The organism is Devosia sp. RR2S18 (assembly GCF_030177755.1).
In the GTDB taxonomy this organism is placed as follows: domain Bacteria; phylum Pseudomonadota; class Alphaproteobacteria; order Rhizobiales; family Devosiaceae; genus Devosia; species Devosia rhizosphaerae.
In genome coordinates, this window is sequence record NZ_CP126539.1 from 1,144,585 (window position 1) to 1,200,104 (window position 55,520).

58 protein-coding genes (2 of these 58 only partly in view) are annotated in these 55,520 nt (G+C 61.8%); 29 read left to right on the forward strand and 29 right to left on the reverse strand.

Going from position 1 to position 55,520, the window contains the following annotated elements; genetic code table 11:
• From QOV41_RS05505 to puuE, 6 genes are all read right to left on the reverse strand, one after another.
• On the reverse strand, nt 1-873 hold the 5' portion of the coding sequence (locus QOV41_RS05505) for an alpha,alpha-trehalose-phosphate synthase (UDP-forming) (RefSeq protein WP_284580065.1). It extends 540 nt beyond the left edge of the window; only the first 873 of its 1,413 coding nucleotides appear in the window; its start codon is at nt 871-873; its stop codon lies off the left edge, out of view.
• A gap of 26 nt (nt 874-899) precedes the next feature.
• Nucleotides 900-1,676: a trehalose-phosphatase gene (otsB, locus tag QOV41_RS05510; protein WP_284580066.1), complete on the reverse strand. Its 777-nt coding sequence runs from the start codon at nt 1,674-1,676 to the stop codon at nt 900-902.
• An 84-nt stretch (nt 1,677-1,760) separates the two neighbouring features.
• A complete protein-coding gene (locus QOV41_RS05515) occupies nt 1,761-2,381 on the reverse strand; it encodes a nucleoside deaminase (protein ID WP_284580067.1) in 621 nt (206 codons plus the stop codon).
• Entirely contained in the window at nt 2,382-2,879 is a 498-nt protein-coding gene (locus QOV41_RS05520) for an ureidoglycolate lyase (RefSeq protein WP_284580069.1), read from the reverse strand. It lies immediately after the preceding gene.
• Nucleotides 2,880-2,881: 2 nt separating this feature from the next.
• Nucleotides 2,882-3,700: a bifunctional allantoicase/(S)-ureidoglycine aminohydrolase gene (locus tag QOV41_RS05525; protein WP_284580070.1), complete on the reverse strand. Its 819-nt coding sequence runs from the start codon at nt 3,698-3,700 to the stop codon at nt 2,882-2,884.
• A gap of 181 nt (nt 3,701-3,881) precedes the next feature.
• Entirely contained in the window at nt 3,882-5,300 is a 1,419-nt protein-coding gene (gene puuE, locus QOV41_RS05530; RefSeq protein WP_284580071.1) for an allantoinase PuuE, read from the reverse strand.
• A gap of 154 nt (nt 5,301-5,454) precedes the next feature.
• Between puuE and uraH the strand changes: the two genes are divergently transcribed.
• From uraH to QOV41_RS05585, 11 genes are all read left to right on the forward strand, one after another.
• On the forward strand, nt 5,455-5,805 hold the full coding sequence (gene uraH, locus QOV41_RS05535) for a hydroxyisourate hydrolase (protein ID WP_284580072.1): 351 nt from the start codon (nt 5,455-5,457) through the stop codon (nt 5,803-5,805).
• Nucleotides 5,806-5,808: 3 nt separating this feature from the next.
• The gene (gene xdhA, locus QOV41_RS05540) at nt 5,809-7,275 is read left to right on the forward strand and encodes a xanthine dehydrogenase small subunit (protein ID WP_415926747.1); all 1,467 of its coding nucleotides are present in this window, start codon (nt 5,809-5,811) and stop codon (nt 7,273-7,275) included.
• Nucleotides 7,275-9,605: a xanthine dehydrogenase molybdopterin binding subunit gene (xdhB, locus tag QOV41_RS05545; RefSeq protein ID WP_284580073.1), complete on the forward strand. Its 2,331-nt coding sequence runs from the start codon at nt 7,275-7,277 to the stop codon at nt 9,603-9,605. Before xdhA ends, xdhB begins: the two co-directional genes overlap by 1 nt.
• A 142-nt stretch (nt 9,606-9,747) precedes the next feature.
• The gene (gene xdhC, locus QOV41_RS05550; RefSeq protein WP_284580075.1) at nt 9,748-10,605 is read left to right on the forward strand and encodes a xanthine dehydrogenase accessory protein XdhC; all 858 of its coding nucleotides are present in this window, start codon (nt 9,748-9,750) and stop codon (nt 10,603-10,605) included.
• A gap of 1 nt (nt 10,606) precedes the next feature.
• Nucleotides 10,607-12,139: an ABC transporter ATP-binding protein gene (locus QOV41_RS05555; protein WP_284580076.1), complete on the forward strand. Its 1,533-nt coding sequence runs from the start codon at nt 10,607-10,609 to the stop codon at nt 12,137-12,139.
• Entirely contained in the window at nt 12,123-13,205 is a 1,083-nt protein-coding gene (locus QOV41_RS05560) for an ABC transporter permease (protein ID WP_284580078.1), read from the forward strand. The genes QOV41_RS05555 and QOV41_RS05560 overlap by 17 nt, the downstream gene beginning before the upstream one ends.
• Before the next feature lie 2 nt (nt 13,206-13,207).
• Nucleotides 13,208-14,131 (forward strand): ABC transporter permease, encoded by a 924-nt coding sequence (locus tag QOV41_RS05565; protein ID WP_284581192.1) that lies wholly within the window; start codon nt 13,208-13,210, stop codon nt 14,129-14,131.
• Between the two features lie 55 nt (nt 14,132-14,186).
• The gene (locus QOV41_RS05570) at nt 14,187-15,272 is read left to right on the forward strand and encodes a BMP family ABC transporter substrate-binding protein (RefSeq protein WP_284580079.1); all 1,086 of its coding nucleotides are present in this window, start codon (nt 14,187-14,189) and stop codon (nt 15,270-15,272) included.
• A 73-nt stretch (nt 15,273-15,345) separates the two neighbouring features.
• A complete protein-coding gene (locus QOV41_RS05575; protein ID WP_284581194.1) occupies nt 15,346-16,572 on the forward strand; it encodes a urate hydroxylase PuuD in 1,227 nt (408 codons plus the stop codon).
• Nucleotides 16,569-17,870 (forward strand): guanine deaminase, encoded by a 1,302-nt coding sequence (gene guaD / locus QOV41_RS05580; protein WP_284580081.1) that lies wholly within the window; start codon nt 16,569-16,571, stop codon nt 17,868-17,870. Before QOV41_RS05575 ends, guaD begins: the two co-directional genes overlap by 4 nt.
• Before the next feature lie 51 nt (nt 17,871-17,921).
• A complete protein-coding gene (locus tag QOV41_RS05585; RefSeq protein ID WP_284580082.1) occupies nt 17,922-20,084 on the forward strand; it encodes a malate synthase G in 2,163 nt (720 codons plus the stop codon).
• Nucleotides 20,085-20,090: 6 nt separating this feature from the next.
• On the opposite strand, the gene QOV41_RS05590 is transcribed toward QOV41_RS05585, so the two are convergent.
• On the reverse strand, nt 20,091-21,716 hold the full coding sequence (locus QOV41_RS05590) for a CocE/NonD family hydrolase (RefSeq protein ID WP_284580083.1): 1,626 nt from the start codon (nt 21,714-21,716) through the stop codon (nt 20,091-20,093).
• Between the two features lies 1 nt (nt 21,717).
• Nucleotides 21,718-23,427 (reverse strand): adenine deaminase, encoded by a 1,710-nt coding sequence (ade, locus tag QOV41_RS05595; RefSeq protein WP_284580084.1) that lies wholly within the window; start codon nt 23,425-23,427, stop codon nt 21,718-21,720.
• A gap of 118 nt (nt 23,428-23,545) precedes the next feature.
• Here ade and QOV41_RS05600 point away from each other — a divergent pair, with 118 nt between their 5' ends.
• The 4 genes from QOV41_RS05600 to QOV41_RS05615 all read left to right on the forward strand — a co-directional run bounded on the left by QOV41_RS05600 (nt 23,546) and on the right by QOV41_RS05615 (nt 27,734).
• Nucleotides 23,546-23,704, forward strand: coding sequence for a hypothetical protein (locus QOV41_RS05600; RefSeq protein WP_284580085.1), 159 nt, complete (start codon nt 23,546-23,548; stop codon nt 23,702-23,704).
• A gap of 111 nt (nt 23,705-23,815) precedes the next feature.
• Nucleotides 23,816-24,862: an NAD(P)-dependent alcohol dehydrogenase gene (locus QOV41_RS05605; RefSeq protein WP_284580087.1), complete on the forward strand. Its 1,047-nt coding sequence runs from the start codon at nt 23,816-23,818 to the stop codon at nt 24,860-24,862.
• Between the two features lie 68 nt (nt 24,863-24,930).
• On the forward strand, nt 24,931-25,470 hold the full coding sequence (locus QOV41_RS05610) for an MgtC/SapB family protein (RefSeq protein WP_284580088.1): 540 nt from the start codon (nt 24,931-24,933) through the stop codon (nt 25,468-25,470).
• Nucleotides 25,471-25,994: 524 nt separating this feature from the next.
• Nucleotides 25,995-27,734 carry a tetratricopeptide repeat protein gene (locus QOV41_RS05615; protein WP_284580089.1) on the forward strand — a complete coding sequence of 580 codons (1,740 nt, stop codon included), beginning with the start codon at nt 25,995-25,997 and terminating at the stop codon, nt 27,732-27,734.
• 2 nt (nt 27,735-27,736) lie between these two features.
• Here QOV41_RS05615 and murD read toward each other — a convergent pair whose 3' ends face one another.
• The 3 genes from murD to QOV41_RS05630 all read right to left on the reverse strand — a co-directional run bounded on the left by murD (nt 27,737) and on the right by QOV41_RS05630 (nt 31,328).
• Entirely contained in the window at nt 27,737-29,038 is a 1,302-nt protein-coding gene (murD, locus tag QOV41_RS05620; protein ID WP_284580090.1) for a UDP-N-acetylmuramoyl-L-alanine--D-glutamate ligase, read from the reverse strand.
• Nucleotides 29,028-30,356, reverse strand: a complete 1,329-nt coding sequence (locus tag QOV41_RS05625) for a hypothetical protein (protein WP_284580092.1) — start codon at nt 30,354-30,356, stop codon at nt 29,028-29,030. Before QOV41_RS05625 ends, murD begins: the two co-directional genes overlap by 11 nt.
• 81 nt (nt 30,357-30,437) lie before the next feature.
• Complete coding sequence (locus QOV41_RS05630) at nt 30,438-31,328, reverse strand: metallophosphoesterase family protein (RefSeq protein ID WP_284580093.1); 891 nt, start codon at nt 31,326-31,328, stop codon at nt 30,438-30,440.
• 110 nt (nt 31,329-31,438) lie between these two features.
• Here QOV41_RS05630 and QOV41_RS05635 point away from each other — a divergent pair, with 110 nt between their 5' ends.
• Nucleotides 31,439-31,915 carry an NUDIX domain-containing protein gene (locus QOV41_RS05635; protein WP_284580095.1) on the forward strand — a complete coding sequence of 159 codons (477 nt, stop codon included), beginning with the start codon at nt 31,439-31,441 and terminating at the stop codon, nt 31,913-31,915.
• A 22-nt stretch (nt 31,916-31,937) separates the two neighbouring features.
• Here the strand turns inward: QOV41_RS05635 and QOV41_RS05640 are convergent, their stop codons facing one another.
• Complete coding sequence (locus QOV41_RS05640; protein WP_284580097.1) at nt 31,938-32,897, reverse strand: glutathione S-transferase family protein; 960 nt, start codon at nt 32,895-32,897, stop codon at nt 31,938-31,940.
• A gap of 361 nt (nt 32,898-33,258) precedes the next feature.
• On the opposite strand from QOV41_RS05640, the gene QOV41_RS05645 reads away from it, so the two are divergent.
• The 3 genes from QOV41_RS05645 (at nt 33,259) to QOV41_RS05655 (ending at nt 35,673) form a co-directional block, all read left to right on the forward strand.
• Nucleotides 33,259-33,813 carry a GNAT family N-acetyltransferase gene (locus tag QOV41_RS05645; RefSeq protein WP_284580098.1) on the forward strand — a complete coding sequence of 185 codons (555 nt, stop codon included), beginning with the start codon at nt 33,259-33,261 and terminating at the stop codon, nt 33,811-33,813.
• Nucleotides 33,814-33,874: 61 nt separating this feature from the next.
• On the forward strand, nt 33,875-34,501 hold the full coding sequence (locus QOV41_RS05650; protein ID WP_284580100.1) for a CoA pyrophosphatase: 627 nt from the start codon (nt 33,875-33,877) through the stop codon (nt 34,499-34,501).
• The gene (locus tag QOV41_RS05655; protein ID WP_284580101.1) at nt 34,498-35,673 is read left to right on the forward strand and encodes a CCA tRNA nucleotidyltransferase; all 1,176 of its coding nucleotides are present in this window, start codon (nt 34,498-34,500) and stop codon (nt 35,671-35,673) included. The genes QOV41_RS05650 and QOV41_RS05655 overlap by 4 nt, the downstream gene beginning before the upstream one ends.
• Here QOV41_RS05655 and QOV41_RS05660 read toward each other — a convergent pair.
• The gene (locus QOV41_RS05660) at nt 35,670-35,861 is read right to left on the reverse strand and encodes a DUF1059 domain-containing protein (protein WP_284580103.1); all 192 of its coding nucleotides are present in this window, start codon (nt 35,859-35,861) and stop codon (nt 35,670-35,672) included. The genes QOV41_RS05655 and QOV41_RS05660 overlap by 4 nt on opposite strands.
• Nucleotides 35,862-36,026: 165 nt before the next feature.
• Here QOV41_RS05660 and QOV41_RS05665 point away from each other — a divergent pair, with 165 nt between their 5' ends.
• Nucleotides 36,027-36,581, forward strand: coding sequence for a DUF2062 domain-containing protein (locus QOV41_RS05665; protein ID WP_284580105.1), 555 nt, complete (start codon nt 36,027-36,029; stop codon nt 36,579-36,581).
• Here the strand turns inward: QOV41_RS05665 and hemF are convergent.
• Nucleotides 36,578-37,462 carry an oxygen-dependent coproporphyrinogen oxidase gene (gene hemF / locus QOV41_RS05670; RefSeq protein ID WP_415926748.1) on the reverse strand — a complete coding sequence of 295 codons (885 nt, stop codon included), beginning with the start codon at nt 37,460-37,462 and terminating at the stop codon, nt 36,578-36,580. The two genes, QOV41_RS05665 and hemF, sit on opposite strands and share 4 nt — an antisense overlap.
• A gap of 18 nt (nt 37,463-37,480) precedes the next feature.
• Nucleotides 37,481-37,948 carry a tRNA (cytidine(34)-2'-O)-methyltransferase gene (locus tag QOV41_RS05675; RefSeq protein ID WP_284580107.1) on the reverse strand — a complete coding sequence of 156 codons (468 nt, stop codon included), beginning with the start codon at nt 37,946-37,948 and terminating at the stop codon, nt 37,481-37,483.
• 247 nt (nt 37,949-38,195) lie between these two features.
• Here QOV41_RS05675 and petA point away from each other — a divergent pair, with 247 nt between their 5' ends.
• From petA to QOV41_RS05700, 5 genes are all read left to right on the forward strand, one after another.
• Complete coding sequence (petA, locus tag QOV41_RS05680; protein WP_284580109.1) at nt 38,196-38,720, forward strand: ubiquinol-cytochrome c reductase iron-sulfur subunit; 525 nt, start codon at nt 38,196-38,198, stop codon at nt 38,718-38,720.
• Nucleotides 38,721-38,734: 14 nt separating this feature from the next.
• Nucleotides 38,735-39,985, forward strand: a complete 1,251-nt coding sequence (locus QOV41_RS05685) for a cytochrome b (RefSeq protein WP_284580110.1) — start codon at nt 38,735-38,737, stop codon at nt 39,983-39,985.
• 16 nt (nt 39,986-40,001) lie between these two features.
• Nucleotides 40,002-40,844, forward strand: coding sequence for a cytochrome c1 (locus QOV41_RS05690; RefSeq protein WP_284580112.1), 843 nt, complete (start codon nt 40,002-40,004; stop codon nt 40,842-40,844).
• Nucleotides 40,845-40,982: 138 nt separating this feature from the next.
• Complete coding sequence (locus QOV41_RS05695) at nt 40,983-41,177, forward strand: hypothetical protein (protein WP_284580114.1); 195 nt, start codon at nt 40,983-40,985, stop codon at nt 41,175-41,177.
• A 34-nt stretch (nt 41,178-41,211) separates the two neighbouring features.
• Nucleotides 41,212-41,745, forward strand: coding sequence for an adenine phosphoribosyltransferase (locus tag QOV41_RS05700; protein ID WP_284580115.1), 534 nt, complete (start codon nt 41,212-41,214; stop codon nt 41,743-41,745).
• Nucleotide 41,746: 1 nt separating this feature from the next.
• Here QOV41_RS05700 and QOV41_RS05705 read toward each other — a convergent pair whose 3' ends face one another.
• The 12 genes from QOV41_RS05705 to lgt all read right to left on the reverse strand — a co-directional run bounded on the left by QOV41_RS05705 (nt 41,747) and on the right by lgt (nt 51,479).
• Nucleotides 41,747-42,148 (reverse strand): GFA family protein, encoded by a 402-nt coding sequence (locus QOV41_RS05705; protein ID WP_284580116.1) that lies wholly within the window; start codon nt 42,146-42,148, stop codon nt 41,747-41,749.
• A gap of 157 nt (nt 42,149-42,305) precedes the next feature.
• On the reverse strand, nt 42,306-43,325 hold the full coding sequence (locus tag QOV41_RS05710; RefSeq protein ID WP_284580117.1) for a TerC family protein: 1,020 nt from the start codon (nt 43,323-43,325) through the stop codon (nt 42,306-42,308).
• Between the two features lie 137 nt (nt 43,326-43,462).
• Entirely contained in the window at nt 43,463-43,843 is a 381-nt protein-coding gene (locus tag QOV41_RS05715) for a hypothetical protein (RefSeq protein ID WP_284580118.1), read from the reverse strand.
• A complete protein-coding gene (locus tag QOV41_RS05720; RefSeq protein WP_284580120.1) occupies nt 43,840-44,397 on the reverse strand; it encodes a MaoC/PaaZ C-terminal domain-containing protein in 558 nt (185 codons plus the stop codon). The genes QOV41_RS05715 and QOV41_RS05720 overlap by 4 nt, the downstream gene beginning before the upstream one ends.
• Entirely contained in the window at nt 44,394-44,873 is a 480-nt protein-coding gene (locus tag QOV41_RS05725; RefSeq protein ID WP_284580121.1) for a MaoC family dehydratase, read from the reverse strand. The genes QOV41_RS05720 and QOV41_RS05725 overlap by 4 nt, the downstream gene beginning before the upstream one ends.
• A 112-nt stretch (nt 44,874-44,985) precedes the next feature.
• On the reverse strand, nt 44,986-46,083 hold the full coding sequence (gene ychF, locus QOV41_RS05730; RefSeq protein ID WP_284580122.1) for a redox-regulated ATPase YchF: 1,098 nt from the start codon (nt 46,081-46,083) through the stop codon (nt 44,986-44,988).
• Nucleotides 46,084-46,152: 69 nt separating this feature from the next.
• Nucleotides 46,153-46,854, reverse strand: a complete 702-nt coding sequence (pth, locus tag QOV41_RS05735; protein WP_284580124.1) for an aminoacyl-tRNA hydrolase — start codon at nt 46,852-46,854, stop codon at nt 46,153-46,155.
• Between the two features lie 71 nt (nt 46,855-46,925).
• On the reverse strand, nt 46,926-47,558 hold the full coding sequence (locus tag QOV41_RS05740) for a 50S ribosomal protein L25/general stress protein Ctc (RefSeq protein ID WP_284580125.1): 633 nt from the start codon (nt 47,556-47,558) through the stop codon (nt 46,926-46,928).
• Nucleotides 47,559-47,710: 152 nt separating this feature from the next.
• Nucleotides 47,711-48,643 carry a ribose-phosphate pyrophosphokinase gene (locus tag QOV41_RS05745; RefSeq protein WP_284580126.1) on the reverse strand — a complete coding sequence of 311 codons (933 nt, stop codon included), beginning with the start codon at nt 48,641-48,643 and terminating at the stop codon, nt 47,711-47,713.
• A gap of 114 nt (nt 48,644-48,757) precedes the next feature.
• A complete protein-coding gene (pgeF, locus tag QOV41_RS05750; protein ID WP_284580128.1) occupies nt 48,758-49,525 on the reverse strand; it encodes a peptidoglycan editing factor PgeF in 768 nt (255 codons plus the stop codon).
• Nucleotides 49,522-50,601 (reverse strand): class I SAM-dependent methyltransferase, encoded by a 1,080-nt coding sequence (locus QOV41_RS05755; protein ID WP_284580129.1) that lies wholly within the window; start codon nt 50,599-50,601, stop codon nt 49,522-49,524. Before QOV41_RS05755 ends, pgeF begins: the two co-directional genes overlap by 4 nt.
• Nucleotides 50,598-51,479, reverse strand: a complete 882-nt coding sequence (gene lgt / locus QOV41_RS05760) for a prolipoprotein diacylglyceryl transferase (protein WP_284580130.1) — start codon at nt 51,477-51,479, stop codon at nt 50,598-50,600. The genes QOV41_RS05755 and lgt overlap by 4 nt, the downstream gene beginning before the upstream one ends.
• Before the next feature lie 83 nt (nt 51,480-51,562).
• Here lgt and QOV41_RS05765 point away from each other — a divergent pair, with 83 nt between their 5' ends.
• The 3 genes from QOV41_RS05765 (at nt 51,563) to proC (ending at nt 53,538) form a co-directional block, all read left to right on the forward strand.
• Nucleotides 51,563-51,826, forward strand: a complete 264-nt coding sequence (locus QOV41_RS05765; protein WP_284580132.1) for an accessory factor UbiK family protein — start codon at nt 51,563-51,565, stop codon at nt 51,824-51,826.
• Between the two features lie 390 nt (nt 51,827-52,216).
• Nucleotides 52,217-52,717 carry a type III secretion system chaperone family protein gene (locus QOV41_RS05770; RefSeq protein ID WP_284580134.1) on the forward strand — a complete coding sequence of 167 codons (501 nt, stop codon included), beginning with the start codon at nt 52,217-52,219 and terminating at the stop codon, nt 52,715-52,717.
• Entirely contained in the window at nt 52,714-53,538 is an 825-nt protein-coding gene (gene proC, locus QOV41_RS05775) for a pyrroline-5-carboxylate reductase (RefSeq protein WP_284580135.1), read from the forward strand. Before QOV41_RS05770 ends, proC begins: the two co-directional genes overlap by 4 nt.
• Here proC and QOV41_RS05780 read toward each other — a convergent pair.
• Nucleotides 53,535-54,074 carry a hypothetical protein gene (locus QOV41_RS05780; protein ID WP_284580137.1) on the reverse strand — a complete coding sequence of 180 codons (540 nt, stop codon included), beginning with the start codon at nt 54,072-54,074 and terminating at the stop codon, nt 53,535-53,537. The genes proC and QOV41_RS05780 overlap by 4 nt on opposite strands.
• A 34-nt stretch (nt 54,075-54,108) precedes the next feature.
• A complete protein-coding gene (locus QOV41_RS05785; RefSeq protein ID WP_284580139.1) occupies nt 54,109-54,627 on the reverse strand; it encodes a MarR family winged helix-turn-helix transcriptional regulator in 519 nt (172 codons plus the stop codon).
• 132 nt (nt 54,628-54,759) lie between these two features.
• Here QOV41_RS05785 and QOV41_RS05790 point away from each other — a divergent pair, with 132 nt between their 5' ends.
• On the forward strand, nt 54,760-55,520 hold the 5' portion of the coding sequence (locus QOV41_RS05790; RefSeq protein ID WP_284580140.1) for a branched-chain amino acid aminotransferase. It continues 130 nt past the right edge of the window; the window shows 761 of its 891 coding nt (coding positions 1-761); it begins with the start codon at nt 54,760-54,762; its stop codon lies off the right edge, out of view.

Consider the following 55,520-nt stretch of genomic DNA (forward strand, 5'->3'; position numbering starts at 1 on the left):
ATGCACCTGGCGCCGGAAGCGGGCGTCATTAGCCAGGAGTTTTTCATAGGCTTCGACGCGTTGTGGCAAGCCCTTGGAGTAGTCGAGCCGGTCGACGCCCAAGATCAGTTTTTGGCCGTTGAGCACGCGCTCCATGCGCTTGATCATCTTGTTGGCGGCGCTGCTGACCGCCATGCGGGCAAAAGCGTCCGGATCCGAGCCAATGGGGAAGGCTGCCACTTCAGTGCGGCTGAAATCGACCGAGCGCAATGGATCGCCGGAAAGGCTCGAAGGCGACTGGTGCTCGGCGAATTCGGTGAAGGCGGCGACATCACGCTTGGCCTGCATGCCGACCAGATCATACCGAGAGAGATCACGCATCAGATCGAGGTGATGCGGAATGGCGTAGAGCGCGTCGGCCGTGGGGAAGGGGATGTGAAGATAGAAGCCGATCCGGTTGCGCGCACCCATGAGGCGCAGTTCGCTGGCCAGGGGAATGAGGTGATAGTCATGGACCCAGATAACATCGTCGGGTTCGAGCAGCGGCAGCAGGGCGCGCGCAAACTGCTGGTTCACGCGCCGATATCCTTCGTACCAAGTGGAATCGATGGTGGCGAGGTCGAGCCGCAGGTGAAAACTGGGCCAGAGAATAGAGTTGGAGAAGCCAGCGTAATAGGCGTGATGATCGTCACGGGTCAGATCGATCGTGGCGAGGGAAAGCCCGTCGATATCCTCGAAGCGCGCCTCGGCGTTTGGATTTTCGGTCAGTTTGCCCGACCAGCCGAACCAGAAGCCCTCCTGCCGGGACAATGCTTTGCGCAGGGCGACGGCAAGACCGCCCGCCGCTACCGTCTTGCCCGGCGTGCGATTGGAAACAACGATCAATCTGCTCATGTCGAAATGCCCCTAAAATCTTTACGTCAGTGTTCGGCCGCGCCGTCGCGATCGCGTGCCACAATATCACCGAGCCCCTGCAGCAACGCATGAACCGATGCGACATTGGCGATGCGCATACGCGCCGCAGTTTCACCTTCTCCCAGCTTGATACCGACGCCGCCCAGCTCCTGAGCGGCGATGAAGCCATCTTCATCGGTGACGTCGTCGCCAATAAAGATCGGCGTGCGGCCCAAGAACGGTTCCTCCTGCATGAAGGCACGCAGGGCGGTGCCCTTGCTGGCGGCAGTGGGGCGTGCCTCGAGCACCATCTTGCCCGGCACGAGGGTGAAATCGGGGTGGTCCTGCGCCGCTTCCTGCATGGCGATGCGGACGGCATTTTCCAGTTCCGGCGCCTGGCGGAAGTGGACGGCGACAGCCCCTTCCTTGGTCTCCATCAGGAGCTCTGGATGCGCCATGACCAGTGGCGCCATTGCCTCGGCGATGGCGTGTGCCCCTGCGAGTGCGGCGGGGTCGATGGTTTCCAGATGGCCATCAGCACGCCGGCGCTGCGTGCCATGTGCGCCCGCAATCGGCAACTGGAGCGGCGCCAGGTACTTGTCGATATCAGCGATCTCACGCCCCGTGATCACCGCGAGTGCGCTATCCAGTTCCCGTGCGGCCCGCTCCAGTTGCTGGGGCAGGCTTTCGGGCACCTCAATGCCGTCGGGTGTCGAGGCCAGCTCAACCAGAGTGCCGTCGAAGTCGGTGAAGACGGCTAGCTGCGGGATTGATGAAGATGCGACGGCATCGGTTTGCGACATGGGGTGGGCCTGGCTTGGGATTGAGTCAGAGGAGCTAACGCGTCATGCCGCTGAGAGTTGCAGGTGCTGGTGGTCACAAAGCGCTCAAGCCAGTGGTATTCCCTTGTGGCCCTTATCTTTTTGGTAGGCGGCCGATAGATCGGCATAAAGGGCGTTGAGGTCATCGAAGCGGGCCAGCAGCATCTCGCGATTGCCGCGATCAAGGGTGGCAATCATCTGCACGATGTTGTGGCTCTGCCAGTACTGGTTGGTGCGGTTGTAGTGCGGCCGTTCTGGCGACACCGCCGAGCCTGGATCGGGCGCGGCATAGACCGCTTTGAGGATCTGGATGTCGTAGGGAATGGCAAAGCTGTCGCGGCTGTCTTCGTAGCTGAAGAGATAGTAGAAATTGTCAAAGCCCGACCAGGTGATCCCCGATAGGCAAAGCGAACAGGGCTCGTGCGTGGCGAGGAACAGGCAATCCTTCACCTCTGGTCGCTGGTCAGCAGGCAGTTCGAAGAAGCGCTTGATGGCGTGCATTTCGCCATGCCAGAGCGGGTTTTCGACCTCGTTGTTGGTTTCCGCGACCACCACCGAAAGGTCCGACTTGCGCAGAATGGCAGCGCCGAACAGTTTGTTGCCTCGGGCCACGCCCCCGCGGGTCACCGGGGCGATATCGTGCTCGATGACGTCGAGCAGGCGGGCGATAAAGTCGACGGTTTCCATTCAGGTGCTCCCGATGGTGTATGGCTCATCAAAGAAGTGTTCTTCGAGATTAGTCCCGGCGCCGCCACGGTCCACGACGAGGTATTCGCTTTCCCGCTCCAGCGGCGTCAAAACGCTGTGCCAGGTATTGATGGCGATGTTGGCGCCTTGCCCGGTGGCGGGGCGGAAAACCCGCGGTCGGCCCGGGGCGCCCGAGCTGTCTGCGGCGACGATGACCAGCCAGGGCGCGTCTGAAAGTGGGTAGAAGGCCTGGCTCCCAAAGGGGTGCCGCTCGACCATTTTGAGGCTCAGAGGCAGGGCGTAGGGTTGCCCGCGGAAGATCGAGATCAGCGGTCGCGCTTCAGTGCCGGCCAGTTCAACCCGTGCCAAATCGTGATAGCGCTCGGTCATGCCGTTGTTGATCGGGTAGTGGTGCGCGCCGGTGAGTTCGATCACCTGGCCGAATGGCGCGAAGGCCTCGGCCGTCAGCGGTTCAATGGTGAGGGTCCGATCGGCCATGCTCACAGGTCCAGCTTGGCGTGGCGGTTAACGTCCTTATAGAGCAGATAGCGGAAACGATCCGGACCGGCATAGCAAGCCTGTGGGCAGAAGGCGCGCAGCCACATGAAATCACCCGCCTCCACCTCCACCCAGTCGCGGTTGAGTCGGTAGACTGCCTTGCCCTCGAGCACGTAGAGGCCGTGTTCCATGACATGGGTTTCCTCGAAGGGAATGACGGCCCCGGGTTCCAGAGTCACGATGTTGACGTGCATGTCATGGCGAAGATCGGTGGGTTCGACAAAGCGCGTGGTGCCCCATCGATCCTTGGTGCCTGGCATCCAGCGGATGGGCTCGTCATTTTCATTGGTAACAAAAGCGGTGGGTGTTTCGACGCCATCCACGGCTTCATAGCGCTTGCGCACCCAATGGAAGCGCACCGGGTCGGCGCCCCTGTTGACCAGGGACCAGGCGCAGCCCGGAGGTAGGAAGGCGTAGCCGCCCGGCGTGAGCTGATAGCTCTGTCCCGCGATCGTCAGCGCCGCTTCGCCGGCCACAATGAACAGCACGCCCTCGGCGCTCGCATTGGGCTCGGGGCGCTCACTGCCGCCGCCCGGCAGGACCTCTACCACGTATTGCGAAAAAGTCTCGGAAAAGCCGGTCATGGGCCGGGCGATCACCCACAAACGGGTGTCACGCCAATGGGGCAGGTAGGAGGTGACGATGTCGCGCATGACCCCGTGCGGGATTAGCGCATATGCCTCGGTGAAGACGGCGCGGCCGGTGTGGAGCGCCGATTGTGGTGGCAGGCCGGCGATAGGGGAGGCGTAGGTGGAGGCCATGAAGATGGGTCGCTCAGGTGAATCTGCATGCAAGCCTAGAGCGTTATGGCAGCAGAGGCCAAGCGAAAGCTCAATCGCTCGGCGCTTCCACTCGTTGCTTTAGGCGGCTCAGCATTGATGCTGCATAAGCGGCATAGGGCCCGATCCAGCGCTCGTGAATGGCATGGAGCCTTCGCGCTGCCTACTTGGGCAGTATTTGCGCAAGCCGTAGGTAGGCAATGCGTTCGACCTGTGCGCAAGCGGTGGCGAACTCTACCTTGGCAGAGTTGTCGATGCGCTTCTCGAAGGCCGCGAGGATGGACGCCTTGGTGTTGTCGCGGACGGCGATGATAAAGGGGAAGCCGAACTTCTCCACATAGGCAGTGTTGAGCTCGGTAAAGCGGGCGCGCTCGTCGTCCGTGAGGGCGTCGAGGCCGGCCGACGCCTGTTCGGCCGTCGAGGCGTCGGTCAGCCGCTTGGCGGCGGCAAGCTTGCCGGCTAGATCGGGATGGGCGCGTAGGACCGCGAGGCGCTCCGCATCGCTGGCCATGCGGAACTGGGTACGCAGGGCAAAGTGAAGACCGACGGCCGTGTCGTTGGCGGGCGCGAGTTCGCCGTCCCAGGCACGCTCTGCTATCCAGGGGCTGTGCTCGAAGATGGAGCCGAACGTCTCCACGAAATTGGTCTTGTCCATTGCGGAGGGGATCAGGTCCGGTGCCTGGTAGGGGTGTTCTCGAGCCCAATGCTCTGCAATCTGAAGACGCGTCGGCACCCAGACCCTGTAGAAGCCTTTGATGTAGTCGACGAACTTCTTGAGCCCCTGGAAACGCCCGGGTTGGCCGACCAGGCGGCAATGGAGCCCAATCGACATCATCTTGGGCGAGCCCGCCTCGCCTTCGGCATAGAGACAGTCAAAGCTGTCTTTCAAGAACTGGAAATACGCCTCGCCATTGTCGAAGCCCGATGCGGTGACGAAACGCATGTCGTTGGCGCTGAGCGTATAGGGAATGATGAGCTGCGGACGGCCCCCATGCACCCGCCAATAGGGCAGGTCATCGTCATAAGTGTCCGAGATATAGGCGAAACCGCCTTCCTCGGAAACGAGATCGACGGTGTTGAGTGAGCAACGCCCGGTGTACCAGCCGCGCGGTCGTTCCCCGGTGGCGATGGTGTGGAGGCGGATCGCCTCGGCAATCTGTTCACGCTCCAGTTCGGGCGGCATGTCCCTGTGTTCGACCCATTTGAGGCCATGGCTGGCAATCTCCCAGCCGGCATCCTGCATGGCGGCGAGCTGCGCGGGGGCGCGCATGAGCGCGGTGGCGACGCCGTAGATGGTGACCGGCAGATTGGCCTCGGTGAAGAGGCGATGCAGCCGCCAGAAGCCGGCGCGGGCGCCATATTCATACATGGACTCAACGTTCCAATGCCGCATTCCGGGCCAAGGTGCGGCGCCGACCACATCGGCCAGAAAGGCCTCCGAAGCCGCGTCGCCATGGAGGATGTTGTTCTCGCCACCCTCCTCGTAATTGAGCACGAACTGTACCGCGACATTGGCGCCGCCGGGCCAGTTGGCGTGGGGCGGATTGGGGCCGTAGCCATGCATGTTGCGGGGATAGCGCATCGTCTCTGCTCTGGGGCTCTGCTAGGTCGGCCGGAGTATCGGACAGCCCACTCCAATCACGATGCACAAAAATGGACCAGTTGGTAAAAAATGGGCATTGCGCATCGAGGCTGATGCGATAGTCTCGCTGACTGGGGAAACTACGGAGCAGCAAATGGCCGGTCGGCTGACCACGCATGTACTCGATACCATGCACGGCAAGCCCGCGCGTGGCCTGCGCCTGGAGCTGCTCTATGTACATGGGGACCACACCCATCACATCCTCGACAGCTACACCAATGCCGATGGCCGGGTCGACCAGCCGCTGCTAGAGGACGATCAGTTCCAGCTTGGCGAGTTCGAGATCCACTTTCATGTGGGCCAGTATTTCGAGCGCCTCGGGGTGGAACTGCAAACGCCATTTCTCAACGTCGTGCCGGTGCGCTTTACCATCTCAGAAGACAGTCACTACCATGTGCCGCTCCTGGTCAGCCCCTTCGGCTATTCGACCTATCGGGGGAGCTAAATCGTGGTCGAGGTCGTCAATGCCGTTCGCTTCATCCTCAACGACCGGGAAATCACGCTCACCGACATCAAGCCGGACCTGACGCTGCTTGATTGGCTGCGGCTCGACCGGCGGCTGCGCGGCAGCAAGGAGGGCTGTGCGGAGGGCGATTGCGGCGCCTGCACGGTGCTAGTGGGGCGCCTGATGGGCGACGAGATCATCTATGACTCGGTGACCAGTTGCATCCGCTTTGTGGGGAGCCTCCATGGCACCCATGTGGTCACCATCGAGCATCTGCGCGGCGAGAACGGCGATCTCCATCCAGTGCAGCAAGCCATGGTCGACCACCATGGCAGCCAGTGCGGCTTCTGCACCCCCGGCTTTGTCATGAGCCTTTACGGGCTCTGGATGCGCGATCCCAATCCCAGCCAGCGCGCCGTCGAAAAGGCGCTGCAGGGCAATCTGTGCCGCTGCACCGGCTACGCGCCCATTATTCGGGCCGCCAAGGCGATGTCGAGCTACGGCCTACCGGAAGCCGATCCGCTCTGGGCCGAGCGCATCCGCCTCAAGGGTCAGATAAAGGCTATCAATGACGGCCGCCGAGTAGAGATCGGTACGGGCGCCGAACGCATCATCGTGCCGGCAAACCTGGATGATTTCGCGCGCATCTATGAAGAACATCCCGAGGCGACCATCGTCGCGGGCTCCACCGATGTGGGGCTTTGGGTCACCAAATTCATGCGGTCCATCGGGCCGGTGATCTTTATAGGGCATTTGCAGGAGCTCAAGCGCATCGCCGAGAACGACAGCGAGCTGCGCTTTTATGCCGGCGTGTCCTATTCCGAAGCGCTGCCGCTGTTGGCGCAGTACTTCCCCGGCATGAGCGAGCTCTGGAATCGCGTTGCCGGCGAGCAGATCCGCAACATGGGGACGATTGGCGGCAACATCGCCAATGGCTCGCCCATAGGCGACACGCCACCGCCCTTGATTGCGCTGGGCGCCAAACTGCACTTGCGGCGTGGCGAGCACCGTCGCGAGATCAAGCTCGAGGATTACTTCCTCGCCTATGGCAAGCAGGACCGCCAGCCCGGTGAGTTCGTGGAAAGCGTTACCGTTCCGCACCTGCCGGCCGGTGAGCAGTTCGCGGTCTACAAGATTTCCAAGCGCCGGGAGGAGGATATCTCAACCCTGTGCGGTGCCTTCCGGGTCTTCGTCAATGATGCCGGCACGGTCGGCATGGCCCGCATCGCCTTTGGGGGCATGGCAGCCACTCCTAAGCGGGCCAAGGCGGTAGAAGCCGAGCTCGTGGGCAAGCCCTGGTCGGAGGAGACAATCGAAGCGGCGATTGCCGCCTTCGCTGTGGACTATCAGCCGATCACCGACATGCGCGCCTCGGCGGACTATCGGTCGTTGGCGGCGCAGAACCTGTTGCGGCGCTTTTTCCTCGAGACCACCGGCCAGGGGCAGCGCCTCAGCCGTGAGGTGGCGTGATGAACCGGCACGAGCCCAAGATCAAGCTGGCTAGCCTCCATACCGCCACTCGGCACGATAGCGGCCCCAAGCATGTGGCCGGCACTGCCGAATATATCGACGACATGGTCGAGCCGGCGAGCACGGTCCATGCCTATCTCGCGCTCGCCAAGCGCCCCCATGCCAGGATCGCAGGAATAAACTTCGACGCCGTCAATGCCGCTTCGGGCGTGATCGGCGTGCTGACAGCGGCCGATGTGCCGGGCGAAAATGACATCAGCCCCAGTCACCGCCATGATGAGCCGGTGTTCGCCACTGACGAAATCCACTTCTATGGCCAGCCACTCTTTGCCGTCGTTGCCGAAACGCGCGAGCAGGCGCGTCGCGCTGCGCACTTGGCGCAGGTCGAGTATGTTGACCTGCCCTTCTTCACCACCGTGCGCGAGGCGCAAGATGCCGGCGGGAAACTCGTCATCGATCCGCTGACGCTGCGGCGCGGCGATGTGGAGGCCGGTCTCGCCGCCGCCCCACGGCGGCTCAAGGGCAGCATCGAGATCGGCGGGCAGGACCATTTCTATCTCGAAGGCCATATTGCCATGGCCATTCCGGGTGAAGACGAAGACGTCACTGTCTTTTCCTCCACCCAGCATCCGAGCGAAGTGCAGGTGATGGTGGCGCAGGTGCTGGGCATTCGCCAGCACGCCGTCACCATCAATGTGCGCCGCATGGGGGGCGGTTTCGGCGGCAAGGAAACGCAGGGGAATCTCTTCGCCTGCGTCGCGGCACTGACGGCCAAAAAGTGGAATCGCGCCTGCAAGATCCGGCCGGACCGCGACGATGACATGGTGGCCACGGGCAAGCGCCACGATTTCGTGGTGGATTACCATGTCGGCTATGACGACACCGGCAAGATTGCCGCTGTGGACGCCGTCTACGCCGCGCGAGCCGGCTTTTCTTCCGATCTCTCCGGCCCGGTTACGGACAGGGCGTTGTTTCACTGCGACAATGCCTATTGGTATCCGGCGGTGCGTGCCCGCTCCGAGCCGCTCTATACCAACACGGTCTCCAACACGGCCTTCCGCGGATTCGGTGGCCCGCAGGGCATGCTCGCTGCCGAGCGCTGGATCGAAGAGATCGCCTATAGCCTGGGCAAGGATCCGCTGGAGATCCGCAAGGCCAATTTCTACGGCACCGACACCAATAACGTGACGCCCTATCATCAGACGGTGGAGGACAATGTCATCCATCGGGTGGTCGAGGAACTCGAAGCATCCTCAGACTACCAGGCGCGACGCCGGTCCATCATCGAGTTCAACCGCACAAGCCCGATCCTCAAAAAGGGGATTGCGCTAACGCCCGTCAAGTTCGGCATCTCCTTCACGGCGACCTGGTACAACCAGGGTGGCGCGCTGGTTCATGTCTACAAGGATGGCACTATCCAGCTCAATCACGGCGGCACCGAGATGGGGCAGGGGCTCTACATCAAGGTGGCGCAGGTGGTGGCCGATGCCTTTGGCGTTGGGCTCGACAACGTCAAGGTCATGACCACCTCGACCGGCAAGGTTGCCAACACTTCTGCCACCGCGGCCTCCTCGGGAACCGATCTCAATGGCGCGGCCGCACTCGACGCCGCCCGGCAGATCAAGGAGCGCCTTGTTGCCCATGCAGCGCGGCTCTACGGTTGCGAGCAGAACGAAGTGGACTGGGTGCAGGGGGGCGTCCAGGCGGGCGAGACCTTCGTCACCTTTGCCGAATTGTGTGCCTCCGCCTATATGAACCGCATCCAGCTTTCGGCCGCCGGCTTCTATACAACGCCCAAGATCCACTGGGACCGTGCCACCGGTCGGGGCCACCCCTTCTACTACTACGCCTATGGCGCCTCGGTCAGCGAAGTGACCATCGACACGCTGACGGGCGAGTACACCGTCGACCGAGTCGATATCCTCCATGATGTCGGCAAGTCGCTGAACCCGGCAATCGATCTGGGCCAGATCGAAGGCGGCTTCATCCAGGGCATGGGCTGGCTCACCACCGAGGAGCTCTGGTGGGACAACAAGGGCGAGCTACGCACGCATGCGCCCTCCACCTACAAAATTCCGCTAGCGTCGGACGTGCCGCCTGTCTTCAACGTCAAACTCGCCGAATGGTCCGCCAATCAGGAAGCGGTGATCGGCCGCTCGAAGGCCGTTGGGGAACCTCCGCTGATGCTGGCTATGAGTGTTGTCGAGGCACTCTCGATGGCAGTGGCATCGGTGGCTGACTACGCGGTTTGCCCGCGGCTCAATACGCCGGTAACGCCCGAGCGGGTGCTGATGGGCGTCGAGCGGCTCAAGCGGGAGGCGCGGGGGTGACGGCACTGCGCCTCTCTCATCGCCCCCCACCTAACCTCCCCCTCCTAGGGGGAGGAACAGCGCCAGTGCTGTTCACAGATCCCGGCCCATACGCCATTCCACGCCTCCCCCTCCCAGGGGGAGGCCGGGTGGGGGTGCTACTATGACCCCTGCCAGCCTCGAAGCCTTTCTCGCCGCGAATTCCGATGCAATCCTCTGCGAACTGACCGCCGTGCGCGGCTCCAGCCCGCGAGAGCAGGGCACGTTCATGCTGGTTGGCGCTGGCGGCATCTTCGGCACCATCGGCGGCGGCGCGCTGGAATATATGGTGATTGAGCACGCCAGGCGGCTGATCGCATCCGGTCGCGCTGCAGAGCTCATGGATGTTCCACTGGGACCCGAGATCGGCCAATGCTGTGGCGGTCGAGTAGAAGTCGATTTGCGCTACGCCAGCCCGGATTTGTGCGCTAGGCTTCAAGAGCGGGTCGCTGGCGAAACGGCGGCCCTCCCGCGCGTCTATGTGTTTGGCGCCGGCCACGTCGGACGCGTTCTTGCGCAGATGCTGGCACTGCTGCCTGTTCAAGTGCAGGTCATCGACACGCGGGAAGAAGAACTCAGCCTTCTCGCTCCAGGCATACCGGCGCAGCGTGTAGCGATGCCCGAAGCGGTGGTTCGCAACGCGCCGGCAGGCAGCAGCTATGTCATCCTTACCCATGACCACGCGCTTGATTTCCTGATCGCCCAGGAAGCGCTGGCTCGCACAGATGCGCCCTATGTCGGCATGGTCGGGTCGCGCACCAAACGGGCGCGCTTTTCCAGTTGGTACCTCGGCGCAGGCGGCGACCCGGAGGCCCTCAATCGACTCGTGCTGCCCATCGGTGCGAACGGGATTGGGGATAAACGTCCCGCCGTCATCGCGGCACTGGCGGCGGCGGAGATAATGGTTCAGATAGGCAAGCGGGAAGCTAATGATGGGCAGGCACAGGTCTCCGGCGCGCTGGGGGCCTTGAGTGGACGTTAGTATGCCGCATCGGCTTGAATTGACTGGCATTACCAAGCGCTTTCCCGGCGTGCTCGCCAATGACAACGTCACCTTCTCCGTACGGCCGGGCGAGATCCACGCGCTGTTGGGCGAAAACGGCGCCGGCAAGTCTACCCTGGTCAAGATGATCTACGGGATCATGCAACCCGATGCCGGCGAGATCCGCTGGAATGGCCAGCCGGTGACGGTCGCCAATCCCAAGGCCGCCCGTCGGCTCGGCATCGGCATGGTGTTCCAGCACTTCAGCCTCTTCGAGGCGCTGACCGTGCTCGAGAACATCGCCTTGGGCATGGACGCCAAGATCCCGGCGCGAGAGCTCGAGACGCGCATCCGCGAGGTGATGACGACCTACGGGCTGCTGCTTGATCCGCATCGCACTGTTGCCACCCTGTCGGTGGGCGAGCGGCAACGCATCGAAATTGTCCGGGCTTTGCTGCTCGACCCGCAATTGCTGATTATGGATGAGCCCACCTCGGTGTTGACGCCCCAGGAGGTTGACCAGCTTTTCGAGGTGCTGCGGAAGTTGGCGGCGCAGGGATGTTCGATCCTTTACATCTCCCACAAGCTGCACGAGATCAAAGCGCTCTGCGACACGGCAACCATCCTGCGCGGCGGCAAGCTGGTGGACACCTGCGATCCCCGGCAGGAGACCAGCCGCTCCATGGCCGAGAAGATGATCGGCGCGGGCCTTAAGGACATCGTGCGCGCCGAGGGACGCAGCATTGGCGACGCCAAGCTCGTGGTGTCGCACCTCTCGACCAAAAAGCTTGGTCATTTCGATGTGCCGGTGGACGATGTGAGCTTCACCGTTCGAGCCGGAGAGATATTTGGAATCGCGGGGGTGGCGGGCAATGGGCAGAATGCATTGCTCGATGCTCTCAGCGGGGAAGTACTGGGCGAGGACCGCAATGCCATCACCATCGACGGCTTCGGCATCGGCCTACTTGAGACCACCGCCCGACGCAAGCGCGGCCTCTGTGCCGTGCCAGAGGAGCGCAATGGGCACGCTGCCGTCGGCGATTTTTCGCTCAGCGACAATTCGGTCCTGACCGCCCGCGACCGGTTGGGCATGGTGATGATGGGACTCATCAATTCGGGCGCCGCCAAGACCTATACGGGCAAGGTGATTGCCGACTTCGCGATCAAGGCGCTGGGTCCCGCCGCAACGGCAGGATCTTTGTCGGGCGGCAATCTGCAGAAATACATCATGGGCCGCGAAATTCTGCAAAAGCCCAGCGTGCTGGTTGTTAGCCAACCCACCTGGGGCGTCGATGCGGGTGCTGCGGCGGCAATTCACCAGGCATTGGTCGATCTTGCAGCCGCCGGTTCGGCAATTGTCGTCATCAGCCAGGATCTCGATGAGCTCCTGGCTCTTTGTGACACATTGGCCGTGATCAATACGGGACGGCTGTCCGACGCGCGGCCGGTCAGTGATTTCTCGGTGGAGGAGATCGGGCTGTTGATGGGTGGCGTTCACGGTGCGACGGAGGTGCACGATGTCGTTCCGGCTTGAGAAGCGCCCCGAACCCAGCAAGCTCATGATCTATACGGCACCGGTTCTGTCGGTGCTGCTCACGATGGTTATCGGCGCGGTCATCTTTTCGCTGATTGGGTTCGATGGCATCGGCGCGGTGCGCGAAATCTTCTTCACGCCGCTCAGCAACGCCTATCGCTGGCAGGATCTTGGCGTAAAGGCTGCGCCCTTGATCATCATCGGCGTCGGGCTCTCGATCGCCTATCGGGCCAATGTCTGGAACATCGGGGCGGAAGGGCAATATATCATGGGCGGGCTCGCCGCCACCTGGGTGGCGCTCTCCACCTATGGCATGACCGGCTGGTGGATCTTGCCGCTGATGGCACTTGCTGGGTTGGTCGGCGGAGCGCTCTATGCCGGCATCCCGGCGCTCCTCAAGACCCGGCTCAATGTCAACGAGATCCTGACCTCGCTGATGCTCACCTACGCCTCAGTGCAGTTGATCTACTATCTCGTCCGCGCGCCATGGCGCGATCCGATGGGCATGGGCTTTCCGCAGACCCGCGTCTTTTCCGAGGCCGCGCGCCTGCCCACCATCATTCCCGGCACCATTGTCCATCTCGGCGTGCCGATCGCCATCGTGGTGGCGCTCGTCGCCTGGTTCATCATGCAGCGCTCGGTCTTTGGCTATCAGATGAAGGTGGTGGGTGCTGCTCCGCATGCCGCCCGCTATGGTGGGTTCAAGGAGAACCGCACCATCTGGCTGGCTATGCTGGTCAGCGGCGGCTTAGCAGGCTTTGCCGGCATGCTGGAGGTCGCCGGACCTTTCCAGCGCATGGTGCCGAGCTTCCCTACTGGCTATGGCTTTACCGCTATCATCGTCGCCTTTCTGGGGCGTCTCAATCCACTGGGCGTGGTGTTTGCCGGCATCGTCATGGCCATCACCTTTGTGGGTGGTGATGTGGCACAGACCAGTATCGGGCTCGACAGCGCCGCCACCGGCATCTTCCAGGCCATGGTGCTCTTCTTCCTCCTCGCTGCCGACATTCTGGTGCGCTACCGCGTCCGGCGCGTCGGCACAGCGCCAGCGGAGGCTCGCGCATGAGCATGAGCCTCCTCATCCCCATCCTCATCACAGTGATCGGCGCTTCGACCCCGATCCTGATTGCAGCGCTGGGCGAGCTCGTCGTCGAAAAGGCGGGCGTGCTCAATCTGGGTGTCGAGGGCATGATGCTGGTGGGCGCCATTGTCGGCTTCCTCGTGGTCTTTCTCACCGGCAACCACTATCTGGCGCTGCTCCTGGCGGCGGGGGCGGGGCTCCTGACGTCGCTGATCTTTGCGTTTCTTACGCTCAACCTCTCAGCCAACCAGACCGCCACGGGCCTAGCGCTCACCATTTTCGGCACCGGCTTTTCCGCCCTGGCAGGGCAGGGCTATAGCGCCCGCCCGGTGACGCTGATGAGCCCGCTTTTTCCTCCCGAACTCGCTACCCATCCGGTCTGGCGGATCGTCTTTGGCTTTCCCGCCCCCGTTTATTTCTCGCTAGTGATGGTGGTTGCGATCTGGTGGTTCTTCAAGAAGTCGCGCTTGGGGCTGATTCTCCGGGCGGTCGGCGAGAACGACCTGTCCGCCCATTCCATCGGTTATTCTGTTATCGGCGTGCGCTACATGGCGGTGATGTTCGGCGGCGCCATGGCGGGCATTGGCGGGGCGTGCTTTCCGCTACTGCTCACCCCGCAATGGGCGGAAGGGATGACCGCGGGCCGCGGCTGGATTGCAGTGGCGCTGGTGGTGTTCTCCTCTTGGCGTCCGTTCCGCCTTCTCGCCGGCGCCTACCTCTTTGGGCTCGTCATGACCATGGAGCTCTATGCCAAGGCTGGCGGCGGCCCGCTCGCCGTCATCCCGGCCGAGCTCTGGTCGGCCATGCCCTATATCGCCACTGTCGTCGTCCTGGTGTTGATTTCAATCCGGCGCGACGCTTCCACCAACGCACCGGCCTGCCTCGGCAAGCCGTTTCTGCCGACCAATTGAGGCGGTTGCCCATGGCTGCCTTGATCAACCAAGAAAAGTCATCAGGAGAGACGACATGACCCTTTCACGGCGTAATATTTTGAAGATCGGCGGGGCTGCTGCCGCCCTGCCGCTACTCGGCTCGCGGGCCTTTGCCCAGACCGAGCCGCTCAAGGTCGGCTTCATGCTGATCGGCACGGTCAACGACAATGGCTGGAATTTCGGCCATGATGAGGGCCGCAAGTTCATGGAAGAGCAGCTCGGCTCGGCCGTTACCTCGACCGTGGTCGAGAATGTGCCCGAAGGCCCCGACAGCGAACGCGTCTTGCGTGAACTCGCCCAGTCCGGCCACAAGCTGATCTTTGCCACCAGCTTCGGCTATGGCGACTATGTCCTCAAGGTCGCCCAGCAGTTCCCCGACGTCATTTTCGAACACGCTACCGGCTACCAGCGCGCCGACAATGTCGGCACCTACAACGCCCGCTTCTACGAGGGCCGCGCCGTGTGCGGTGACATCGCTGGTCACATGAGCAAGACCGGCAAGGCCGGCTATATCGGCTCCTTCCCGATCCCCGAAGTGGTGATGGGCATCAACTCCTTCACCCTGGCTGCCCGCAAGGTGAACCCAGATTTCACCATGACCCCGGTCTATATCTCGACCTGGAACGACCCGGCTCGTGAAGCCGACGCCGCCCGCGCCATGATCGATCAAGGCATCGACATCATTGCCCAGCACACCGATGGCCCCGCGGCCCTGCAGGTTGCGCAGGAGCGCGGCATTGTCGGCGGTTTCGGCCAAGGTGCTGACATGAGCGCCTTCGCTCCCGAAGCGCAGCTGACCTCTATCATCGACATCTGGGGTCCGCACTACACCAAGACCGCCCAGGAAGTGCTCGACGGCACCTGGGTGTCGGATGACGAGTGGCCCGGTATTGCCGATGGTGCCGTGGTCATCGGCCCCTATGGCGAGAAAGTGCCCGAAGAAGTCGTCGCATCTGCCGAAACGCTCAAGGCCGCCATCATTGCGGGCGCCAGCACCATCTGGACCGGCCCGATCCGCGACACGGAAGGCAATATCCGGATCGCCGAAGGTGAGACCATGACCGACGAACAGCTCCTCACCATGGACTGGTATGTCGAAGGCGTGAACCCGCCGGCCTGATCGGCGAAACTGACGACATCGAGAAGGGGCGGGTCTCGGCCCGCCCCTTTTCATGAAGACCAAGAGGGGCGATATGGGCGATCTGGCGATTTTCTACGAGTGGCTGATGTTTGCGGTGCGCTGGCTGCACGTCATCACGGCCATCGCCTGGATCGGGTCGTCCTTCTATTTCATTGCGCTAGACCTTGGCCTGCGCAAGACGCCCAGCCTGCCGCCGCTCGCCCATGGCGAGGAATGGCAGGTGCATGGTGGCGGCTTTTATCACATCCAGAAATACCTGGTGGCGCCCGATTTTCTTCCCGAGCATCTGACCTGGTTCAAGTGGGAGAGCTATTGGACGTGGCTGTCCGGCTTCATGCTCTTGGTGCTGCTCTACTATGTGGGGGCAGATCTCTACCTCATCGACCGCACTGTGTTGGACGTGCCGGCCTGGGGCGCCATCGCGCTGTCGCTGGCGTCCATCGTTCTCGGTTGGGTGCTCTATGACGCCCTCTGCAAATCGCCTATCGGCCAGTCCACCACGGGACTGATGCTCTTCCTCTTTGCCATCCTCGTGGCGATGAGCTGGGGCTATACCCAGCTCTTCACTGGCCGCGCGGCGTTGCTGCATATGGGCGCGTTCACCGCCACCATCATGGCGGCCAATGTCGCCATGATCATCATCCCTAACCAAAAGCTTGTGGTGGGTGACCTCAAGGCAGGGCGGGTGCCGGACGCGAAATACGGCAGGATCGCCAAGCAGCGGAGCCTGCACAACAACTACCTGACGCTGCCGGTCATCTTCTTCATGCTGTCCAGCCACTATCCGCTGGCCTTTGCCACGCAGTGGAACTGGATCATCGCTTCGCTAATCTTTCTGGTCGGCGTGGTCATCCGGCACTATTTCAACACGCGCCACGCCCGCAAGGGCAATCCGCACTGGACCTGGGCCGTGGCCGCGATCCTCTTTATCGCTATCGCCTGGCTTTCGACCGGGCCGAAACTTATCGGTTCGGCAGGAGAGGCGGTGGCGTCGCGGGCGGCGGAATCCTTTCTCGGCGCCAGCCACTTCCAGCAAGCCAGTCTGACCGTGCAGACCCGCTGCGGCATGTGCCACACGGCCGAGCCCGCCTGGCCTGGCGTCTACGAGGCGCCCAAGAACGTCATCCTCGACAATGATATCGCCGTCGCCAACCATGCGCGGGAGATCGCCATCCAGGCGGGCTATTCCCATGCCATGCCGCCGGGCAATGTGAGCGAGATGACACCCGAGGAACGCGCGCTGATCGTGGAATGGTATCGGGAGGGATCGGGACAATGAGCCGGACCATTCTGCGCGGCCGGGTCCTGACATTTCTCAGCGAACCTCAGGGCATCGACGATATCGCCAGCTACCGCTACCTCGAAGATGGCGCCATCACCATTGCCGAGGGCAAGATCGTCGCGGTGGGGGACTATGACGCAGCTGCCCTCGGCGATGCCGAAGTGATCGACCACCGCCCCAACCTGATCCTGCCCGGCTTCATCGACATGCACCTTCATTACGTGCAGAGCCAGATGATCGCGTCCTATGCCGGCTCGCTGCTGGAATGGCTCAACACCTATACTTTCCACGAAGAGCAGAAGTTCAGTCAGCAGGGGCATGCCAGCGCTGTCGCGACGGATTTCTACAAAGAGCTGATCCGGCACGGCACCACCACGGCAGTGGCCTACTGCTCGAGCCATCCTGCTTCAGTCGATGCCTACTTCGCCGAAGCGGAACGCCGCAACATGCTGATGATCGGCGGCAAGGTAATGATGGACCGCAACGCTCCCGAAGCGCTCTGCGATACGGCGCAGTCGGGGTATGACGACACCAAAGCGCTGATCGAGCGCTGGCACGGCCAAGGCCGGGCGCTCTACGCCATTTCGCCACGCTTTGCCATCACCTCGACCCCGGCACAGATGGAGGCGGCCCGCGCCCTCGTTGCCCAGTACCCCGAGTGCTACGTCCAGACCCATCTTAGCGAGAACGACGCGGAAATCTCGCTCTCCATGGAGCTCTACCCGGACGCGCCGGACTATACGGGCATCTATGAAGACTACGGGATCCTCGGGCCCAAGACTCTTCTCGGCCACTGTCTTCATCTCAACCATCGCGAAACGGGTGTTCTGGCCGAAACGGGCTCGGTTGCCGTCTTTTGCCCCACCTCCAACCTCTTTTTGGGCAGCGGTCTTTTTGATCGCGCGCGGTTGGCCAAGATGGGCGTCCGCATCGGCATTGCCACCGACATCGGCGGCGGCACCAGCTTTGGCATGCTGCGCACCATGGATGAGGGCTATAAAGTGCTGCAATTGCGCGGGGATCGGCTCACACCGCTCAACGCCTTTTACATGCTCACCCTGGGCAATGCCCGCTCACTCTCGCTCGAGGGCAGCATAGGCGCGATTGCTCCGGGTAATGCGGCGGATCTCGTGGTACTCGATGTGCGCGCCACGCCAGCCATGCGGCTGCGTGCTGCCACCCTCACGAGCCTTGTCGAGGAGCTCTTCCTGCTTCAAACACTGGGCGACGATCGCGCCATTGCGGAAGTCTATGTGGCAGGTGCAAGGGCGAAGTCCACTTTGGGCGGGTTGTGAGCCTCTCCACGATGTCATAAAGCTGTCGCCATCTGTTTTCGGGGTGAGACAATGAGCGACTACGTCACGAAATCCGATCTTCAGGTTCACCAGCTGCTGGTCGATTTTGTTGAAAAGGAAGCGCTGCCTGGCCTCTCGGTAACGGCCGACCAATTCTGGTCGGGCGTGTCCGGCATCGTTGCTCAACACGGTCCTACCAATGCCGCCCTTCTCAGGAAACGCGACGATCTGCAGGCCAAGATTGACGATTGGCACCGCAAATATGGTCCGGTCGCCAACAATCCCCAGGGCTACGAGTTCTTCCTCAAGGACATCGGCTATCTCATCCCCGAGCCGGCAGACTTCGCTATTGAGACGGAGGGCTTGGATCCGGAGATATCGAGCCTTTGCGGTCCTCAGTTGGTGGTGCCGGTGTCCAATGCACGTTACGCGCTCAACGCAGCCAATGCGCGCTGGGGCAGTCTCTACGACGCGCTCTATGGCACCGATGTCATCGCTCGTGAAGGCGATCTGGCGCCCACGGGCGGCTACAACGCCAAGCGCGGCCAGGTGGTGGTCGAGAAAGCTGCCGAGTTCCTGGACGCGGCCGTGCCGCTGGCGGGAGGTAGCCACAAGCAGGTCACCGCTTACCGGATCGAGAAACAGGATGGTGCTGCCTCGCTCCTGATCGAAACGAGCGCCGGTGTCACCGGTCTACGTGATCCGTCAGGATTCGTTGGCTATTCCGGCAACGCGGATAAAGGTGAGATCGTGCTGCGCCATCATGGCTTGCACGTCGTCCTCGTCATCGACCGTGCCAATGTCATTGGCGCCGCCCATCCTGCAGGACTGGCAGACGTGGTCGTCGAAGCAGCTCTCACAACCATTCAAGACTGCGAAGACTCAGTGGCTGCCGTCGATGCTGCCGACAAGGTCGTGGTCTACCGCAACTGGCTCGGGCTGATGGATGGCACGCTCGAAGACAGCTTCGAGAAAAACGGGCGCATGATGACGCGTCAGCTCAATGCCGATCGCACCTACACCGCCCCTGATGGGCAGGAGTTGACCCTCAAGGGGCGTTCGCTGCTGTTGGTCCGCAATGTCGGTCACCTGATGACGACCGACGCCATCAAGACCGCGGACGGCAAGCCCATCGGCGAAGGCATCATGGACGCAGCGCTGACCGCCCTTTGCGCCATGCACGACAAGACCAGCAGCCGCACCGGCGCGATCTATGTCGTCAAGCCCAAGATGCACGGTCCCGACGAGGTGGCCCTGGCCTGCGCTATCTTTGCATCTGTCGAACAGATGCTGGAGCTCGCGCCGCGCACCATCAAGATCGGCATCATGGACGAGGAGCGGCGTACCTCGGCCAATCTAAAGGCCTGCATCCATGCCGCGCGTGACCGGGTGTTCTTCATCAACACCGGCTTTCTCGACCGTACGGGCGATGAGATCCACACCTCCATGGAGGCAGGTCCCGTCCTGCGCAAGGACGAGATCAAGGCCGAGCCCTGGCTCCAAGCCTATGAAGATCGGAACGTGCTGATCGGCCTCGCCTGCGGGTTCTCGGGCAAGGCCCAGATCGGCAAGGGCATGTGGGCCCGGCCCGACGACATGGCCGCGATGATGTCCGCCAAGTCAGCGCATCCACGCGCCGGTGCCAATACCGCCTGGGTGCCTTCGCCAACCGCCGCGACGCTGCACGCGCTGCACTACCACGAGGTGGACGTCTTCGCCGAGCAGGAGCGCCGCAGGGGCGAGCCGGTACCGCCGCTTTCGGCGCTGTTCTCCATGCCGATCCAGGTGCCGTTCTCCCTCAGCCGCGAGGAGATTACCCGCGAACTCGAAAACAACGCCCAGGGTATTCTGGGTTATGTGGTGCGCTGGGTGCAGCAGGGCGTGGGCTGTTCCAAGGTGCCCGACATCAACGATGTAGGGCTGATGGAAGACCGCGCCACCTGCCGCATCTCCAGTCAAGCGGTGGCCAACTGGCTGCGCCACGGCCTCGTATCACGTGATGAGATTTCCTCCACCTTCGAGCGCATGGCGGTAGTCGTCGATCAGCAGAATGCCGGCGATCCCCTCTACCGTCCTATGGCAGAGAACTTCCAGTCCGTTGCCTTCCAGGCGGCGCTGGATCTGGCGCTCCATGGCGCCGACCAGCCCAGCGGTTATACCGAGCCGGTGCTGCATGCCCGGCGTCGGCAGGTCAAGGCCCGCGCTCAGAAGTAGGGGCGTTTAGCGCCCGTACACCGGCAGGCTCAGCGCGGAGCCGGCCAGGCTGATCTCGATGTCATTTGCCTCCATCTTGGTGGCGGTGCTGATCGGTTCGCCCGTTCCCATGTTCCGCGCATAGCGCGGATGCGCGCCCGATGAGACCTGCAGCCGCAGCCGGTGGCCCGGCAAGAAGCTATGCGCCGTTGCGTGAAGGCCGATCTCGAGGTGCCAATTGCCCTCGGCGTCGGTCGGCGTCTCCGGGGTTACCCGCACCAGCCCATCGCAGATATTGCGCGACATGCCATCGGTTCCCACATCGCAGAGTCGCACGAAAAAGTCGGCGTCGGGTAGGCTGGCGCGGGCGGTCAGCGTCACTCGGCTCTTGCCGATGACCGTCACGGCTTGGGTGAGCTTCTCACCGGTATAGCAGCGAACGTCGGCCCGCTCTTCACGCGGCTTGTTGTCGACCATGCCCGCACCAGTGAACGCAAAGATTGCCCCACCCACGTTTGGGGTGGGTTCTGCTGGGTCATAGCGGTAGAAATCCCGTTCATCTGTGCTGTTCTTTCGTTCAGAAAGTACCCTTCCTGGCGCGAGAAACCAGCTTTTCTCGGCCGCTCCGGGTGGTGGAAAACAGTCGAATTCCCGCCACTCATCTTCACCCGAAACGTGAATCCGGACCGGTTTTTCCCGCAAGCCACTCGCATCGTTGAGCAGCTTGGCGCGCATCCACAGCAGCGTTTCCCGCAGATTATCCCGTTGCAATTGATCCTCGACATGGAACCACGTTCCCACGGTCAAATAGGGTTGGTGACCAAGATCGATCAAACGCTGGTAATCGCTCAACAATTGGTCGAGCATGAAATCGTACCAGCCGGAAATGAAGTGCACCGGCGGCGTCTTGTCGTTCATCCGATGGCGGTGATCGAGCTCGTCCCAGAAACCCTCATTGCCGATCGCTTCGTCGAACCAGCGTCGCCAGAACCCGATAGGTTTGCCGACCGCTGCCACGTCCGCTTCTTTCAGAGGCAGCGTGTTGGAAGCCTTCGCGGTTTTGCGCTCGATTGTGCCGGTGACCATCCGTGCCGCTGCTCTGAGCGGTGAGCGGCGCAGACCTTCCACCACCTGTAGCCAGGACAGCCAAAGCTGGAGGTGAAAGGCGCCAGCAGGAAATACGACGGACCGGAAATCGGCCGTGGTCACCTTGGTGGCCATAGCCGAGACCGGCGGCAGGGCATCGGAGATCGCCCATTGCGCGTAGCCCAAATAGGAGGGCCCAGAGAGTCCCAGCCGCCCGTCATACCATGGCTGCCCCTTGAGCCAGTCGAGGGTAGCCAGACCATCGCTGCGCTCGTTGACCAGCGGGTCGAACTCGCCACCAGACTTCTCCGTGCCGCGACAGGCTTGGATCACAACGTGAAAGCCCCGCTCCGCATAGGCTTCGGCGATCGGGCCAAAGCCCTGGCGCCCGTAGGGCAGGCGCATCAGGAGGGTGGGGTGCTGCCCCGCCAGGCGTGGCGCATAATGGTCGGTCAAGAGCACCACGCCGTCAGACATGGTCACCGGAATGCTGCGCGTCTTCTTCACGCTATTGGTGCGCGGCGGCAGGTCCTCGAGATAGGCGAGGAAGAAGCTCGAAACACTCATCTCAGTCGACGAAAGCGAACTGGTCGACGTCGAAGAGCCCGCGGTCTGTCATCTTAAGGTGCGGAATGACGGGAAGGGCCAGGAAGGCGACCTGCAGAAAGGGCTCAGGCAGCACACAGCCAAGCGCTTTGGCGGCATCACGGAGCTTGTGAAGCTCCTTGGCCACTGTCTCGAACGGCTCAAGGCTCATGAGCCCCGCCAGGGGCAGGGCGAGTTCGGCGGTGATCCGTCCCTCATCGGCAACGGCGAAGCCGCCGCCCATTTCGATCAAGCGGTTCACTGCCAGGGCCATGTCGCCATCGGTGGCGCCGATCACCGTGATATTGTGACTGTCATGACCGACTGAGGAGGCGATTGCTCCACGCTTGAGGCCGAACCCGGTGACAAAACTGCGGCCGATATTGCCGTTCAATCCATGTCGCTCGACCACAGCGACCTTGAGCACGTCTGCATCGAGGTCGGGCATGACACCGCCATCGCCCACCGAAAGCACTGCGGTTTCCCGGAAGGTCAGGATGAGGCCAGGCTTCACGCCAATGACCGGCGTCTGATTGCGATCAGCACGGGGTGGAACAATGAAAGCGTCGGCCGATACCGGCTTTGCCTTCATTGAGCTGAGGCCCACTGGGGCCACCTGTTCGCGCGCGGCGAAGAGCTCGGGCGTCACCAGGTGCCCGCCCACCACCACGTCACTGACTTGGCAGTCTTCAAGGCTATCGACTAGTACGATATCGGCACGCCAGCCGGGGGCGAGCAGGCCGCGGTCACGCAGGCCGAAGATGCGTGCCGCCGAATGGCTGGCGGCGCGATAAACGTGATGCAGCGGTCGGCCCATCGCGATCAGGCGGCGAATGGAGCTATCGAGATGGCCTTCCTCGGCGATATCGAGGGGATTACGGTCATCGGTGCAGAGGGCCACGACGCTGGAACTGTTCTCGTCAAGGATTTCCGCCAACGCCTTGAGATCCTTCGATACGGAGCCCTCGCGGATGAGGATGGCCATGCCTTTGGCTAGCTTCTCGCGCGCCTCTGCAGCTGTAGTGGCTTCGTGGTCGGTTCGGATGGCTGCTGCGAGATAGCCGTTTAGCCCCATGCCGCGCAGCAAGGGTGCATGGCCGTCGATATGTCCGTCCTGGAATGCCATCAACTTCGCAATGATGCCTGGGTCGGCGCCGAGCACACCGGGGAAGTTCATCATCTCGGCAAGGCCGATGACCTTGGGGTGGCTTCTGAACGGCTCCAGATCTTCGATCTCAAGGGCCGCGCCTGCAGTTTCGAAGGCGGTGGCCGGGACGCAAGAGGAGAGATTGACCCGGATATCCATCGCCGCCCGCTGGGCGCAATCGAGAAAGTACTTGATGCCCGGCGCGCCAAGGACGTTAGCGATTTCATGTGGGTCGCAGATGACGGTCGTCACCCCGTGCGGCAGCACGCAACGGTCGAATTCCAGCGGGGTAACCAGGGAGGATTCGATGTGGAGGTGGGTGTCAATGAAGCCGGGAACTGCGAAGCGCCCATTGCCCTCAATGACTCTGTGGCCTTCGTATTGCGCCAACGTGCCGACGATCCGATCCTCGACGATGGCGATGTCGGTGCGGGTAATTTGCCCCGTGATCACCTCAAGCAGTTGCACGTTTTTGATCACCAGGTCGGCGGGAGCCTTGCCCTGGCCGGCCATGATCATGCGGGTTAGGGCTTCGGCTGTTGGCATAGGATTCCCCAAGACTTGTCGGTGACGAGGGTCGGCCCCTGCGGCCTGAAGGTCAACCCTCGGCGCGGAACCGCGACTGCGTGGCACACGTTGGCTCTAGCAAACAACGGAGAGCGTCATGGAAAGCTACGATCCAAACAAGAACCCGACTGAGTTGCGACAGGCTAGTCCGCGCAAGATGAACCTGCGCGTGTTGATCATGTCGATGGTGGGTTTGATCCTGCTTTTCGCGCTGGTTTACATCATCTACACGGTCGCCCAGCCAAATCCCAATTGATTTCGGAGGCGAGCGCCTAGAATGTGGATGAGCAAGCCGGTCCATGAGCTTGGCCTTTGATCAAGGGTGGGGATAGAGTGGTCGTCCATCCCACTCTATCCAGGACCACCGATGAGCAGAGTTCGCGCCCTTGTTCTTGAACGTCAGCATGAACTCGCCATGCGTGACATCGACCTGCCCCTCGAAGTGGGGCCCGGCATGGTCAAGATTGCCATCCACACGGTGGGTGTCTGCGGCTCGGACGTCCACTACTACACTCATGGACGGATTGGCCCCTTCGTTGTCGAGGCGCCTATGGTGCTGGGGCATGAAGCTGCCGGAACAGTGGTTGAGCTCGGTGAGGGCGTAAACCAACTCAAAGTCGGCGACCGCGTCTGCATGGAACCAGGCATCCCGAATGCCAATTCTCGGGCCAGCCGGCTCGGCATGTATAATGTGGATCCGGCAGTGTCCTTCTGGGCGACGCCGCCAGTCCATGGCGTGTTGACGCCGCACGTGGTCCACCCGGCGAACTACACTTTCAAGCTGCCCGACAATGTCAGCTTCGCCGAGGGCGCGATGGTGGAGCCGTTTGCCGTGGGCATGCAGGCGGCCACCAAGGCTGGCATCAAGCCTGGCGATACTGCGGTTGTGCTGGGAGCCGGACCGATCGGCACCATGGTAGCCATAGCTGCCCTGGCCGGCGGCTGCGCCCGCGTTATCATTGCCGATCTGGCGCAGCCTAAGCTCGACATTGCAGCCGGTTACCAGGGAGTCATCCCGATAAATATCCGGCAGGCGAATCTCGTCGCCGAAGTGGCCCGCGTGACGGAAGGTTGGGGCGCCGACGTGGTATTTGAGTGTTCTGGTTCACCCAAGGCCTGGGAGACCATCATGGACTTGCCCCGGCCGGGCGGAACGATTGTGGTTGTGGGGCTGCCGGTGGAGCCGATCAAAGTTGATATCGCGGCTGCCTCCACCAAGGAGCTACGGATCGAGAACGTTTTCCGCTACGCTCATCAATATGAGCGCGCCATCGCGCTGTTCGCATCGGGGCGGGTAGACCTCAAGCCCCTTATCTCGGAGACATTTTCCTTCGAGGATGCCATCGCCGCGTTCGAGCGCGCCGCGGAGGCACGGCCGAGCGATGTCAAGCTGCAGATCCGTGTTGCCTCCTGAGGCAAGGTGTTGGAACTAAGCTGCTTTCCCGTGATTTGTCACGGTAGTGTCACGAAGGGAGCTTCCGAATGGATATCGGCAATGAGTGGGGCCTTGTGGAAACCCACCTGCCGCTTCACATCATGGGCATCCGCCTGCTGATCGCCTTCTGCCTGGGCGCCATGATCGGCTTTGAACGAGAGGCCCACACGGCTGAAGCGGGCCTGCGCACACATATTCTGGTTGCACTAGCCGCGGCGCTCTTCACCATTCTCGCATTTGAGATCTACCACACGATCGAGTCCGGGAACGCGTCGCGGGCTGACCCCATCCGTGCTGTCGAGGCAGTTACCGCTGGCATTGCTTTTCTCGGCGCGGGAGCGATCTTCCGCTCGCAAGGCGGCGTGCAGGGACTAACCACCGGAGCTGGCATGTGGCTGGCGGGTGCCGTGGGTATGGCGACGGCGCTGGGTTACTATGTGGTTGCCGTAGGCACGACCCTACTTGCGGTGCTGGTGCTGGCGGCATTACGCGCCTTTGCCCATCAGATAATCCGCAGGGCTGGCGGGAATCCCGACCAAATGCCGAACCAAGAAGGCAGCGATCGTTCAGATGACAATCTCCGGTGAAGGGCGGGAGGGGCCGCGGGGAGAAGCGAGGCGATGCGCTGAGGGACATGCGCACAGACTGAGCCTCTCCCCCCGTGCGGGAGCAACCGGGAGGTGTTGCTACCGCGCCCATAGCGAGACTTCCTTGGAGTGAAGCCTCACTCCTCCTGAGGTCAGGATGCAAGCTGACCCAAGGAGGCATCAGAGTGGCCGGAGGGGTACTTGGGAATGCAGGACCGGCCAAAGCCAGCATGCAGCACCCCTCCCGACCCGGCATGCAACCTGTGGACGCAGGAGTTGCACGCCATCCGTTTTGGCGCAGCGGGGACGCCGAATTTCTTCTCTGCCGACGCGGAGGAGTCGTCAGTGCAGAGCTTTCTGTATATGAGGTTCCGCCTGCACTTGGCCCCAACCAGGCGGTTCGCCGATCCGCAAAAATCGGCATGTCGTGCTCTGCGCAATTCACGACTGATCCGCTAGGTGTTCGCATGTAACGTGCTGTTACGGAGGGTTGCGTTTTACATGTAAACCGTCACTATCGGGGCATGCCGAAGACGTCTGCCAACGAACCTGAGCTTGACCGCGCGGCTGTGGCTGAAGCTCTCGAGCGGGTTCTCGCGCAACCAGAAATCGCGCGGTCGCCGCAACTGGCTCAGTTCTTGTCGTACATCGTGAGCCGCACTCTTGAGGGACAGTCGCCAGCCATCAAGGCCTATTCTATCGCCGTGGATGTGTTTGGGCGACCTGCAGATTTCGATCCGCAGAACGATCCGATCGTCAGAGTGCAGGCACGACGGCTGCGAGCGCTTCTGGATGAGTACTATTCTGGTGCAGGCGCAAGCGAAGAGCTCCGCATTGTTCTTCCTCTGGGGCGCTATGTACCGGATTTTGTAGTTGTTCCACGTAAAGTCGGTTCAGTTGCGCCCCTTGATGATGAAGAGAGCGCTATCAGGCACATCGAACGGAAGCGAGTTTCTTGGAACCTGTTGCAGCAGCGGTGGCTCGGTGCGGCAGCCGTTTCTACGTTCATCTTGGTCGCACTCGCTTATGTGCTTTGGTCCTCTCGACCGGATCCGGGTGCTGTTGCTTACAACGTTTCGCTCCCGCGCGTCGCAGTGGCAGACTTCCAGACTTTGGCCGGTGTCCCAGATGCTGTGCCACGCGTTTCGGGCTTAGCGCTGGAGCTGCTGACAGACCTTCAACAGTTTGGCAGTTTCGATGCATCCTATGTGGCACCAGGTGCCGAAAGGCTAGATCAGAACGGATCGGACTATGGGCTTGCCGGCGTCGCACGCCTGGAAGGCGACAGGGTTGAATTTAGCGCCATCTTAACTGACACGCAGACCGCGAGCATGGTGTGGAACCAGACGCTTTCGCTAACCGCTGCTGAGGCAGGGCTGCCCGGTGCACTCGACGAAATTTCTCGTTCGTTCAGCCTCATTCTCGGGAGTGTGCGCGGGCCGGTACACCAGAAAGCCCGTATGCTCCTGGCCAGTGGTCAGGATGTCGTGGACCAGCAGAGTCCCTATCTCTGCCGAATAGCATTCGACCTATACCGCGCAAGCAGCTCCCCGGCGGATAGCAGGCGAGCCCTGGCGTGTTTTGAAGCTCTCCCAGCCGTTGAGCAGGCACGCGCAACAGGACTTGCCGCGGTTGCGAGCCTCATCACAGAGACTGAGAATGCGGCAGAAGAACCTCTGCATATGAGATTGGCTACTGCTGCAGAGAAGCTGCAGCAGGCTCTCTCGTTAGAGCCGACCAGCGCTTTCGTTTGGGAGCAGCAGGCGCGTTGGCACGAAGCTCAGGGAGACGTGGCGTCGGCCCGGGGGGCGTATGGGGTGTCCATCCAACTAAACCCTGCGCGCGGCGATGCCTTGGCAGGACTGGCGCGGCTGCTGGCGTTTACTGGTAATTACAAGGAGGCGGAGGCGTTGATGGAGGCAGCACTTAAGACGCCAGATCCGCCGCCGTGGTATTTTGGAGTTCCCGCTCTACTGGCGCTACGAGACGGCGACTATGAGCGGGCGCTTGAGGCAGCTGAACGCTACGAGGAGGCAGACCGCGAGTTGGGCCCGATCCTCGCCCTGATGGCGTCGCAGGGAGGAGCCAATGGAAATGTGGTCAGCCGCTATTTGCCACAAATTATGGAGGAGCCGGCTTTCCGCCGTTCGGGAATCTTGCCCCGGTTGCGGCTGAGGATCAGTGACAACGCGTTGATGGATGCTATCCGCAACGCTCTCGTGCAGGCAGGTGTGCCGGTGCAGGCGCTGATCAGCGGTTTTTGAGCCTAAACCAGGCTGGTGCCGAACAGTTCTGTCGCCAGTTCGATGAAGCGTTGGCCGCGCTCTTCGAAATTTTTGAACTGATTGTAGGATGGCGCACCTGGCGACAGGATCACAGTATCAAAGGCCCGACGCTGCTGGAGCAGCATCTGCATTGCCTGCCCTAGGTTTTCAGGTTCGGTGACTGCGATCTCCGGCGCGGCTGCGCGCACGGCGCCCGCGAGACGGGTGCCCGTGACCGGAAGGCAGGCAAGCAGCGTGACACCAGCGGCGGGGAGACGGCCGGCAAGGTCCGAATAGTCCTGCTCGCGTTCGTGGCCCCCGGCGATAAGCGCAATCCGCTTTCCGGCGTAAGCGGCCAGAGCCGCCTTGGTGGCTTCGGGAGTTGTCGAGATGGAGTCATCGACGAAGAGAACTTGTCCGATTTGGTGTTCTTCGAGCCGATGGGGCAGGGGCCGGAAAGCTCCGATGCCATCAAGAATACCCTCCAGCGTTGCTCCAGTAGACAGAGCGATCTGCGCGGCGAGGTTAGCGTTGTCGCGATTGTGGGCACCTTTCAGGCGCGATTTTCCGATGGCCTTGTCGATCATGGAAATTTCGGCGGGAGCAAGGTCGCGAACAAGGCGGCGATGATCGCGAACGGCAGTCGCGACGCGTGCGTTGCCACGCGCCGCTGCGCCCAGCGCCACCGGGAAACTGCCTTCACGATCAATGAGGTGCAACTTGTCAGCGTAGTAGCGCTCAACACTACCGTGCCAGTCAACATGCTCGGGATAGAGGTTGGTCACTGCCGCAACGTCCGGCAGGAAGTTCATGTCGGCGGTCTGGTAGCTCGAGAGCTCAAAGACCACAACCGCGTGCTTGTCGGCAATATCAAGCGGGGCAAGCCCCACATTGCCCGCCAAGCCGGCATCGATACCAGAGTGGGTGAGCATCAGATGCACGAGCGTTGCCGTCGTGGATTTGCCTTTGGTGCCGGTGATGGCGATGACGGTGCGACCGGTCCGGTACGCGCCTCCCCAAAGATTGAGGTTGGAGGTGGTTGGAATGCCCGCGTCGCGGGCAATATCGAAAATAGGTTTGTAGCGCGAGACGCCGGGACTTTTCACGATCAGTCCAAAGCGATTTGCCCGGATCGCTTCGGGGAGTGCCTCGGTCGGGATCTGCTCCGTCTCGGCGATCTCGGCTTGTCCGCTGTCGACTGCCACATAGACCTTAAGGTCCGGCTGGCGCGACTTGAGGAAGGCCCGGGTGGAGATGGCCTCCCGACCGGCGCCATAGAGAAGAACGGGCTCCTCAAACCGCATAGGCAGCTACCTTAGCGGCGAGGTCGGCGGGAATGTGGTGGTCGTGGCTGTCGGTCAGGCACTCGGCAAGAGCCGCCTGCAATTGCGGTTCGCCGTATTGGGCGAAGAGATCGGCCTTCACCGCCCTCACCACCGCGTCCTCGTGCCAATCGGCGTGCCGGGTGAGCGAGTAGAGACACGCCGCCGCTTCGAGGATTTCTCCCACGCACTCCCAGGGCTTCTGTCCAGCGAGCCCGGAGAGTTCGCGGAAGGAGCCTTCGTTCTTAGGGTTATCGAGCAGGTTCTGACCGAAGATCGACAGCAGCCGGTCCTTGGCCATGAAGGGCGCAAAGATCAGGAAGACGAAGTGACACTTGGGGCACTCGCCACACCACAGCGGACCATCATTGCCGGTGAGGCGGAAGTTACGGTTGCAGCTCGAAAACACATGGTCGAACTTGCTCGCCTGAGTAAAGAGCGAGGCAATCCGCGCCTCCGAATAGGGCCGGAGCAACGAGTAGTATTTCAGAGCGCCGCCGGTCGCATTGGCGAGCACGTCGGAGATAAGCAACTCAAAGCCGAGTGACTTGGAATATTGGTGGTTGGTCTCGCGCCCGTCGAACACGACATTGCCTTCGCTGGCGGAACGCTCATTGGAGAGCACGATCTGGTCGTAGCCGAGGAGGACCGCACACAGCGCCGCAATCATGGAGTTGATCGCGGTTGAGGGCACGTGCCCATTGTAATAGCCCGGCTCCTTGCCCAGCCGGATCATCTCTGCATCAAGCGTCCGCTTCACATAAACTGGGGGCGTGCCGATCTTTTCAACCGAAGTCAGGATCGGCCCCTTGGGATTGACCGCGAAGGGGGTGAAGGGAACGCCAACAGCGGTGAGAAGATCAACGCTGACCAGCGAGTCCTTGCCGCCCCCGATTGGCAGCAGGGCGCGAACCGGCAGATCGAGCGCCGGATACGCGGTAGTGATATCGTGCGGTGCATGCAGCGTCAGCTTGCCGAAGCGGCTGAGATTGTTGCGCGCGTAAAATTCGCCCAGCCCGTTCTCGTAGACGTCGATGACAAAGGCCCGCTCGCCTTCGGTGAGTGCGATGTTCGGGGCGACGATCTCAAAGGGTGCCCTGAGCTTGAAGTAGCTCACTCCCAGCACGATGCCGGTGAGATCAAGCAGTTTGCCGAAGGCGGCCGAGGTATGTGCCTCACCCGAACTCGCCGGCAATGTCAGCGTCTCGGTGAAACGCAAATCGCCCAGCGAGAACTGGAAACGGGCCTCTCCGCTTGCCGGATCGTAGGTGGGACGCTCGATAAGGAATTGCTCGGTCAAGACTGGCTCTGGCTCCCGACAACCCCGCAGGGTACCGTTCTTATATAGGTCATTTGACGCTCTCAGAGGAGGGCCGCGTGATCAGCAAATCCGCATCTGCATGCGCATGACAATGTCATTGCCCAGCCGCTGGAAGCCGTATTCGCGCATGGTGCAGTTCCAACGATTGCCGCTGCGCTCGATGCGGAAAAGATTGTAGCGGGCTGGGTCATTCAGGCGATTGCCCTGTGCCGCGCTGGCGGCAGCGACGCCGATGACCGGAACTTCATCAACGCGTCCAGGAATTGAGTGGATGGAGGAGCGATGGGTGTGGCCATGCAGGACCAGTTCCGCCCCATGCTCGGCAATGACGCTGCGGAACAGCCGGTGACCCTTTAGGCCAAAAGAGGGGTGCTGCAGTTCGGGATTGGGCGGGTGGTGGATGAGTACAGTGCGGAAGTAGCCCGCCTCGCCCATCACCTTGAGAATACGGCCCAACCGCTCGGCCTGCTTTTCGTCGAAGCGACCCACCGCCAGGAACGGCCTGGTGGGCACGGCACTCGAGCAGGAAATGATAGCCAGCTCACCGACGCGGCGGACAAAGGGAAACGCACCCTCATCGAGTGTCTCCCCCTTGAGATAATCTCCCCACACCTCCTGTGCCGATTCGAGCGCACCGGGGACATAGGCGTCGTGATTGCCGGGGCAAACCGCGATCTTCTCAGCGCTGCCGAGGGCCTCCAGCCATTTTCCCGCACGCTCCACCTCGAAGGGCATGGCAAGATTGACGAGATCTCCCGTAACGGCTGTGAAGTCGACGTTCTGTGCCTGCATATGGGTGACGAGCCGAGCCAGCGTGTCGCTGTTCAGCTCCTCATTGCGGCGCATCTTCCAATTAAGATAGCCGGTGAGGCGTTTGTTGAGGACATCGCGCAACCCGATCTCGGGCATGGGCGAGAGGTGAATGTCCGAAATGTGGGCGAGCGTAATCATCGAAGCGGTCATGCCAGAAGGCGGGGCGCAAGAAAACGGGCAAACGGCCACGCAGTCGATTTTGTCGCCATCAAAGCTCTGCTACCGGTAGACAACAATCGGAGCCGAGAATGCAGATGAATCGCTTTCAGCAACTGCGCGCCAAGGTATTCCTCACCGCCAAGGGGCTCTGGCACCGCATGACGATCGGTGCCCGCGTCATGGTGGTGGATGGCAACAAGGTGCTGCTGATCCGCCATACCTATGTGCCGGGCTGGCAGTTCCCGGGCGGCGGTGTGGGCCCAGGAGAGACCGTTGAGTCCGCGGCTGCGCGTGAAGTGCTGGAGGAAACCGGCTACCGGGTTACCGGGCCCATGGAGATGCTGGGCATCTATCATAATACTAGCCCGGTAACGAACCGCGACCATGTGGCTTTTTACGTCGCGAAGTCGTTCGAAAAGGCGTTCGACCGCAAGCCCGATCATGAGATTTCCGAGGTGGCCTGGTTCGACCGGTCTGCACTTCCCGACAAGGTCACTCCTGCCACCTCACAGCGTATAGATGAGTATTTCGACAAGTCTCCGCGCCGGGACGTCTGGGGGTACTGACCCGGCGCGCTGAGGGAGGAACTTACGAAAGGAAGGGGAGTTCCGGACCCACCGGGATGATCCGCGTTGGATTGATGGTGGGGTGGCTCCAGTAATAGTGAGTCTTGATGTGATCGAGATCCACCGTCTCCTTCACACCCGGCACTTCATAAAGGGCCCTGAGGTAATGCGAGAGGTTCGGGTAGTCGGCGATGCGCTTGCGATTGCACTTGAAGTGGCCGACATAGACGGCGTCGAACCGCACCAGCGTGGTGAACAGCCGCCAGTCGGCCTCGGTGATGTTCTCACCGGCTAGGTAGGCAGTCTCGCCCAATAGACCTTCCACCCAGTCTAGTGCCTCGAAAAGCTTGATGACCGCTTCTTCATAGGCGGACTGGGTAGTGGCGAAACCTGCCTTATAGACCCCGTTGTTGATATCGTCGTAAACGCGGGCATTAACCTCGTCGATGCGGGCGCGCAGAGCCTCGGGGTAGTAATCGTCCGTGTTGCCGGTCAACTCGTTGAAGGCCGAGTTGAACATGCGGATGATCTCGGCGCTTTCATTGGAGACGATAGTGCCGGTCTGCTTGTCCCAGAGCACCGGCACGGTGACACGCCCGGTGTAATCGGGCTGAGCCTGGGTATAGACCTGCCAGAGATAATCTTTGTCCAGGAGGCGATCACCGGTCGAGCCTTCGTCCTGCTTGAAGCTCCAGCCCGTTTCGTCGGGCATCTTGGGGGAGACGACCGACACGGAGATAAGGTTTTCCAGCTCTTTGAGCTTGCAGAAAATCAGCGTCCTGTGCGCCCAGGGACAGGCGAGGGAAACATAGAGGTGGTACCGGTCGGCCTCGGCCTTGAACCCGCCCTCTCCAGAAGGACCGGGGTTGCCGTCGGCCGTGACCCAGTTGCGGAAGCCGGCGGTGCTGCGCACGAATTTGCCGCCGGTTTTCGTGGTATCGTACCACTGGGTGGACCATTCGCCGTCGATTAGCTGTCCCATTTTTTTGTCCTTTCCGTCATGTTCCGGTCGCCTTGTGGAGGTGAAATCCCCGTTAGGCTCGAGCGTTGCCTTTCCACTTAGGGGAGGGAACGCAACCCGAGAAGGCCGCATTGGCACAACGGACTGTTGTGCAACTGGCAGCAGAACAGCTGCAATCGCCGCAAAATCGGAGACGTGGTGATGACTTCCTGTTTACGAGCAAGGGGCGTGGTGCTAATGCGGTTTTCAGGCGTGGAGGCGCCCAGGATGGTAAAAGTTGCGCTAGCGACATTGTCGGTCAACCGACGACCCTAAGTGGTCTTCGAAGCGGTGCTCGCGAGAGCGCCGGGTTTGTCCTGCGCATCCATTCTGGATTTCCATCATGAACACCATTCCTGCCCCCTCGGCTGCGGCCGCTGTCGCTTCTGCACCTGCACGGATACCCACCGTTCGTCCTGCCACCGAGGCGGACGACGCGTTTATCGATGAACTGCAGGCGATCGCCTTCGGACCGGGGCGGTTCGCGCGGACGGCGTTTCGCATTCGCGAGCGGTTCCCTATCGACAAGAGCCTGAGCCTGATCGCGGAAGTGGATGGTACCCCTTGCGGGTCGGTGTGGATGACCCCCATCAGCATCGATGGTCTCAACGGCTATATGCTGGGGCCGCTCGCCACCCATCCCAATTTCCGCAAGCTCGGCGCCGGAAAACTGCTGGCGCGCGAAGTCACCAAGCGGACGCTGGCACGCGGCGAGGGCAAATTCGTGATGCTGGTTGGGGACCGCGACTATTACTGCCCCCTGGGCTGGGAGCCCACTACACCGGGCAATATCGAGTTTCCAGGCCCGGTCGACCCCACGCGCGTCCTGCTGTTCGCGGAGGACAAGAGCCTGGCGGAAACCCTGAGTGGACCGATTTCGGCCTGGCAGGACAGCTAGGGGGTGCGAGAGCCGTGGGTTTTGCCTAGACTTACGGTTCGCAACTGACCACGGTGCCTCCTTGTCGCCTGACGACGCTACCATTGCCCATGTGACGAGCCGCTTGCTGTCGGCGGCGCCCGCACTGCCCAACCGGGATCAATTGGTGCCTGACTGGGCGCCGTTGCAGCCGTTTGAGCGTCCACCCGTGCAAGCTGCAGTCTTGATCGGCCTCGTGCGCCGGCCCGAAGGTCTGACGGTGCTCTACACCGAACGCTCTCCCGATCTAAGGGCGCATTCGGGGCAAGTGGCGTTTCCAGGGGGGAAGGTTGACCCGCAGGACGCCGGCGTCGCCGATGCCGCACTACGGGAAGCCTTCGAGGAAGTGGGACTGCCACGCGAGAACGCGCAAGTATTGGGGTTCATGTCCACCTATTATACCGGCACCAATTATCTCATCACGCCTGTGGTGGCGGTGCTGGACCCACAAGGTCCCTTTGTGCCGAACCCGGAAGAAGTACATTCGGTGTTCGAGGTGCCACTGCGTCGCATTCTCGATCATGCGACCTATGGCGAGTTTCGCATCAGCCGGGGGGGCAAGGAGCACCGGACCTGGCAGATCGACCACGACGGGCACCGCATCTGGGGCATCACCGCGAACATCACGCGACGCTTCCGCGACCTTGTCGTCGAGGAGGCGGCAGCATGAGCTTGGCCGATCTCGCAAGGGCCGAATGGCTCCGCCGGGCGGAGACGCAAGCAATCTTTGCCGCGCTGGACGGGGGAGAGGGGCGGACCCGGGCCGTGGGTGGAGTGGTGCGCGATACTATCCTTGCCCATGAGCGCACCACGGCGGACATCGATCTCGCCACTGAGCTCGTGCCTGACGAGGTCATAGCGCGGGCCGAGCGTGCCGGCATCGCCAGCTACCCGACGGGGTATGCGCATGGCACGGTGACGCTGAAGCTGGGCGATACGCTGGCCGAGGTCACGACCCTGCGGCAGGACATCGAGACGGATGGACGCCATGCGGTCGTAAGCTTTGGAACGGACTGGACTGCCGATGCCTCGCGTCGCGACTTCACACTTAATGCGCTCTATTGCGGTGCTGACGGCGCGCTGCTTGATCCGCTGAATGGCCTGGAGGACGCCCTGGCGCGCCGGGTCCGCTTTATCGGCGATGCCAGGGCGCGGATCGCTGAGGACGGCCTGCGAGTTTATCGGTTCTTCCGCTTTTCCGCGAGCCACGGCGGCGAGCGGTTTGACCCTGAAGGGCTACAAGCGAGCAGGGCGGCTGCGGGCCGCCTCGAGCATATCTCGGCCGAGCGGGTGGGCGGCGAGATGCTGCGAATGCTGGCGCTGCCCAGGATTGCGGCAACCCTGGAGCAGATGAGCGCCATCGGCCTACTGGCTGCTCCAGCTCCTTCGCTGAATACCCTACAGACTTACGAGACGCTCGGAGGGCGTTCGCCGGCCAGTCGACTGGTGCTCCTGGCGGGCGGCGAGCTCGACGACCTTCGGGCGCGTTGGCGGCTTTCGAACGAGACCGTAAAGGCTGCCCAAGCTATCAGTGCAGCAGCAGATTTGGTGGGTTCTGGGCGGGTAGGCGAAGCCACTTACCGACACGGCGAAGCGGCGGTCGAGGGCCTTGCGGTGGCAGCGGCGCGGCAGGGCTGGGCACGTGAGTTCCTGGGAGAAGTCGCCCGGGAAATGGGCCGTACGGTGGTCGGGCAATTCCCAGTCAGCGGCACGGATTTAACCAGCCTCGGCTTAGAACCGGGGCCGGCGCTGGGTCAGCAACTGGCACGCCTTGAACGCGCGTGGATCGACAGCGGTTTTAGTCTCAGCAAGGCTGATCTCTTGGCGATGGCACGCCCCTAGTGGCGCGTGGAGCTATCCACGTCGACGATGCGCTCTTTGATGCGCTCCACCATCTCTGGGCGAACTTCGGTCTCGCCGTGATAGGCCTTGAGGTTCTCGACAGCTTTACGGACCACTTCGGCCTCGCTCTCGGCCTCAGCACGCCAATTGGAACCGGGAATCAACGAACCGGAATCAAAGCGTTTCATCTTCAATCTCCCTTGGTTGGTCTGATGGAACGCCGCCCTGCGGATCACGGTTCCGAAACGGTCACATAGTTTTGCTACGCGCAGAGCACGGACGGTGCTAGATTCGGGGCAAGGAAAGCGATGGGAGGAAAGCCGAGTTCAATGGGTGCGGGTTTGTGGAACAGAATGCGGGATACGCTGTGGCCGCGAATGGGGCTGCGCCGTTACGGCACCTATTTGCGCAAGCGCCTGCTGCGCCTCTCGGCCAGCCCACATGCGATCGGTGCCGGAGTGGCCTCTGGCGCGGCGGTTTCTATGTTCCCGCTGGTTGGCATCCACTTCGTTCTCGGCTTTGTTCTGGCCTTTGCGACACGTGGTAATATGATCGCCGCAGCGATCGGCACCGCATGGGGGAACCCGATCACCTTCCCCTTCTTTTTTGCGGCTTCGTACCGGCTGGGCGACTGGATGCTTGGCGGGGGCGGGGTGAGCGCCCGCGAAGGGCAAGCCGTAGCGGCAACAGGTGAACAGCTCAGCCAAGGTCTCTTCGCCGATGGCTTCAGCTCGGTCTGGCCAACCTTCAAGACGATGCTGATCGGCAGCATCCCGCTGGCGCTGTTGGTATTCGCGACTTTCTATGTGGTGACCCGCATGCTGGTGAGCCGCTTCCGCGCTTTGCGCCAGGAGCGCCTCGCCGCCCGGCGTTCGCCCTCGGCTGCGCCCGCCAAAAACATTAGCTAGGGCCAGCGCACCTCTGGCGGCATGGACGACAATATCGAGTTCACATTGCCACCAGTCTTGAGCCCGAAGGTCGTGCCGCGATCATAGAGCAGATTAAACTCCACGTAACGGCCGCGACGGATCAACTGCTCGTTCCGCTCGTCCTCAGTCCACGGTGTCTCAAAGTTGCGGCGCACCAGCTTGGGATAGATGTCGAGGAAAGCCTCACCCACCTGTCGCGTGAACGCGAAGTCGGCATCCCAATCGCCCGAGTTGAAGTGGTCGTAGAAAATCCCGCCAATGCCGCGCGGCTCGTTGCGGTGCGGCAGGAAGAAGTACTCGTCGCACCACTGCTTAAAGCGCTGGTAATCAACCGCCGGGTGGGCGGCGCAGGCTGCCTGCATGGCCGCGTGGAAATCGATGCTGTCGGGATCGTCCTGGGTGCGTCGACGGTCGAGCACCGGCGTCAGGTCTGCGCCGCCGCCGAACCACTGCTTGCCCGTCACGATCATGCGCGTGTTCATGTGCACGGCTGGAACATGGGGGTTCCAGGGATGCACGATCAGGGAAATGCCTGAGCTCCAAAACTGAGTACCGGCTTCGGTGCCCGGCATCTGCTTGGCGAATTCCTCGGAGAACTGGCCGTGGACCGTCGAGATGTGTACGCCAGCCTTCTCGAAGACGCGGCCCTTGAGCATGCCCATCTCGCCGCCGCCGCCGGCCTGACGGTCCCATGGCATGCGCTCGAACCGCCCGGGCTCCAGCTGGCCGTGCGGCCCCTGCACCGACGCTTCAAGGTCATCGAAGGCATCGGCGATGCGGTCGCGCAGGGCGCGGAACCAGCGTTCGGCAGCGGCCTTCTTAGCCTCGATCTCGGGGGGAAGTGTATCGATCATGCTCATGGGCAGTGCAATGAACTCTCACCGCAGGGCTGTAAACCCACCGGTCTGTCTTTTCGCTTCCCCCAATATCATGGCTGCCGCTACCGCCACATTGATCGAGCGCAAACCATTTTGCATGGGGATGCGAACGCGCAAGTCGGCCGCCTCGGCGACACTGTCGGGTACGCCGGAGCTTTCGCGCCCCACCATCAGGATGTCGTCGCCAGCATAGGATGCCGCATAGGCCGAGGCGCTCGCCTTGGTGGTCAACAGCACCAGACGGCGATTCTCCTGCCGGCGCCAGGCATCGAACTGATCAAAGCTCGCGTGCTCGCGGACGCTGGCATAATCGACGTAATCCATGCCGGCCCGGGCCAGGGTTTTGGGCGAGAGCGGAAAGCTCGTGGGGTGGATCACATGGATGGTCGTCGCCAAACATGCGCCCAGCCGGATCAAAGTGCCTGTATTGTTGGCGATTTCAGGCTGGTAGAGAGCGAGTTCGACCACTCAATTCTCCTGCGCGACAAGGTCGGTCCTGTGCGGTCTCGACGACCTTGTGGATAGAGGCGCGGGTATAGTGTCGCACTTCGCCTTTGTCACCGTCCCGTGCACTGGACAAGTTCATGTGACAGTGCAAAAAGAGCCGCGACTGACGGGCCGCTTGAGGGCGGACGGCTGCCGATTCCGCGTATGTGGTGGATTGGCGGGCTGATTGCCGGCCGCGTCTGATGTGCATTGTACGGGGATACGGACCTTGGCCACGCAAGCTCAACACAAATCGACACGGCGGGATTTCCTGTTCGTCGCCACCGGTGCCGTGGGTGCCGTGGGTGCGGCGGCCGTGGTCTGGCCGCTGATCAATCAGCTCAACCCCGACGCATCGACGCTGGCGCTCGCCACCATCGAGTTCGACGTCGCCGCCATTCCCGAAGGGCAGTCCGTCACGGTGATGTGGCGCGGCCTGCCGGTGTTTGTGCGACACCGCACCGCGGCCGAGATCGCCGAGGCACGTGCCGTGCCGCTGGAGGAACTCAAGGACCCCGAACTCGACGAGCAGCGTGTCCAGGAAGGGTACGAGCAGTGGCTGATCATGATCGCCAACTGCACCCATCTGGGCTGCGTCCCGGTCGGTGAGTCGGGCGATTTCGATGGCTGGTTCTGCCCATGCCATGGTTCGCACTACGACACGGCTGGCCGCATCCGCCAGGGTCCGGCGCCGACCAATCTGGTGCTGCCGCCATATACATTCCTCAGCGATACGCTGGTCCAGATCGGTTAGTAGAGGCTTCGCCGATGTCAGAACATTCGACCTATACGCCGAACTCGGGCGTCGAGAAGTGGCTGGACGAGCGCCTGCCCATCATCAGGTTCTCCAAAGAGCACTTGATGGACTTCCCCACCCCGAAAAACCTCAACTACTGGTGGACCTTCGGCGCCATCCTGGTGATGTGTCTGGCGATCCAGATCGTCACGGGCGTCATTCTGGCCATGCACTATACGCCCAATGTGGCGATGGCGTTCGACTCCGTCGAGCACATCCGACGCGACGTTAATGGCGGCCGCATGATCCAGGCCTTCCACGCGGTGGGTGCCTCGATGTTCTTTGCGGCACTCTACATCCATATGGGTCGCAATCTCTATTTCGGCTCCTACAAGGCGCCACGCGAGATCCTCTACATCATCGGCGTGCTGATTTTCGTTACCGTGATGGCGACCGCGTTCATGGGCTATGTGCTGCCCTGGGGCCAGATGTCTGGTTGGGCGGCGACCGTGATCACCAACATCTTCGCGGCCATTCCGGTGATCGGCACTCCGTTGCTGGAGCTGCTGCGCGGTGGCTTCGCGGTGGGTAACCCGACTCTCAACCGCTTCTTCTCGCTCCATTACCTGCTGCCTTTCGTGGTTGCGGCGCTGGTGGCGCTCCATATCTGGGCGCTGCACGTCCCGGGCAACAACAACCCGGTCGGTGTGGACGTGAAGTCGAGCCGCGATACGCTGCCCTTCAACCCGTACTACACGGTGAAGGACGCCTTCGCGATGGTGGTGTTCCTGATCCCGTTCTGCTGGTTTGCGTTCTTTGCCCCCGATATCCTGGGGCATCCCGACAACTACATCCAGTTCGACAGCCAGGTGACCCCGGCGCATATCGTTCCGGAATGGTACTTCCTGCCGTTCTACGCCATCCTGCGGGCCATCGACTTCAACATCCTGTTCATCGACTCCCGTCTGGGCGGCGTCATCTTCTTTGCCGGCTCGATCCTGATCCTGTTCTTTGTGCCCTGGCTCGATACATCCAAGGTGCGCTCGGGCGGCTTCCGTCCGATCTTCAAGTGGTTCTACTGGCTGTTCATCATCAACTTCCTGGCGCTCACCTATCTTGGTGCCGCACCGGCGGAAGGCATCTATGTGGTGTTCGCCAAGCTCTGCACCGCCTACTACTTCATCTACTTCCTCGTCGTGCTCCCTGTGCTCGGCCGTATCGAGAAGCCCCGGCCGCTGCCGACCAGCATCTCTGAAAACGTGCTGGCCAGGACCCATGCGTGAGGGAAGGGCAGGAATTATGATCAACACCAAGACTATTGTTGCGGCCCTGGCCCTGGTCGCCGGCTTCTCAGCCCCGGCCCTCGCGGCCGAAGGGGACGTGGTGCATATCGAGCGCCAGAATTGGAGCTTCGCGGGGATTTTCGGCACCTATGACGAGAACCAGCTCCAGCGCGGCTTCCAGGTGTTCCGGGAATCTTGTGCGAGCTGCCACAGCGCGCGGCTGATTGCGTTCCGCAATCTCGCTGAAGCCGGTGGCCCCGGTTTCTCGGAAGAGCAGGTCAAGGCTCTTGCGGCCGAATACGAGGTCTTCGACGATCAGGCCGAAGGTGGTGTCCGCCCGGGCGTGCCAGCCGACCGCTTCCCGCCGCCATTCCTAAGCGAGCAGGATGCTCGCGACGCCAATGGTGGCTCCATTCCGCCCGATCTGTCGGTGATGGCTAAGGCGCGTGGCGTGCACGATCCTTTCCCCAATTGGGTGTTCAACTACTTCACCGCGTATCAGGAAGGGGGACCTGATTATATCCACGCCCTCCTGACCGGCTACCATGAAGAGGCACCTGAGGGCTTCGAGCTGCCGCCTGGCAAGTATTACAACGAAGTCTTCCCCGGACACGCTATCGGCATGCCGCCGCCACTGTTCGACGGACAGATCGCCTATGAAGTTGGCGAAGGCCAGGTGGAAGTGCCGCTGACGGTCGATCAATACGCCACCGACGTGGCCGCCTATATGATGTGGATGGCCGAGCCGCATCTGGCGGGTCGTAAGCAGACTGGCTTCGTCGTGCTGTTGTTCCTGTTCGTGTTCGCTGGCCTCATGTGGGCCACCAAGCGGCGGCTGTGGGCGGGTATCGAGCACTAGCTCGAAAGGCGTTGCTAAAGTTTCGAAGAGGGCCTCCGGGCCCTTTTCTTTTGCGCCTCCTCCGGGCCAGGGCCTCTTGCCAATCCCGCCCAGGGTCGCAATATGGAAGCTACGCAACCGGGTATTCAGGGAGCCGAGATGAGTGCCGTTCGTATCGCCTTTACCGTTGCCAGTGCCGCCATGGCCGCCACCCGCAATCCGGTGGTTCGCGCCGGGATCCGTCAGCTCGCGAACAACCCCAAGGCGCGGGAAACCGTGCTTAAGGTGACACAGGACGCCGCCTACAATGCCGGGGTCGTCGCACGGCACATCATGGGTCGGCGTCTGCCCTAATCTCTCTTCCAGTTCCCAACCCAAACGGTTGCCTATGTCTCTCGATCTGAAGTCGCTCGTCCGTACCATTCCGGACTACCCCAAGCAGGGAATTCTGTTTCGCGACATCACCACCCTGATTGAGCACCCGGAGGGCTTCCGGGAAAGCGTCGAGCGGATTGCCCAGGAGCACCGGGGCAAGGGCTTCACGCATGTGGCTGGTATCGAGGCACGTGGGTTTATCTTTGGCGCTGGCGTGGCCATTGCCCTGGGCGTCGGCTTCGTGCCTGTCCGCAAGCGCGGCAAGCTGCCGGGGCAGACCATCGGCCAAAACTATGTGCTCGAATATGGCGTCGACACCATCGAGATCCATGCGGATGTGCTGAGCGATGTGCACAAGGTGCTGCTGGTGGATGACCTCATCGCGACGGGCGGTACGGCCATTGCGGCCGTCAATCTCATACGCCGCACAGGTGCCGTGTGTGACGATGCCGCCTTTGTTATCGACCTGCCGGAGTTGGGCGGTGCCGACAAGCTGCGCGCCGAGGGGGTCAATACCTCGGCGCTCATGTCATTCGAAGGCCACTGAGCTACCAGTTGTTTCGACCGTCGACCTTCTCGATCTGAAGGGTAGAAAGGTCTAGATCGTCGAGAAGCCGAAGGTTGATGCCTAGGATCTGGGCCGTCGGCAGCGTGCCTGGATCGACGCCTGGTTTAGGCGTCCCGTCGGTGTTGTAGATCGATCCCCAATCTGGCGCGCTCCCCCATGTCTGCATGCCGCAGGTGCCGCAGAAATGGTGTTGATTGACGCCTGAGGGTGCGTAGGTCCGCTTTTCGACGTCGCTCACTACTCGAAGCTCCCCAGGGGCGTAATAGCCCCAAACAGCGCCCGTCTTGCCACAGAAGGTGCAGTTGCACTCCATGGCGTGTTCGGGCGGGTGAGGCAATTCGATCTTGGTGGCGCCGCAATGGCACGTGGCGGTGAGGGGCATGGCAAGGCTCTCCGATTGGCATACCCGTTCGTACAGCCGAGCCATGTCAGCCCTTGTCAGTAGCCCGACAAATGCTCCGCTGGAGGATGATCCTTTCCAAACAAAAGGCGGGGCAGCCTGGTAGCTGCCCCGCCACGTTTTTGCACGCCAACCCCGCTTAGGGTTCGAGCTGGCCCTTCTCTGGCGCCTCCTGGGCGCTGAGATCGGGCTCGTTGCGGGTGACCCACAGCGAGTAGATCACGCCGCCGGCAAGGATCATCAGGGTGACGACCAGCGAGAGCAGGGTGTCAATGTGAATACCCATCGGAACCAGGAAGATCTTGATGCCGATCAGCACCAGGATAATCGCCAGCGAGGTCTGCAGATAGCGGAAGCGGTTCATGGCTGCCGCTAGAGCGAAGTAGAGGGCGCGCAGGCCAAGGATGGCGAAGATGTTGGAAGTGTAGACGATAAAGGTGTCCTGGGTGACCGCAAACACGGCCGGCACTGAGTCGACGGCGAAGATAAGGTCGACGGTCTCGACCATGATCAGCGCCACCGCCAGCGGGGTTAGCCAGGTAACCAGCTTGCCGGTCTTGGGGTCGGGCTGCTTCACGGTGAAGTTGCGGCCGTGCAGCGTCTTGGTGATGCGGAAGCGACTTTGGAGGAAGTTGAAGACCGGGTTCTTCTCGATGTCCGGCTCTTCGTCCTGATGCTTGAACATGCGCAGGCCGGTGAACACCAGGAAAGCGCCGAAAATGAAGAGAATCCAGTTGAACTGATAGACCAGGGCCGCACCCACGCCGATCAGAATAGCGCGGAAGGCGATCACGCCCAGAATGCCCCAGAACAGCACCCGGTGCTGGTAGAGGCGCGGAATACCAAGGAAGCCGAAAATTGTGGCGATGACGAACATGTTGTCCATCGCCAACGACTGCTCGATCAAATAGCCGGTGTAGAATTCGAGACCAGACTCGGGACCGCGCTGCCACCAGACCCAGCCGCCAAAGGCAATGGCGATGAGGACATAGAATGCGTAGAGGCTGAGGCTCTCTTTGGCGCCGATCTCATGCTCATCCCGGTGCAGGATGCCAAGATCGAAGACCAGCAGGGCGATGACGATCGTGATGAACGCCACCCAGAAATATATCGGTGTACCGAGAAACTCGCCAGTAAAGGCGGCAAGCAGCGAATCCATCGCCGGACCTTCTCCATGAATTGGTGGAGCAGCTCCGACATCGCCATAGCAATAGAGCTATGACCAGAGGGGCCCGGCGCCGCCCGCCCAAAGAGCCCAAAGCGGGGGAAAATACAAGCCCCCTTGAGCGTCTGCGCTCAGCGTGGCGTGCAGAGCATCGCGATAGTGTCGCTGGTTTCGAGCTGGATGGCGGTGCCCCAGTTGGGATCGGGGATGACGCGGCCCGCCTGGATGTTCTTCTGCGTGCGTAGATTGCCATCGTTGAAGCCCACACCATCCTGGTAGCGGGTCAGCGTGCCGGTGCCCGATGCCGAGTCTCCGGGTGTGTGCGAGGCAAAGCCGAACACCGAGCCGTAGATGGTCAGTATTCCCGCCTTGTTAGCGGTCGCGTCGCGACAGCCCCAATTGCCCTCGAAGTTCTGGGCGAGAGCTGGAGCCGCGGAAAGGGCAAGCAGGGTGGTGACAAGGGCGATTCGGCGCATAGCGCAGAGAGTGAATGCGCCGAGAGGAGCTTTCAAGTCGCTCGTTTCAGTTTGGGGCCAATCACCGGCAGCTTGGTAAGGGCCAACAGGAGCTTGAGCCGCAGCGGCATGCGATAGTCCCGCAGCTTGGAGAACCCAACGAATTCAGCGAAGTAGACCTGATCGCCATGCTGGTTGGTGCCGATCATCCGGTTGAACAGCAGGCCCCAGCCGGGAATGGAATTGGAGGGCCGCTTGCCGGTGACGGAGAGTTGATAGCTGACCGTATCGCCGGGGCGCACTGGCGCGGGAAAATCGATCTTGCTGCCGCCAGGGGAGGGGCCGGATACGCCCGGTTCCTTGCCCAGTTCGCGCAAGCGCTTTTCCTCGGCAAAGAGGGCATCGACCATCTTGCGGTGCCCTACGCTGGCGGTATGCCAGCCGCTCGCCACCAAGCCGCCGAAATGGCTGTGCACGGCGCGCTCGGGATCGATGTGATAATATTGCGGATCATACTTCTTGGCGAAGTCGATTATCGCGTCCTGCTCGAAGGTGTGAGTTCCCAGCTCAAACACTTCGTCGATGACGATATCTTCATACCACCGCGTCATGCCAGGGTCTCCGGGCTGCGCGTGTCGACGAGATTGTTGAGGCGCAAGGACATCACCTGCTTGTCCTTCTGGTTGCGAATATCGAAATCGAGGGTGACGATCCCCCACTGCTTGTGCGTGGCGGAGCGCCGCAACTCGGCGATGGTTACCGTGCCGCCAATGGTGTCGTCCGCCATCACCGGCGCCTTCCACTTGAGATCGGTGAACCCAAGGCCTCCGGCCGAAGCGATCTTGGAGAGAAAGGCATCGACCAGCAGGCGCAGGCTCAGCCCCCCGGTCTGCCAGCCGCTCGAGGCGAGGCCGCCGAGGAGGGAGGCTTTGGCAGCTGCTTCGTCGAGGTGAAAGGGGAAGGGGTCGAACTCGCTGGCGAATTCGATGATCATTTCCTTGGTAACGGTGATGCGTCCCAGTTCGATGACTTCCCCAACGGTCAGGTCCTCAAAGTGGCGCCGGTCCTTAGTGACAGGATTGGTCATTTGCTTGCCCTATACGTCAACCTGTCTTTTGCACCTTTTGCTCCGACGCGACAAGTCCGCCGGAAACAAAGAAGGGGCCGCTCGGGCCCCTTCTGCGCAGATCATGTCCAGGTCAGGTGTTGAACTTGAACAGCATCACGTCACCGTCCTTGACCACATATTCCTTGCCTTCGTCGCGCGCCTTGCCCGCTTCCTTGGCCGGCACTTCGCCGCCCAGGGTGACGAAATCATCATAGGCAATGGTCTGCGCGCGAATGAAGCCGCGCTCAAAATCGGTGTGGATCACGCCGGCGGCGGCGGGAGCCTTGTCGCCCTTGTGGATGGTCCAGGCGCGCGTTTCCTTGGGGCCTACCGTGAAGTAGGTCTGGAGCCCTAGGAGGTTATAGGCTTCGCGGATCAGCCGGTTGAGCCCGGGTTCGGTGAGACCCAGCGAGCCGAGATATTCAGCCTGTTCCTCATCGGGCAGTTGGGCAAGCTGGGATTCGATCTCGGCTGAAATGACCACGACGCCGGCATCATGCGCCTTGGCGTAGTCTTCCACCTTGCGGCTCATCTCGTTGCCTTCGGCCGCCGAGCCCTCATCGACATTGCAGACATAAAGGGCGGGCTTGGAGGTGAGCAGCTGAAGCTCTTGGAAGGCCTTCTCTTCCTCGGCGTCGCGCTTGACGAAGCGGGCGGACTTGCCGTCACGGAGGAGGACCAGCGAGCGGTCGATCAATTCCAGGGTGAGCTTGGCTTCCTTGTCGCCGCCCTTGGCCTTCTTCTCGACACCGGCGCGGCGCTTTTCGAGAGATTCCAGGTCGGCCAGCATCAATTCGGTTTCGACCACCTCGGCATCGGCGAGCGGATCGACGCGATTGGCGACGTGGATAACGTTGGGATCCTCGAAGCACCGCAGCACATAGGCAATGGCGTCGACCTCACGAATATTGGCGAGGAACTGGTTGCCCAGGCCCTCGCCCTGGCTGGCGCCTTTGACCAGTCCGGCGATATCCACGAAGCTCATGCGGGCGGGCAGGACCTGTTGCGACTTGCCGATGGCCGCGAGCTTTTCGAGCCGGACGTCAGGCACCGATACTTCGCCAACATTGGGCTCGATGGTGCAGAAGGGGAAGTTGGCGGCCTGGGCCGCGGCGGTGCGGGTCAGCGCGTTGAAAAGCGTCGACTTGCCGACATTGGGCAGGCCGACAATGCCCATCTTGAAACCCATGGGGAAGTGCTCCGGAATTTAGTTGGCCACCACTTGGTTCGGATCGGCAGCCATGTCAATGCGAGGTGGTCAGTCGTTGCCAAAGAGCTTCTTTAGCATGTCGGCCATCGGCCCCTTGTCGGGCAGTTTGGCGTCGGGCTTTGGCTGGCGGGCCTGGCGGATGTGGCTCTGGCCCTTGGGCGCCGGCTTTGCCGCAGGCGCCTCGTCCGCCTTGGTGGCGAGCGCCAGCTTGTTCATGAAACCGCTATCGTCGCCCTTGAGTAGCAGGCCCACATGACGGCCCAATGCATCGAGCAGCGGCTCGAGCCACGCTGCATCGGCTTTGGCGAAGTCGCCGAGCACGTGGGGCGTGACGAACTCCTTGCCCGGGTGCCCTATGCCGAGCCGGACGCGCTTGTAGTTAAGCCCGATCTGGGGATCGATGGAGCGCAGGCCGTTGTGCCCGCCATTGCCGCCGCCCACTTTCACCCGCACCTTGCCGGGGGCGAGGTCAAGCTCGTCATAGAAGACGACGATGTCGTCGGGCGGGATCTTGTAGAACTGAGCGACCTGCTGGACGCTATCGCCAGAGCGGTTCATGAAGGTCTGCGGCTTGAGCAGCAGCACCTTCTCGCCCTCGATATTGCCCTCAGCCAGAAGGCCGGCATGCTTGCTCTTCCAGGTGCCAATGCCGTGCTCGCGGGCGATCGCGTCGCTGGCCATGAAGCCGATATTGTGCCGGTTGCCCTGATACTGGTTTCCCGGATTGCCCAGGCCCACAAGCAGTTTCATGTCAATCTCCGGAAACAAACGAGGCGACCCGGAGGTCGCCTCGAAGCGTGTTCGCTAAGGGGTCGAGGCGATTACTCGCCCTCGCCCTCCGATTCATTGCCGCTGTCGCTGTCGGCACCGGCTTCAGCCGACCGTAGGCCCGAAGGCGCCACGATGGTCGCGATGGTGAAATCGCGGTCGGTGATGGTCGGGGTCACGTTGGCCGGCAGGGTGACGGCCGAGATGTGAAGCGAGTCGCCGATTTCAGTGCCCGAAAGGTCAACCACGATCTCTTCGGGGATCTGGTCGGCGGGAACCGAAACTTCCACGGTGTGGCGGACGACGTTCAGCGTGCCACCGCGCTTCAGACCCGGGCTCTTTTCTTCGTTGATGAAGGTGACGTGCACTTCAACGTCGAGACGGGTGTTGGCGCCGACGCGCAGGAAGTCGATATGGATCGGGAAATCCTTGACCACGTCGAGCTGGTAGTCGCGTGGGATCACGCGGTGCTTGGTGCCATCGACATCGAGATCGATGATGTGGGACAGAAAACCACCGCCATAGATGCTCTTGTGAGCATCCTTGTAGGGGACAGCGACGGTGACGGGGGGCTTCTTGTCACCATAAATAACAGCGGGAACGAGTCCCTGACGACGCAGTTCACGAGCGGCCCCCTTGCCCACTCCCTCACGCGCCTGTGCCTTGAGCACCTTGGTCTCAGCCATGGAAATATCCATTCTGGGTTGGTGTATGCCATTCCTACAACAGCATACGCGCCCGTCCTCCAGGGGTGACGAGCGCTTCATGGCGCGGGCTATAGCGCAACGGGTTAGCGCGGGCAAGCAGACTCGCTTGAATGCGCTACTTCTAGGGCGTTTTAGTCGAAGAGGCTGGAGACGGATTGCTCGCTGGCGGTGCGGGCAACGGCTTCACCGATCAGCGGCGCGATGGTCATGCGGCGGATATTGGGGGCGGCCTTGGTCGCGTCGGTCTCCTCGATGGAGTCCGTCACCACCAGTTCCTTGAGCTTGCTGGAGGCGATGCGCTCGGCGGCGCCTCCCGACAAAACGCCATGGGTTATATAGGCCGAGACTTCCTTGGCGCCCGCCTTGAGCAGGGCTTCGGCGGCGTTCACCAGCGTGCCGCCACTATCGACGATGTCATCGATCAGAATGCAGGCCTGACCCGAGACGTCGCCGATGATGTTCATGACCTCGGATACGCCGGCCTTTGGGCGGCGCTTGTCGACAATGGCGAGGTCGGTGCCCAGGCGCTGCGCCACGGCGCGGGCGCGGGCGACGCCGCCGACGTCGGGCGAGACGATCATGGTGTTCTCGAGCTTGTAGTTGTCGAGAATATCGCGGGTGATGATCGGCGCCGCATAGAGGTTGTCAGTGGGTATGTCGAAGAAGCCCTGGATCTGGGCGGCATGCAGGTCCAGCGTGATGACGCGGTTGACCCCGGCTTCGGCGATCAGATTAGCAACCAGCTTGGCAGAAATTGGGGTGCGCCCGGTGGCGCGGCGATCCTGGCGGGCATAGCCGAAATAGGGCAGGACGGCCGTGATGCGGCGCGCTGATGAGCGGCGCAGCGCATCGGTGAGGATCAGCAATTCCATCAAATTGTCATTGGCGGGAAAGCTGGTCGACTGCAGGATGAAGACGTCTTCGCCGCGCACATTCTCGTGCAGTTCGACATAGACTTCCTTGTCAGCGAAACGCTTGACCGTACAGTTCGTCAGGGGAAGCTCAAGGTAGCTGGCGATGGATTGGGCGAGGGTCCGGTTGGAGTTGCCGGTTACCAGCTTCATGGGTGCGATCCTGTCTCAACGGGTCCGGGAGGAAGCGGACCATCCAGTTTCGCGGGCAGCTTTAGCGGCTCGACCCAACCATGGCAACGCACCACTTGGCGCATGCTAAAAGAATCATGTCAGGCCGATGACGGCGATCTGCCGCCCTGTCGTGGTGCCCTGGTGCGTGGCATGTCGGTGCGAGAAATACTTGTCGGGGGAGCCATAGGTGCAGCCCCCGACCAGATCGATCCGCTCGACACCGGCGGCCCTCAATTGATCCGTGACGAAGCCGGGGAGGTCGAAATGATCTCGGCCACTTTCCGGCACAGAGAAATAGGCATCGCCATCTGGATGCAGCGCGAGGAAATCGGCCTTGAACTGGGCCCCGACTTCATAATTGGGTGCGGAGATCGTCGGACCGATCGCTGCGACAATCCGCGCCGGGGTAGCGCCGAGCTCCTGCATGGCGGCGACGGTGTTGCCGATGATGCCCTCGGCTGCGCCGCGCCAGCCGGCATGGGCTGCGCCAATAACGCCCGCCTCCGGGTCGGCCAGAAGCACGGGGGTACAATCAGCGGTCATGATGCCAAGCACCAGTCCACGGCGCGCTGACACTATGGCGTCAGCTTCCACTGTCTGGCCGGTCAGGGGGCCGGTGACGGGTACCACGCGCGTTGAATGAACTTGCTTGAGCAACACGAACTGCCGCGGCTCGACACCCATGGCGGCCGCGATGAGCTTGCGGTTGTCCGCCACCACGTCCGGGTCATCCCCACCGGTGTCCGAGACGTTCAGCCCCGCGTAGATGCCGCTCGATAGCCCGCCCTGGCGCCCGAAAAAGGCGTGACGAATGTCCGGCATGGCGATCAGGCTGGGGCTTTGTTCGTGCGGAACGTTCATGGTGCAAATCCCGGAGGTACGAGGCCAGGGCTTGCCGCGCAAAAGGCCTTGAAGAGCGTGCCCATCTGCTGGGGCGAGACGAGGCGATCTCGAGCCTGCTCGACATCGCTTGCCGAGCCTGGGTTGGCGACTGCAAGTGCCTTGGCGCGCTCATTGATGCCGAGATGCTGAAGAAATGCGGCCTGGGTGGTGAGGGGCTGCACCATCAGGCCAGCATTGGCGGCAACAGTGCTCAAAGCGCCGAAGTCCACATGCGTGGAGAGATCGGTCTCTCCGGGCGCTTCGAGAACGTCGGCAAATTGATGGCGGCGCACCCCTTGCAAGGTCTCCCCGGTCTGTGTCTGCTCATAGCCATAGTCGATGGCAAGAATGGCGCCGCCTTTTACAGCGACGGCCTTGCTGAGCCGTGACATCACCTCGCCGCTAGCGATGCCGACCTCGAAAACCGCTCCAACCGGCGCATCGGCAACCGCCTCCGGCATGGCGCTCATGGGAATGGGCGTGGGCGACAGACCGAATACGCGCTTGTTGTCATCGAGCCCCACCATGCGCTCGTGCCAGCCGTCTTCGGCTCGCACGAACTGGCGCACCGGAAGGGCATCGAAGAACTCGTTGGCAACGATCAACAGGGGCTCTGCGCTCAGCTTATCAAAGTCGCTGATCCATTTGGGCTCGTAGGGTTCCAAGCGCGCATTCTGTTCGGCGATCAGAGCCGGATTGGTTTCAAAGAGGCGCAGGTCGAGTCCATCTCGAAACCCCTCGGCGCGGCAGGCCACACGCAGCATATCGGCCATCAGCGTGCCGCGGCCGGGACCGAGCTCGAGCAGGGTGAAAGCCTTGGGGCTGCCCATCTGCTGCCAGAGATTGACGAAGAAGAACCCCACCAGTTCCCCGAACATCTGGCTGATCTCGGGCGCGGTGACGAAATCGCCCTTGGTCCCCAGTGGATCGCTGGTCCGGTAATAGCCCTTGGAGGGATGGGTAAGGCAGAGACCCATATAGGTGGCCAGCGACATGGGCCCGTTGGTGCGGATCTGCATGTCGATGAGTTCGGGGAGACTGGGGCTCTCGTTCATGCTGGCCTCGGATGACGGAGGGAGGCTTCCTTGCGGGTTGCCGCGTAAACCACGAGCAGGATGCCGATCACGAGCATGGGCAAGCTCAGGATCATACCCATGGTGAGCCAGCCGCTATAGAGATAGCCAATCTGGGCGTCGGGCAGCCGGACGAACTCCACGACGATGCGCGCCAGCGAATAGCCGATGGCAAAGACACCTGCGACGAGCCCCGGACGGCGCAGGCCATAAAGCACATGCGTGACGAACCGGATCAGGAGGAAAAGCAGCAGTCCTTCCAGCAGCGCCTCGTAGAGCTGGCTAGGGTGACGGGGCGTTTGCAAGGGATCGGTCGGGAACACGACGCCCCAGGGCAGGGTGGTGGGCGCCCCATAGAGCTCGGCATTGATGTAGTTGGCAAAGCGCCCCAGCATGATGCCGATGGTGGCCACAGCAGCGATAAGATCAAGCGAGCTCAGCCAATTGCCGCCCTTGGAGCGGGTAAATAGGATTGCCGCGACCATCAGGCCGAGCATGCCGCCATGGAAGCTCATGCCGCCATCGAGCGTATTCAGAATCTGTGCCGGGTTTTCCAGGTAGAAGGGCAAGTTGTAAAAGAGCACATAGCCGACGCGGCCGCCCAGGACGATGGCCAGCATGGTCCAGAACGCGAAGTCCCAGATGTCCTGTGCCTTGAAAGGTGGTTTGCCCTCGTGCCACAGCCGTGGGTTGCGCAGGAGGAGGTAGCCATAAACGGCGCCCAGCCCCACGCCTGCCAAATATGCCAGCGCGTACCAGCGCACGGCGAACGGACCAATGGCAAAGGCAACCGGATCGATATTGGGAAAAGGCAAGGCTGCTCCTGCATTTACTCTATGCGCGGGACCATTGCCGGTCATGCCGCTCTGGTCAAGTCGGCAGCCATGGCCTAAGTATCAAGGCAAACGCGCCACTCGGGTGCCCACAGCAAGATAGGTGTGCGATGAACCAGAATAACAGGATCTTTGACGATTTGGGTCGGATGGTGAACGAGGCTGCCGGTGTGGCCGACGGCATGCGGCGGGAAGTCGAGACCGTCGTGCGCTCCCAGGCGCAGCGCTTCGTTGCCGACATGGACCTCGTCAAGCGCGAAGACTTCGACGCCTTGCGGGAGCTGGTGCAGGTACAGGGCGAAGAGATCGATGCGTTGCGCAAGGAACTTGCCGAGCTCAAGACCCCGGCTGCCAAGCCGGTCAAGGCAAGCTGAGGCTGACTTGGGGCGCGCATGACAGGCGCCCATCACTGTTTCAATCTGGCACAGGTGGCGCGCACCACCTGTGCCGCTCTTTTCGAGGTTGCTGACCTCCTCGCGGCGGCGCGCTGCCCCATCTTCTTACCAGCCATGAAGATCACGTTCGCATTACGGCGCTTCAGGTGGCTCTCGGTGTTAACCCTCCGTTAACTCTGGCGGACCGATCATCCACAAGAGATTGCCGTCCGCGGTGCACCCTCCGTCCCCTGAATCAGTGGTCAGGTGTAGGGTCGCTTCATCGGGACGATTCGTAAGCTCTTGCGTGCGGCCAGTTCCTTTCGAGTACCCGAGCGTCAGCCCTTGTGGCCGGCAGTTGAACCACGCCTTGCCAGGAAATAATCGTCGATGTCACTCCTGCTCGCCGAGCCCGACCGCAATCTGCATCCCGTCGATATCATCGAGCACATCGCCTCGATCAACGATTGGACGTTCGAGCGGCAAGACGCCGATGAGATCTCCATTTCTGTCCGTGGCGGGTGGAGCGACTATCATGTGTCGTTCAACTGGATGGAGGATCTCGAAAGCCTTCACATCGCCTGCGCTTTCGACCTCAAGGTGCCCGAGGGCCGGCGTGCGGAGATCAAGCAACTAATTTCATTGATCAACGAGCAGCTCTGGATCGGCCACTTCGACATCTGGCAGAAAGAGGGCGTGGTCCTGTTCCGCAATTCGCACCTGCTGACGGGTGGTGCCGACGTCACCCCGCAACAATGCGAGGCGCTGCTGCGTTCAGCCACTGACAGTTGTGACCTTTACTACCAGGCGTTCCAATTCGTGGTTTGGGCGGGCAAGACCGCCGCTGATGCCATGAGCCACGTCATGTTCGAAACAGTGGGTGAAGCATGAGTGCTGCACTACAGACCATCGGCCCCGTGATGCTGGTGGGCGCCGGCAAGATGGGGCTGGCGCTGGCCCGTGGCTGGCTCGAGGGTGGACTGCCAACAGGCAATCTCGTGCTGGTTGACCCCAGTCCCGGCCAGGCGGCGCAGGACTTTGCTCAAGATTACGAGTTGCCGATCAGTTCCGAAGCACACGGTCTCCTTCCCAATGTGCTGGTGCTGGCGGTCAAGCCGCAGATCATCGACGAGGTGATGGAAGGGCTGGCACCGGTAATCGGTCCCACCACGCTGGTGGTGTCGATCGCCGCCGGTATCGACATAGCCCGGCTGACGCGCGGCTTCGGCATGGGGCGGGTGGTGCGCACCATGCCCAACACCCCGGCGCAGATCGGCAAAGGCATTACTGGTGCGGTGGCTGGCCCTGAAGTGACCGAAATGGATCGGCTGGGCGCCGAGGCGCTGCTGGGGACTTCTGGTCCCGTGCTGTGGTTCGACGACGAGGCGCATCTGGATGCTGTAACCGCCGTCTCCGGCTCAGGCCCCGCCTATGTTTTCCATCTGGTGGAAGCTCTGGCAGAAGCGGGTCGCCGGCAGGGTCTGCCAAACGGCGTTGCCGAGAAACTTGCGCGCCAGACCGTGATTGGCGCGGCCGCGCTGTTGGACGTCGATCCCGCAGCGCCTGCGGTGTTGCGCGAGAACGTTACTTCACCCAATGGCACTACTGCTGCCGGGCTCGGCGTGTTGATGGCCGAGGATGGCCTAGTCAGCTTAATCGACAGGACCGTGGCGGCGGCGAGACGCCGGAGCGAGGAACTGGGGCGTAGCTAGCGCGACCCGGGCCCATCCAGTTCGGCTTCCATGGCATCTATCCAGGCAACTGCCGCCGCATCACCGCAGGCGCTCAGCATATTGCGGCTTGTTTCGAGGTACATCCGGGCCCGCATGGCTTCGGCACCGTCGCCGGTCACGTCGTGGCTGCGTAGGTGCACAAGCGCCAGATTAGCGCGGATGATAGCGCGCTCCTGAGTGGAAGCGGGCGAACTTGCGGCCAGGGCGCTCATCAGGAGCGTCCGAGCGCGAACCAGTAGCCGCTTGGCGCGATCTGCATCATCGACATGGCGGGCCCGAAGGCAGAGCAGAGCGCCCATTTCCGCCAGGAGCCGTGTGCGGGCAGGGCTCGGGTCGGGGAGGTCGGGCGCCGTCAGAACCGTTGTCAGCAGCGCCTCGGCATCGACAAGCAGATCGAACCTGCTGGTCCGGAGCGCTTCGGCGACCAAGGCGTCGGCCTCGGCATGCAGTTGCAGGTGTATTCTTTCGGCCGAGGTCAACACGACCTCGCCGGACGGGTTTCCCACTGCGTTCATAATCTGCCCCCGTGCCCCTCAACACGGGGAGCGATCATAGGCCCGCGGTCAGATTGAGTCTATCCAGGACCGCCCGGTCGCCCGGTTCGACCATGCCGACGAGGAAACGGTTCACCACTCGGCGGGATTCGGGTGGAAGACTGGCCATAGCGGCATTGATGCGGCTGGCTTGCGTGGCCGACAGAGCCGAGAAGAACTGCCGCCCTTTGTCGGTGGCATAAAGCAGGCGCTGGCGGCGGTCGGACTGCCCGGTTTTCTGCTCGACATAGCCGTTGTCAATCAACTGGCGGAGCACGCGGGCAAGACTTTGCTTGGTGATCTTGAGGATGTCGAGGAGGTCGGCAACGGGCATGCCTGGCCGCAGATTGACGAAATAGAGCACGCGATGATGAGCGCGTCCGAAGCCTTGCCGATCCAGCAAAGCGTCGGCGTCGCCAGTAAAATCTCGATAGGCAAAGAAGAACAAGCCCATGATGTCCAGGGGCAGGGACCCGCCGACGGGCAGGTCAGAAATTATGTCAGCCTTGTTGACATTTTTTTGGAGCGCTGCCATTGTCTTTCCACTGGACGACGATCTCGACTTATCCCAAAGCCATTGTGGTTTGCCAAGGGCTTGGGCTTGGGGCAGGATTGGAGCCAATGGCCACGAGCGGTGGCATGTAGATACAAGACTCGGGAGAGGATCATGGCAGGCCTGCCAATGGACCAGCGCGACGGCTGGATCTGGTTCGACGGCGAACTCAAACCCTGGAAGGATGCAAAGATCCACGTGCTGACGCACGGGCTGCATTATGCCAGTTCCGTTTTCGAGGGCGAACGGGCCTATGGTGGGGAAATTTTCAAGTCGCGCGAACATACGGAGCGGCTGATCCGCTCGGGCAAGACTCTCGACTTCACCATCCCCTATTCCGCCGACGAGATTGAAGCCGCCAAGCGGCTGGTGCTTGAGAAGAATGGGCTGGTCGACGCCTATGTGCGGCCGGTTGCCTGGCGCGGCTCGGAGGAACTGAGCGTTCCGGCGCGCAACAACACGGTGCATCTGGCGATCGCCGCCTGGATCTGGCCGAGCTATTTCTCGGTGGAGGAGAAACTCAAGGGCATCCGGCTCGAATGGAGCAAGTGGAAGCGTCCAAGCCCGGAGACCATTCCGTCTTCTGCCAAAGCTGCTGGTCTCTACATGATCTGCACGCTCTCTAAGGATGCGGCCATGGCCAACGGCTATGCCGACGCGCTGATGCTGGACTATCGCGGCTATGTCGCCGAGGCGACCGGTGCCAACGTGTTCTTCATCAAGGGCAAGGACATCACTACGCCGACACCGGATTGCTTCCTGAACGGCATCACCCGGCAGACGCTGATTGATCTGGCCAAGCGCAATGGCTACACGGTGACCGAGCGGCACATCATGCCCGAAGAACTCAGCCAGTTCGACGAGTGCTTCCTCAC

Coding starts and splice junctions, on each gene's coding strand:
- QOV41_RS05700 (WP_284580115.1), top strand. CDS start 41,212: ATGTCTCTCGATCTGAAGTCGCTCGTCCGTACCATTCCGGACTACCCC.
- QOV41_RS05610 (WP_284580088.1), top strand. CDS start 24,931: ATGGATATCGGCAATGAGTGGGGCCTTGTGGAAACCCACCTGCCGCTT.
- QOV41_RS05780 (WP_284580137.1), bottom strand. CDS start 54,074: ATGAACGCAGTGGGAAACCCGTCCGGCGAGGTCGTGTTGACCTCGGCC.
- pgeF (WP_284580128.1), bottom strand. CDS start 49,525: ATGAACGTTCCGCACGAACAAAGCCCCAGCCTGATCGCCATGCCGGAC.
- QOV41_RS05755 (WP_284580129.1), bottom strand. CDS start 50,601: ATGAACGAGAGCCCCAGTCTCCCCGAACTCATCGACATGCAGATCCGC.
- QOV41_RS05570 (WP_284580079.1), top strand. CDS start 14,187: ATGACCCTTTCACGGCGTAATATTTTGAAGATCGGCGGGGCTGCTGCC.
- QOV41_RS05600 (WP_284580085.1), top strand. CDS start 23,546: ATGGAAAGCTACGATCCAAACAAGAACCCGACTGAGTTGCGACAGGCT.
- ade (WP_284580084.1), bottom strand. CDS start 23,427: ATGCCAACAGCCGAAGCCCTAACCCGCATGATCATGGCCGGCCAGGGC.
- QOV41_RS05565 (WP_284581192.1), top strand. CDS start 13,208: ATGAGCCTCCTCATCCCCATCCTCATCACAGTGATCGGCGCTTCGACC.
- QOV41_RS05690 (WP_284580112.1), top strand. CDS start 40,002: ATGATCAACACCAAGACTATTGTTGCGGCCCTGGCCCTGGTCGCCGGC.
- puuE (WP_284580071.1), bottom strand. CDS start 5,300: ATGCGCTATCCCCGCAACATGCATGGCTACGGCCCCAATCCGCCCCAC.
- uraH (WP_284580072.1), top strand. CDS start 5,455: ATGGCCGGTCGGCTGACCACGCATGTACTCGATACCATGCACGGCAAG.
- QOV41_RS05640 (WP_284580097.1), bottom strand. CDS start 32,897: ATGGGACAGCTAATCGACGGCGAATGGTCCACCCAGTGGTACGATACC.
- QOV41_RS05720 (WP_284580120.1), bottom strand. CDS start 44,397: ATGACGCGGTGGTATGAAGATATCGTCATCGACGAAGTGTTTGAGCTG.
- proC (WP_284580135.1), top strand. CDS start 52,714: ATGAGTGCTGCACTACAGACCATCGGCCCCGTGATGCTGGTGGGCGCC.
- QOV41_RS05770 (WP_284580134.1), top strand. CDS start 52,217: ATGTCACTCCTGCTCGCCGAGCCCGACCGCAATCTGCATCCCGTCGAT.
- ychF (WP_284580122.1), bottom strand. CDS start 46,083: ATGGGTTTCAAGATGGGCATTGTCGGCCTGCCCAATGTCGGCAAGTCG.
- QOV41_RS05685 (WP_284580110.1), top strand. CDS start 38,735: ATGTCAGAACATTCGACCTATACGCCGAACTCGGGCGTCGAGAAGTGG.
- otsB (WP_284580066.1), bottom strand. CDS start 1,676: ATGTCGCAAACCGATGCCGTCGCATCTTCATCAATCCCGCAGCTAGCC.
- xdhC (WP_284580075.1), top strand. CDS start 9,748: ATGACCCCTGCCAGCCTCGAAGCCTTTCTCGCCGCGAATTCCGATGCA.
- QOV41_RS05560 (WP_284580078.1), top strand. CDS start 12,123: ATGTCGTTCCGGCTTGAGAAGCGCCCCGAACCCAGCAAGCTCATGATC.
- QOV41_RS05605 (WP_284580087.1), top strand. CDS start 23,816: ATGAGCAGAGTTCGCGCCCTTGTTCTTGAACGTCAGCATGAACTCGCC.
- guaD (WP_284580081.1), top strand. CDS start 16,569: ATGAGCCGGACCATTCTGCGCGGCCGGGTCCTGACATTTCTCAGCGAA.
- murD (WP_284580090.1), bottom strand. CDS start 29,038: ATGCGGTTTGAGGAGCCCGTTCTTCTCTATGGCGCCGGTCGGGAGGCC.
- QOV41_RS05615 (WP_284580089.1), top strand. CDS start 25,995: ATGCCGAAGACGTCTGCCAACGAACCTGAGCTTGACCGCGCGGCTGTG.
- QOV41_RS05585 (WP_284580082.1), top strand. CDS start 17,922: ATGAGCGACTACGTCACGAAATCCGATCTTCAGGTTCACCAGCTGCTG.
- QOV41_RS05635 (WP_284580095.1), top strand. CDS start 31,439: ATGCAGATGAATCGCTTTCAGCAACTGCGCGCCAAGGTATTCCTCACC.
- QOV41_RS05765 (WP_284580132.1), top strand. CDS start 51,563: ATGAACCAGAATAACAGGATCTTTGACGATTTGGGTCGGATGGTGAAC.
- QOV41_RS05785 (WP_284580139.1), bottom strand. CDS start 54,627: ATGGCAGCGCTCCAAAAAAATGTCAACAAGGCTGACATAATTTCTGAC.
- lgt (WP_284580130.1), bottom strand. CDS start 51,479: ATGACCGGCAATGGTCCCGCGCATAGAGTAAATGCAGGAGCAGCCTTG.
- QOV41_RS05695 (WP_284580114.1), top strand. CDS start 40,983: ATGAGTGCCGTTCGTATCGCCTTTACCGTTGCCAGTGCCGCCATGGCC.
- xdhB (WP_284580073.1), top strand. CDS start 7,275: ATGAACCGGCACGAGCCCAAGATCAAGCTGGCTAGCCTCCATACCGCC.
- hemF (WP_415926748.1), bottom strand. CDS start 37,462: ATGAGCATGATCGATACACTTCCCCCCGAGATCGAGGCTAAGAAGGCC.
- QOV41_RS05515 (WP_284580067.1), bottom strand. CDS start 2,381: ATGGAAACCGTCGACTTTATCGCCCGCCTGCTCGACGTCATCGAGCAC.
- QOV41_RS05655 (WP_284580101.1), top strand. CDS start 34,498: ATGAGCTTGGCCGATCTCGCAAGGGCCGAATGGCTCCGCCGGGCGGAG.
- QOV41_RS05590 (WP_284580083.1), bottom strand. CDS start 21,716: ATGAGTGTTTCGAGCTTCTTCCTCGCCTATCTCGAGGACCTGCCGCCG.
- QOV41_RS05665 (WP_284580105.1), top strand. CDS start 36,027: ATGCGGGATACGCTGTGGCCGCGAATGGGGCTGCGCCGTTACGGCACC.
- QOV41_RS05740 (WP_284580125.1), bottom strand. CDS start 47,558: ATGGCTGAGACCAAGGTGCTCAAGGCACAGGCGCGTGAGGGAGTGGGC.
- QOV41_RS05520 (WP_284580069.1), bottom strand. CDS start 2,879: ATGGCCGATCGGACCCTCACCATTGAACCGCTGACGGCCGAGGCCTTC.
- QOV41_RS05645 (WP_284580098.1), top strand. CDS start 33,259: ATGAACACCATTCCTGCCCCCTCGGCTGCGGCCGCTGTCGCTTCTGCA.
- QOV41_RS05725 (WP_284580121.1), bottom strand. CDS start 44,873: ATGACCAATCCTGTCACTAAGGACCGGCGCCACTTTGAGGACCTGACC.
- QOV41_RS05710 (WP_284580117.1), bottom strand. CDS start 43,325: ATGGATTCGCTGCTTGCCGCCTTTACTGGCGAGTTTCTCGGTACACCG.
- pth (WP_284580124.1), bottom strand. CDS start 46,854: ATGAAACTGCTTGTGGGCCTGGGCAATCCGGGAAACCAGTATCAGGGC.
- QOV41_RS05525 (WP_284580070.1), bottom strand. CDS start 3,700: ATGGCCTCCACCTACGCCTCCCCTATCGCCGGCCTGCCACCACAATCG.
- QOV41_RS05630 (WP_284580093.1), bottom strand. CDS start 31,328: ATGATTACGCTCGCCCACATTTCGGACATTCACCTCTCGCCCATGCCC.
- QOV41_RS05575 (WP_284581194.1), top strand. CDS start 15,346: ATGGGCGATCTGGCGATTTTCTACGAGTGGCTGATGTTTGCGGTGCGC.
- QOV41_RS05705 (WP_284580116.1), bottom strand. CDS start 42,148: ATGCCCCTCACCGCCACGTGCCATTGCGGCGCCACCAAGATCGAATTG.
- QOV41_RS05555 (WP_284580076.1), top strand. CDS start 10,607: ATGCCGCATCGGCTTGAATTGACTGGCATTACCAAGCGCTTTCCCGGC.
- QOV41_RS05660 (WP_284580103.1), bottom strand. CDS start 35,861: ATGAAACGCTTTGATTCCGGTTCGTTGATTCCCGGTTCCAATTGGCGT.
- QOV41_RS05745 (WP_284580126.1), bottom strand. CDS start 48,643: ATGAAGCTGGTAACCGGCAACTCCAACCGGACCCTCGCCCAATCCATC.